Below are 57,671 nucleotides of genomic sequence, written 5' to 3' on the forward strand. Positions count from 1 at the left end.
TTCTATTTAGGACTGGGTAATGCAACAGATTTTGAAGTTGATAAGATAACACCTATTTTGAAGAAAATCGCCTTAAATGAAGATTTAAAGTATTTACCTACATATCAACAAAGTTATGAGGATGAAGAAAATAAAACAACTTATGACATTGTAAATACAATTAAAGATAGTCAGTTTAAATCATTAAATGTTTCCATGCATTTATTGAGTAAAAATGAATTAGTTAAAAAATATGAACAAGAAAAGAATATATTTAAAAACGTAGACGCTGTCTTTGGTCGTGTAAACTATACGTATTTAGATAATACCCAAAGCCTACCTGTTTTTCCAACAAAGGATAATGTTGAAAGCCATATTTATTTATATGCACTTGCACATAAAGGACTAGAAAAAAGGTTGGAAAATAGTGGTGTTAGAAAATCAACCGACTATATTCAAAGATTAAATGAAGAATTAGAAGTTATACACCAAATGGGTTATGACGATTACTTTTTAATTGTCTATGATTTTGTAAGGTTTGCTAAAACAAACGATATATTAGTTGGTCCCGGTCGTGGTAGTGCGGCAGGTAGTTTGGTTGCCTACTGCTTAGGTATTACAGAAGTAGATCCCATACAATATGATTTATTATTTGAACGTTTCTTAAACATCGATAGAAAATCCATGCCGGATATCGATTTAGATTTTCCAGATGTTAAAAGAGATTTAGTGATTGACTATGTTAAAGAAAAATATGGACTTAATCATGTTGTAACGATGACTACATTTACAAACTTAACAACCAAAACATCCATGCGTGATATTGCAAGACAAATGAATTTAAGTCAAGAACGTATTAATGCAATTATTGCAAGTCACACCAAGGGTATCTTAGATGAAAGTGATAGAGAAGCACAAAAATTAGTTAAAGTAGCTTCTACAATTGAAGGTATACCTCGTCAAACAGGGACCCATCCAGCAGGTATCATCTTATCTAAACAAGACTTAACTACTTTAGTACCGTTAATGAATGGTCCTAAAGATATATATCAATCTCAATTGGAGGCGAGTGATCTAGAGTCACTTGGATTCTTAAAAATTGATTTTCTAGGCTTAAAGAATCTAACCATGATTGAAGATATATTAAAGTTAGAACAAAACAAATTAAAATTATCTGACATGCCTTTAGATGATAAAAAGACATTTGAATTACTATCCAATGCCGATGTAGAAGGTGTCTTTCAACTAGAATCTCAAGGTATGAGAAATGTGATTAGAAAGTTAAGACCGTCTCACTTTGAAGATATTGTTGCATTACTTGCATTATTTAGGCCGGGGCCGATGCAGTTTATCGATGATTATATAAAGAGGCGACATGGTGATACATATGAAAAGTTAGATAGTGATATTGATGAAATCTTAAAACCTACGTATGGGATTATTGTCTATCAAGAACAGATCATGAAAATCTTTCAAGTGTATGCGGGCTATAAACTAAGTGAAGCAGATATTATAAGACGTGCGATTTCTAAGAAGAATAGAGATATGATTGATAGAGAAAAGGCGCGGTTTATAGAAAAATCCGTACGACTAAATCGTGATGCCGAAACTGCTGAAAAAATCTATAATCACATAGAAAAATTTGCTGATTACGGATTTAACAGAAGTCATAGTGTGGCATACGCATTTATCGCTTATTACATGGCATATTTAAAAACACACTATTATGCATCCTTTATATCCGTGCTTATGAGTCAAAACACTTCAAACACTGCCTACTTAAAAGAGTTAGTGCTTGATGCTCAAAATAAAGGTTTAGTTGTTTATCCACCAAACATTAATTTATCAAAATTAGACTTTATACCTTATAAATCAGGTATCTTAGCTCCGCTTACGATGATTAAAGGCATTGGTTTAACAACAGCTAAAAAAATAGTTGAACTTCAACCATTTGATTCGTATGATCATTTTAAAGAAAAAGTGTTTAAGGTATTAAATGAAAAATCTATTGAAATCTTAATTCATGCAAATGCATTAGATGTCTTTGGTCTGAATCATAAAGAACTCTTAGATCAAAATAATTTAAATCAAACAGGATTTGAACAGTTTTTAGATGATTATAAGAAAACAAGGTTAGAAGAATTGCCGTTTAATACACTGAAGGAAAAAGAGATTGAAGTCTTAGGGTTTAATTTGAAATATTTAAAGGATGAAGTACTCATACGTTTAAATGAAACACACAAATTAAAGCCATTATCACTAAAAGAACAGTCAATTCGCACCATTGGTATGATAGAAAGTGTTAAAATAATAACAACTAAAAAAGGTGATGAAATGGCATTTATTACCTTTAGTAATGGTATAAGTTTAGATTTAACCGTATTTCCAAATCAATATAAGTCATATAAAGAACTACTAAGTGATACCTATGTTTATATTGAAGCAACAAAGGATCAAACCCAAGCAGTAGAAAATAAATATATTATAAATAAAATAAAGAAAGTTAAGGTGTAGAACATGCCAAACAAAATATTATTAGAAAAATATGCAAGACTTGCTGTAGTTACAGGTGCAAACGTACAACCTGGTCAAGTAGTTGTCTTACGTACATCAACAGAAGCTGTTGAATTAACAAGAGAAGTAGCAAAACAAGCTTATATCGCTGGTGCTAAAAAAGTACATATCATTTGGGGTGATGAAATTGTTTCTAAACACTCATATGATTATGCAACAACAGAAAATTTAAAAGAAATGCCACAATGGTCTATTGATCAATACAAATATTATGTAGATCAAAATGCAGCATTCATTTCTATTGTTTCACCAATTCCTAATGCATTAGCTGGTGTTGATAGCAAGAAAATGCAAGAAGTAATGATTGAATCTTCAAAAATGCTTAAGTTCTTTAGAGAACACACGATGGGTAACAAATCACAATGGACAATTGTTGCTGCATCTAATCCAAGCTGGGCTAAAAAATTATTCCCTAATTTACAAGTTGAAAATGGTATTGAGAAATTATGGGATGCAATCTTTAATGCATGTAGAGTAAGAATTGATAATGATCCAGTTCAAGATTGGGTTAAACATAATGAATACTTAGCAAGAAATAATAAAATATTAAATGATGCTAACTTTAAAAATTTACATTTCACAAACAGTTTAGGTACAGACCTTATTGTTGAACTTATCCAAGACCATGTTTGGGCTGGTGGTAGTGAAAAAGCTGGTAACGGTGTAGTATTTAACCCAAATATTCCAACTGAAGAATCCTTTACAATGCCATACAAATTTGGTACTCAAGGTAAAGTAGTAGCAACTAAACCATTAAATAACTCAGGTGTAATTATTGAAGATTTCTGGTTAGAATTTAAAGATGGTAAAGTCGTTGATTTTGATGCTCGTGTAGAAAAAGACGCATTAAAGAATATCTTAGACTTTGATGCAAACTCAAGATACATTGGTGAAATTGCACTTATTTCACACAACTCACCAATATCAAATATGGATATCTTATTCTTAAACACTTTATTTGATGAAAACGCAAGTTGCCATATGGCACTTGGTCGTGCATATCCAATGAACATTAAAAATGGTAACCAAACACCAATTGAAGAACTAGAAAAGAAGGGTTACAATAATTCTATGACACACGTTGACTTCATGTTTGGTTCTAAAGACTTAAAAATTGTAGGTACAAAACAAGACGGTACTAAAGTTGTAGTCTTTGAAGACGGTAATTTTGTTATTTAACACATAAAGTAGAGCCTTGAAGCACATAGTTTGAATATATTTCGAATTCGTAATATTATAGATGCATAACATTAGATTATGAAGGAGAAACAAAAACTATGAGTTTAAAAATAGGTATTATTATTGCTTCTGTTAGAGAAGGAAGAAATGGAAAAGTTGTTGCTGATTGGGTTTTAGAAAATGGTCAAAAAAGAAATGACAAAGATGTTACTTATGAATTAGTAGATTTAAAATCATTTGATTTACCACTATTAGGTGCTACACCAACTGAAAGTCAAGGAATTGCTTTAAAAAACTGGAGCGAAACAATGGCTTCATATGATGGCTACATCTTAGTAACACCAGAATACAACCACCTTGTACCAGGTGCTTTAGTGAATGCATTTAACTTTTTAAATGCTGAAGTTAACAATAAAGCATTAGCATTCGTAGGATATGGCTTCTTAGGAGCTGCTCGTGGTATTGTAGGCTTTAGAGCACACTTAGCATATCAACAAATTGCTATGACACAACAACAAATCAACATTTCATTCGTATCAGACTTTAAAAATGCAATGACACCTGAACAAGAATTTGCACCAGGCGCATGGCATACTCCAGAACTAGAAGCGTTATTTACACAATTACTAGGCTGGTCAAAAGCATTAAAAGCTTTACGTAACGGCGAAATTAAATAATTAATATACTAAAAAAACGAATCCTAAAATTTCAAGGATTCGTTTTTTATAGATGAAGTGAGGTTTTAATTATTTTTTCTATAAGCATGAGATCTAGTGGTTTATCTAGTGGAAACTGGATAGTGCCCTTAGATACTTTGTAGGACTGTAACGGTTCTTTGTAAAGCTTAATCACATCCGATATTGGTCCATAGATACCGACGTGATTAGCAAATCCTCCAATATAGCATGTATATCCATTCACTTTATAAGCTAATAATCCGTATGCTGAGTACTCATGAATATCTTTGTTTAAATTCAATATAAGTGAACGTATTGTTTCGACATATTTAAGAGATTTACCACTTAAACTATTTAAATAACTTTCTACAGATTCAAACTTTGCCACAAAAACCACCTCTTTTACTGACATATTACCATATTTTATAAAAGTATATAAAAAAACTCCTTTGGATTAAAAAGGAGTTTATATATATTATGTAGTAAATACGATACAGCTTGGTTCTGGAACATTTATAGTTTTTAAAAACTTAAGTGCACCTGTTTCTTGATTTCTTTCAAAGATAGCAACATTATTTGAATGCATATTACCTACTACTAAATGAGATTCATCTAATGAGATATTAAAATCTCTTGGATGTTTACCATTTGTATTATAAATTCGTTTTTGACGTAATGAACCGTCTTCTAAAACTTCAAAGTGTGTAATCGCATCAAAGCCTCTATTAGAAACATATAAGTGTTTACCGTTTTCTGTAATACGGATTGCAGCACCACTAATACCTTGAAAATTTTTATCTAAGGTTTTATATTTCTTAACAAAATCTAATTTTTCATTGAATACATAGATTTCACGTGAGTGTTCTGTTAAACAATAAACAAAGCCTTTATCAGATACAACCAAGTGTCTTGGTCCTACACCTTTATGAAGCGTTAAATCTTTTTTAGGTACTAACTTTAAGTCTTGACCGATTGTATAAGTAAAAATTGTATCTAAACCTAAATCACATACAAATAATGTTTGGCTAGCACTATCATAGTATGCTTGGTGTGCATGAGAACCAGTCGGATAAATCATTGTTTGAATCTTTTTGGTCAATGTACCATCAAATTTATAAGTAGAGATTTGGCCAGCATGATAGTTTGCTGTAAAAATCATTTCTAACGACGGTTCATAAAATAAATGACAAGGACTGCTATATTCAGAGTGATCTTCATAAATTAAAGTTTCACCTTGATAAATTTCAATACCACCGTGTGCTAATGTAAATAAATAACCATCTTGAACTGTAAAATAGGTAGGGTTGAATAATTTTTGATGTAAAGAAACTTTGCCCTCATCGACTAAATATATACCCTCTGAAGTGTTTCTTGTATAAGTTCCAACTAAAAATTTCATAATCATCCTCAACTTTCAACAACTATTATATCATGTATTTCATAGTGGATAAACACTATAAATTCGTAATATTTTTATAAATACTTTGAACTTAAAACTTTTGTGATATCAAAACACTATACAAAAGATTTTTTATGATATAATTAACTGTACAAATTAGGAAAACTGTAGGAGGTTTTTAATATGGATATTTTTGATAAAGTCAAAGGACTTATCGTTGATGAACTTGCAGTAGATGCATCTTTAGTAAATCCTGATGCTAGATTAGTAGAAGATTTAGGTGCAGATTCAATCGATGCTGTAGAGTTAATCATGACTGTAGAAGACGCATTCTCAATTGAAATTTCAGACGAAGTTCTACAAAATATCAAAACTGTGAATGATTTGGTTTCATATATCAAAGACAATCAATAGTAAAAATTATCTCCTCTATAGAGGGGATTTTTTTTGCATTGAAAAAAGTCCTAGAATTGTATATAATAGAGTGAATGAGTGAGGTTAAAAATATGCATAAATATGAACACAGAAAAATAGAAGAAAAATGGCAAAAACATTGGTTAGACAATAAGTTGTTTAAAACCAAAAACGATAGATTTCATCAGAAATACTATGTTTTAGATATGTTTCCATACCCTTCGGCCTCAGGACTACATGTAGGGCACATTGAAGGATATACAGCAACAGATATCGTGTCACGTTTTAAACGTATGCAAGGATATAATGTATTACATCCAATGGGATGGGATGCATATGGGTTACCTTCTGAGCAATATGCGCTCGCAACCGGAAAAGATCCAAAATCTTTCACATACCAAAATATTAGTAATTTCAAAAGACAAATTATTGAAATGGGTAAAGGTGTAGATTGGGATAAAGAGCTAGCTACAACAGACCCTGAGTATTTTAAATGGACTCAGTGGATTTTTAAACGCCTTTATGAGAAGGGTTTAGCGGTCTTAAAAGATGTTGAAGTCAACTGGTGTGAAGGTTTAGGTACAGTACTTGCTAATGATGAAATTGAAATCATTAATGGACAAATGGTATCCGAACGCGGACATTACCCAGTTATTAAAAAACCAATGCGTCAATGGGTATTAAGAATCACTGAGTATGCAGATCGACTACTTGATGATCTTGCTTTAGTGGATTGGCCTGAAAACCTAAAAGAAATGCAACGCAACTGGATTGGTAAATCCAGTGGTGCCGTGATTGAATTTGAAGTGGCATCCACAGATTATAAATTTGAAATATTTACTACAAGACCTGATACTATCTACGGTGTGACTTACTGTGTACTTTCCCCAGAACACCCACTAGTAGAAAAAATTGTGACTCAAGATGAAGAAAAAGATGTATTAAGATACATTGAACAAACTAAAATGAAGTCAGATTTAGATCGTATTGCAGATAAATCTAAAACAGGTGTGTTTACTGGTGCTTTTGCAAAACACCCACTAACAAACCAATTAATTCCAATTTGGATTGGTGACTATGTACTACCTCAATATGGGATGGGCGCTGTTATGGCAGTACCAGCACATGATGATAGAGACTATGAGTTTGCTATGCAATATGGTTTAAACATTATTGAAGTTATTAAAGGTGGTAGCGAAGGTGCTTATACTGGAGACGGTATCCATCATCACTCAGGCATTATTGATGGTTTATATAATGAAGAAGCTATTGAAAAAATAACTAAACATTTAGAAGATCGCAAAAAAGGGTACAAACACTACACTTATAAGTTAAGAGACTGGGTATTTAGTCGTCAAAGATATTGGGGTGAACCATTCCCTGTAATTTATGATGAAGATGGACAAATTCATTTAGTACCAGATGATGAATTACCACTAGAATTACCTTATCTTGAATTTATAAAACCAAGTGGAACAGGTGAATCACCACTAGCTAACGCACGTGATTGGTTATATGTAGATATCAACGGTAAAAAAGGTAGACGTGATACCAACACCATGCCACAACTAGCAGGTTCAAGCTGGTATTATATTGGCTACATCCTAAAATCTAATTTAGGTTATATCCCACTTGACTCTAAGGAAGCTAAAGCAGTACTTGATCAGTTCTTACCAGTCGATCTTTATGTTGGTGGAACAGAACATGCAGTAGGTCACTTACTTTATGCAAGATTCTGGCATAAATTCTTCTATGACCTAGGTTTTGTAAGTTCTAAAGAACCTTTCATGAAACTTGTAAACCAAGGTATGATTTTAGGTGCTGACCACTCTAAGATGAGTAAATCAAAAGGAAATAGTGTCTCACCCGATGACTTTATTCAAAGTCATGGTGCAGATGCACTAAGACTATTTGAAATGTTTATGGGACCTTTAGAAGCTGAAAAACCTTGGAGTAATGAAGGACTAGAGGGTGCAAAACGTTTCTTAGACCGTGTTTGGCGAATGTTTGATTTTGAAATCACACAACAACCAGTAGATGCGCTTCAAACGGTTTATCACCAAACAGTCAAAAAAGTTACAGAAGATTATGAAAAGTTAGCATTTAATACTGCAATCTCACAAATGATGATCTTTGTTAATGAAGTTTATAAGACTAAAGTAATTGGTGCAGCTCAAGCAAGAGGATTCTTAAAATTATTAAATCCAATTGCACCACACTTAACAGAAGAAATTAATGAGACTGTGTTAAAACATCATGAAGATTTAGTTTATTCTGAATGGCCAACCTATGATGAATCATTCTTAATTGAAACTGAAGTTGAAGTCGCTATCCAAGTAAACGGAAAACTACGTGGTAGACTTCAAGTGAAAAAAGATATGGTCGAAGAAGATCTTAAAAAGTTAGCACTTGAACATGAAAATGTCATCAAGCATGTTGAAGGATTAACAATTGTTAAAGTTATTGTTATACCAAATAAGATTGTAAATATCGTCGTAAGATAAAATAAATAAAGTGTGCTTCTATTTAAAATCATATTAAGTGATATGAATAGAAGCACTTTTTTATTATATGAAATATAAAAAAATAAATTTTATAAAGTATAATAGATTTAAAACATAGAGTAAGGGGATTCGTATGGCAAAATTTATATTAATTAGACACGCAGAACCAAGATATGATGAAGTAGACGAAAGAGGCTACTTTGGCATGGGACATGACTTAGGCAGATTAACTGTTAACGGTGAGCAACAAGCAGAATTTAGAGGTCAAGATGAGACGTTATTAGGTGCTGACATCATTATTTCATCACCTTACACGAGAGCACTTCAAACTGCTGCTACAATCTCAAGGATAACAAACATTAAGTTAGTCGTGGAAAATGACTTGCACGAATGGATGCCAGATATGACGCACAAATTTCAAATTGATGATTTTAGAAAACTTTACCAGGAATATCGTGATTCAAAAGGTATAAGGAATGAAACTACCGTGTATCACTGGGAAACTTATGAACACTTAAAATCTAGGTTATTTAATGTTTTAGATAAGTACAAACATCTAGATAAAGTGATTGTAGTATGTCATGGACTTATCATGTCAGCCGCAAGTGATTTTGAACAATTATTTGATTTTGTAGAAAAATTGGAAATTGATTATAAATAATAAGATAAAAAATAGAGACAATTTAATCGTCTCTGTTTTTTATAATGTATGTATTTAGTATGTATAAAAATAAATTAGCGGTGCATCTTTTTTTGTAATATGAGGAAGTCTTATGACTTCATACTTAATATCTTGTTTATCTAAAAAAGATTGTAGAGCGACTTGTTCAATTATGCCTTCAGTATGGCCTGGGTAAGCAACAATCAAGACAAATCCTTGATTTTTTTCATGTAAGGATTTTAAAGTGTTTACAGTAGATATGTGGTGAGTAGTAATACTTTTATCACCTTTTGGTAGGTAACCCAGATTAAAGATGACACCATCATAATTTGAGATGAGTTTTGTTATATGTTCATGTGATGTATGATGGTATGTAATATTGTCTAAATCTTTCGTGAGAGATCTAGTATTATCTAGTGCCTCTTGTTGAATATCAAATGCATGTACATGTTCTACTCTAGATGCCAAAAACAAAGTATCATGACCATTACCACAGGTAGCATCAACAATCGTCATATGTGGTTTAATATGTTTTAATAAGATATTGTGTGCGAGATCAATTACGTTTGCTTTCTTCATAGTAAGCTCCTTGAAATAGCCCTAATTTTCTTAATCGCTTATCAATTTCATTAGAAACAACAAACTTCTTTTTTGTCCAAAGTGGCGCGATTAACATCTCTTCTGGTGCATCACCAGTGACACGGTGAACAATGATATCCGGTCTTAACCAAAGAAGTTGGTCAGTTGTAATATCAACATACTCTTCAAGTGTTAATAACTCCCAAGGGTTTTGTATGTAATCATAACCCATCTTTGTTTTTTCCATTAAGTGAAGCATATGGATTTTAATGCCTTGAATAGGTAGCGTATTTAAGTGTTTAACAGTATCTAACATCATCTTTTTATCTTCTGTTGGAAGACCGTTAATAATGTGTACAACCACTTCAATACCACGTTTATGTAACCTTAAAACCGCATCATCAAAGGTTTTTAGGTCGTGAGCACGATTGATCAAATCACTAGTAGACTGGTGTATCGTTTGAAGTCCTAGTTCCACTTGAACAGGCATTCTAGTATTTAGTTCTTCTAAGTAATCTAAAACATCCTCAGGTAATGAATCAGGTCTAGTACCTAGTGATATCATCACGATTTTTGGATCAAGTGTAATTGCTTCTTCATAAATTTCTTTTAATCTAGGAAGTGGTGCATGGGTGTTTGTGTTTGCTTGGAAGTAGGCAATGTATAAGCCGTCTTTCCATTTTTTATGCATTTGTTGTTTGATGTTTTCAAACTGCACTTTTAAAGAATCTCTTTTATCTCCGGCAAAGTCACCTGAACCCATCCAAGAACAAAAGGTGCATCCACCGGATGCAACTGTTCCATCAATGTTTGGGCAAGTAAAGCCTGCGTTTAAAGCAACTTTAAACACTTTTTGATTATAAGTTTTTCTGTAATAATTATTTAATGTGTTGTAATGTTTTTCTTTTGTTAGTAAGTTCATAGTTTCACCAATATTAATTTTATCATAACTGTCCTATTATGTTATAATAATTTAAGAAGGAAGTATAACAATATGTACCAAAGATTTAAAAGAGCTCTGTTAATACCAAGTGAATTATACTTATACCTAAAAGACTCATGGCTAAATGTTTGGGTTTACTTTTTTTTAATGCTCATGCTTACTGCACTACCTTTTATGATGATAAGCTGGGCAAACAATGGATTTAGTGATCGTAATAAAATAGAAATTAAAGATCAATTTGTTGAAAAACTAAGTGGAACTCACATCATAGTAGATGGTGAACTGATCGTTGAACAAGCATTTTTAAATCAAGATAAATACATGAATATAGATATCTATACGATTGGTATTGTCAATACACCAACAAGTCCAGAATACCAAGGTATTCGCATCATTTTAGTCAAAGATGGTGTAAAACTATATACCTTTGGTGTACTTGCTAAAACATATAGTTATGATGAGTTAGGTCTATCTAATTTTAATTTCTCAGATTATTCTTTAACAAACATTGATAAATTCATTAGAGCTATGAATCTCATCGCCATAGAATATAGTGGGCCAACCAAAGTGTTTAGTAGTTTTGTTACACTGTTGTCATCGGCAATAGAACTGATATTCTTTGTATTTATTTCTGCCACCTTTTCTAGAACACTCATTCCATTTAAATTCAAATTTAAAATAGCTATTTATGTGTTAACACCCTATGTGGTGATGAGTTTGTTTGCATTATTTTTAGGTAGTGGATTATTTATATTTTTAGGAATCATTTTAATGATGATTTATATGCGTATAGCTTTTTCAAAGCTTAAAATGATATAGGAGTGAAATCATGTCAACCAAGTTTGATCTATTCTTACAACAAGCACAATTAAATACACACCCATTATCTACTGCATATTTAAATTCAGTTACTGTAAAGGTACGAGAAAAAACCTTAATATTTGATATAACATTTGATGAATTGATGTTACCAAGTGAAATGAGTTTATTTACCAATCAACTACAAACATTGTTTTTAAAAAAGGATGTTGTTTCACGTGTAGACTACCAGTTCACATTTAAACAAGCAGATTTATCAGCACACTATAAAACTTATTATGAAGCTTTAATTCATAAAGCTTCTGAAATTTTTCAACCCGTACTTATTTTTAAAAATTACACAGTTGAATATGAAAATAACATCTATACAATTTTAATTGAAAAAGATAGTAGAGGGTTAAAAAAATATCTACCAGAATTAAAGAAATACTTTAAAAAACATGGTTTAGATGTTGATTTTACACTGAAGGTTAATGAGGATTTAATCCCGGTTGCTGAACAAGTAAGACAAACCATTGAATCTCAAAAAGAGAGTATGGAGCGTCTAGTTAAAACAGCTGATGCTGTCATTTTAGATAAAAAGACAACATTTAATAGAAAATCTAGTCCATCTGCTGTAGCTATTAGTGAAATACCTAAGAGTGCCTATGAACTTGATAAATACCAAAATGAAAAAGGCGATGTAAACTTTTTAATTGAAGGTGAAGTGTTTAAAACTGAGGTTAGAGAACTTAAGAATACAAACCTTTTAACGATGTCTATTTTTGACAAGGATGATGCAATTACAGTCAAAAGATTTGTAAGAGCACCTAAAGATGTTGCTTTAGCCAAAGAAGTTAAAGTTGGAGATATTATCCAAGTATCTGGTCGTGCAGAATATGACACTTTCCAAAAAGAAGTCACAATCATGGCAACAGCCTTTTATCAAATCGAGCGACCTAAAAAGTTTGAACGTATCGATAAAGCAAAAGAAAAGCGTGTCGAGTTTCATATCCATACCAAAGCATCACCTATGGATGCAGTCACCTCAATTACCGATTATGTAGAAACCCTAGAAAGTTGGGGACATAAAGCTTTTGCGATTACTGATAGAAATGGTTTATATGCTTATCCTGAACTACATAAAGCAATTAAAGGTAAAAAGATTAAACCAATATATGGTGTTCAACTAGATTATGTTGACGATGAAGCTTTTTGGGTTGCTAAAGACTATCATGAAGATATTTTACTTAAAGAAGCAGTCTACACGGTTTTTGATATTGAAACCACAGGTTTTTCATTTACAAGAGATAAAATCATAGAAATTGCTGCATATAAAGTCAGAGGTGGATTTATTGCAGAACGTTTTGAAGTCTTAATTAATCCTGAAGAGCAGTTAAGTGAAACTACAAAACGTATTACAAATATTACAGATGAAATGGTTGAAAACGAAAAAACCATTGAAGAAGTATTACCGACCTTCTTAGAATTTATTAAGGGCACTGTATTAGTTGCTCATAATGCATCCTTTGATATCGGCTTTATCTATGAAAAATCTAGATTACTTGGTCTACAACATGAACCGTTTGCAGTTATAGATACTTTAAATATTGCAAGATACTTTTATAACAACACGAATAAAGAAAAGAACCATGCAAGATTCTATGTCAATGATGCTGGCAATATTCCCGATCTAAAAAGATTTAACTTAAAAGCTTTAACGAAGTTCTTTAAAGTCAATCTAGAAGCACATCACCGTGCTATCTATGATGCCTATGCAACTGCAGAAGTGTTTTTAAACATGCTACAAGATTTCTATAAAGAAGAAATATATAGTTATTTTGAATTACAAGCATCCCTTGATATGAATGAAGTATGGCGTCATCCAATTCCCAAATACGCCACTGTTCTAGCTCAAACTCAAGAAGGTTATAAAAACTTATTCAAATTGGTATCTGATGCCTTAACTACACACTTTGACGGTGGCCCAAGATTATTAAAATCTGCCTTTCTAAAATATAGAGAAGGTTTATTAATTGGTAGTGGAACCGAACATAGTGAAGTATTTGAAGCTGCACTTAATTTAAATGATGAACAATTAAAAGAAGCAATCTCATTTTATGACTATATTGAGGTACAACCACTTAATGCATACCTGCATCTAGAAAAAGAAATCGGTGCACTCGGTAGAGAAGTCATTCAAGCAGCAATTAAAAAGATTATTACCTATGCAAAAGAGCAAAATAAAATAGTGATCGCATCTTCTAATGCCCACTATTTAAATCCAGAGGATAAAAAATATAGAGAAATATACATTCAAACAAAATCTGTTGGTGGTGGACTACACCCACTTGCAAACTATGAAACTTCACCAGACCAACATCTTCTAACAACCACTGAAATGTTGGATGCATTCTCATTTTTAGATCAACAAACAGCTTATGAGATAGTAGTTACGAATACGAACAAGTTAAGTGATATGTTTGAGAATGTACGAGCTTTTCCTAAAGAACTGTACTCTATTAAAGATCACGCATTTAAAGATACATTAGGTATTCCTTCAATTAAAGAACATGTTGAAGAAATGGTTATGAATGAAGCTAAAAGATTATATGGTGATCCAATACATCCATATGTATTAGGTAGAGTTCAAAGAGAATTAACCAATATTATTGATAACCAATTTGCACCCATTTACTTTATTTCTCATTTATTAGTTAAAAAATCATTAGATGATGGCTACTTAGTAGGTTCTAGAGGATCTGTTGGATCTTCACTTGTAGCAACCTTAATGAATATTACAGAAGTCAACCCTTTAAGACCGCATTTCCGTTGTAAGAAGGGTGAATATGCAGTTTTTAAATTAACCGATGAAGAAATCTATGAACAAGGTGTAGATGCTAGAGATGAACCGTTCATCGAAGTATTAAAACATGTCAAATCAGGTTATGACCTACCAGATATGAAGTGTCCTATTTGTGGGGAACTCATGCATAAAGATGGTCATGATATTCCGTTTGAAACCTTCTTAGGTTTTGATGGGGATAAAATTCCTGATATCGACTTAAACTTTAGTGGAGATTATCAATCTAAAGCACATGATTATGTTAGAGAACTATTAGGTGAAGAATATACCTTTAGAGCAGGAACCATTCAAACAGTTGCTGAACGTAACGCATTTGGTTATGTTAAAGGTTATTTAGAATACCTAGGTAAAGATGCAAGAAGTGCATATATTGAGCGTCTAGCTAAAGGTATTGAAGGTGTGAAACGTTCAACTGGTCAGCACCCTGGTGGGATTGTTGTTGTACCAAAGGATAAATCTATTTATGATGTCACACCAATTCAATATCCAGCAGATGATGTCAATAGTGCATGGAAGACAACACATTTTGATTACCATGCCTTTGAAGATAACTTACTAAAACTAGATATTCTAGGTCACGATGATCCAACCATGATCAAATTCTTAATGGACTATGTTAAAGAGCATCCAGAGGATTTCCCTTTTGATAATGCACAAGACATTCCACTGGATGATCCAAATGTCTACCGTTTATTCCAAGATACCTCGGTGATTGGATTAAAAGATAAAGATGATGTTTATGGTGATATTGCAAGTTATGCAATTCCAGAATTTGGTACACCATTTACAAGACAAATGTTACAACAAACAAGACCTTCAACATTTGCAGGTTTGGTTAAAATATCTGGTCTATCACACGGTACAGACGTGTGGTTAAAAAACTCACAAGAACTTGTATTAGGTTCAACCCAATTTGGGAAAATTTCATTCGATGACATTATTGGTTGTCGAGACGATATTATGGTGGAGTTATCTGACCGTGGTATGAAAGAAGCTAAAGCATTTGAAATTATGGAGTTTGTCAGAAAGGGTAAACCTTCATCAAACCCTAAAAAATGGGCTGAATATGAAAATGAGATGAAAGCAAGTAAGATACCTGATTGGTATATATGGAGTGCATCTCAAATTAAGTATATGTTCCCTAAAGCGCATGCGACTGCATATGTGATTATGGCAATGCGTATTGCATGGTTTAAGGTCTATAGTCCATTGTTATTCTATTCAAGTTTCTTTAGTAAACGTGCTGTGCAATTTGAGCATGACATTATGGTTGCAGGTACAAATGCAATTAGAAACAGAATTAATACTTTAAGAAATGACAATAACATTACTGCAAAAGACCAGGATGTGATTGTGACACTTTTAGTCGCACTTGAAATGACTAAGCGTGGATTTAAGTTTTTACCGGTCAACATTAAAAAATCACACGCTAAAGAGTTTGTGATGGAAAAAAATGGATTACGTATGCCTTTTTCAAGTATTGATGGCCTTGGGTTACAAGCTGCAATCAATATTGTTGAAAATAGAGAAGAAAAACCTTATAATTCAAAAGAAGATGCAAGAGTACGTGGAAAGTTAAACAAGACAGTATTTGAAAGATTAGATTTAGCTGGCGCATTTGATGACTTAGCAGATGTAAGTAGTGAACTTGATCATGGGTTATTTGCTCATAAATACTAATTGTATAAAATTACACATATTAAAGACTTATTTATTTAAAATGTTAAAATAAAGTTATAATAATCTTGAAAAATGATGAAGAGGTGAAACGAATATGCGTAGTTCAAATCCAGTATTTACAAACTTGGAAAAACAAGCATTTACTGATAACTTAGAAGTTGCAACAAAATCAGGTATTACATTAAAAACGATTACTCTTGTAGTCATATCCTTAATCACTGGTTTTGCATCTATCTTCTTAGCACAAGTGATGCCAGAAGGTTTATTATTTGGTATTTTAATTAGTTCAGGTATCTTTGCATTCATATCAGTATTACTTGCAATGTTTGTACCTAAACTAGCTGCACCTATGAGTATTTTATATGCAGTACTACAAGGTTTTACATACGGACTTTTAACTTGGGTGTTAGAAATGTACTTCCCAGGTGTTGCTTCCATTGCACTCCTTGGTACAGCACTTGTATTCGGTGTGATGTTCACACTATATAATACAGGTTTATTAAGAGGGTCTAACCTTTTAAGATCTGTTGTATTTGGTGCATTATTAACTGTATTAGTTGGATCTTTAATCGTTGGTATTGTAGGTTTAGTCAATCCTGAATATATTAATGGATTCTTCTCATACGAAGTTACAATAGCAATCAGCTTAATTTTAATCGTTATGGGTGCTTTAATGTTAACTCTTGACTTTGACCGTGCTGATAGTGTTGTAAAAATGGGACTTCCAAAACACTATGAATGGACTGTTTCTTTAGGTTTTATGGTAACATTAATATGGATATATTATAATATCCTAAGATTAGCAGTTACAGTCATGGGTAGAAATAATAATTAAAACGTTGATATAACAGCAGTAAAATATATTCAATTCTTAACAAGCGATAAAGTGGGATAGTGGAAGCCACTTAAGAAACATATATTTGAATTCGGTTATGGAGTGAAGGGGTAAAATCCTTTCCGTAGATCTTACGTTACAAGAAATTAAGTGCCAAGATTTTTCTTGGAACTAAGGTGGTACCGCGATTGATCGTCCTTAGCGTATATTTATACGTCTAAGGACTTTTATTTTAAATTTGATAAGGAGAATTATAGAAAATGAAGGAAAAAATAGATTCGATTGTTAAATCATTAAATGATAAAATCCATCCGGATTTAACATTAAATGATTTAGAAGCATTAAGAGTTGAGTATCTAGGAAAAAATGGTATTTTAACATCTCAAATGTCTCTAATTAGAACTTTACCAAATGAAGAAAAACCTAAGTTTGGTCAATGGATCAATGATGCAAAGGTTGCAATAGAACAAGTAATTAGTGATCAAAAAAACATATTACTTACAATAGCAATGAATGAACAATTAAAAAAAGAAACACTTGATGTTACAATGCCAGGGTTAAACTTTAAAAAAGGTAGCTTACACCCATTAACATTAGTGACTCAAGATTTAGAAGATTACTTTATTGGTTTAGGCTATAAAGTTGCTGAAGGTCCAGAACTAGAGTTAGATAAATATAACTTTGAAATGATGAATCTAGCAAGTGATCACCCTGCTAGAGAAATGCATGATTCTTTTTATGTAACTCAAAATACATTACTAAGAACACATACATCTCCAATTCAAGCACGCTATATGGAAAAATCAAAGGGGCAACCAATCGCAATTATTGCTCCAGGTAAAACCTATAGAAGAGATCCAGATGATCGTACGCACTCACACCAATTTATGCAATGTGAAGGTTTAGTCATTGATAAGGATGTGACATTTGCACACCTTAAAGAAACGCTACTTGGTATGGCACGTCATATCTTTGGTGAAGAAAGAACGATTCGTTTAAGACCATCTTACTTCCCATTTACTGAACCATCTGTTGAAGTCGATGTATCTTATGTGGACAGTGATGGTAAAACAGAGTGGATCGAAGTTTTAGGTGCTGGTATGGTACACCCAAATGTGTTAACTATGGGTGGATATGATCCTAAAGTATACCGTGGGTTTGCTTTTGGGATTGGACTTGAACGTATTGCCATCTTAAAATATAAAATCGATGACATTCGTCAATTTTATACTAATGATCTACGCTTCTTAAATCAATTTAAAGGAGTCTTATAATGTTTATATTAGATAATATATTAAAACAATTTATTGAAGTACCAAATGATTTATATGAAAAGACCAATCAACAAATCATCGAAGTCGATGATTATTTAGCATTAAATTCATCGACTAAACTTGTAGTAGGTTATGTTGAGACATGTGTTAAACACCCAAATGCCGATACTTTAAGCAAAACTACAGTTAATATTGGTAGTGAAGTTTTAGACATCGTTTGTGGGGCACCAAACGTGCGCAGCGGGCAATATGTTATTGTTGCTCAAGTAGGTTCTGTATTACCAGGTAATTTTGAAATTAAAGCAGCAGTCGTTCGTGGTGAAACATCAAACGGTATGATCTGTTCATTAAAAGAATTAGGATTTGATGAAAAACACGTACCAGCTCAATATAAAGATGGCATCTACAATTTTAGCCAAAAGGTAACACCTGGTGAGGATGCACTTAAAGCACTTGGTCTTGATGGAATGAAACTACTTTTAGGATTAACACCTAATAGAGGGGATTTATTATCTCACTTAGGGTTTGCTTATGATTTAGCTTCAATGACTAATAAAAAGGTACATATTCCAAAACCAACATTTAAAGAAGCAGCACATAAACATGATGTTCAAGTCGTACTCGACACAAATAACTGTTTAACATATGATTTAAGAGTTATGGATGTTGTGATTAAAGAAAGTCCATGGTGGTTAAAAAACGCACTAATTCAAAGCGATATTCGTCCGATTAATAACGTTGTAGATATTACAAACTACATCTTAATTACTTACGGTACACCACTTCATGCATTTGATGCAAACAAAGTGAATTCAAATACAATTTTAGTACGTCAAGCGCATCAAGGTGAAGAAGTTGTTACATTAGATGAAGTTTCACGTGTATTAGAACCGTCAGACATCGTCATTACAGATGGTAAAAAACCAATCGCACTTGGTGGTGTGATGGGCTTATTAGAATCTGGTATTGATGATCATACAACAAAAATCATGCTTGAAGCAGCACAGTTTAATCCAAGTGTGATTGCTAAAACATCTAAACGTTTAGATTTAAGAAGTGATTCATCACTACGCTTTGAACGTGGTATTGATCAAAAAAGAGTACGTATTGGTTTAGAAGCGGCTACTCAACTACTTGTTGAGTTAGCAGATGCTAAAGTGTATTCAGGTATTTCATCAAAAACAAATGTAAAAGAAGAAAACCCTTGGGTTGAACTATCCTTAGAAAACGTAAATGGTTTATTAGGTACTAAGTTAAATGATAATGAATTACATGATATACTTGCTCAGTTAAACTATGAAACAAAAATAGATAACAAAACATTATTAGTTCAAGCACCTGGTTATAGAAAAGATATCTTAATTGAAGCAGATGTTATTGAAGAAGTCTTACGTGTTTATGGGTATCACCATATTGAAGGTAAGAAACTTCAACCAAACTTATTAGGTGAACTATCTTATAGTCAAAAAATGAATAGGGCACTTAAACAAACATTAGTGGGTTTAGGCTTAAATGAAGTGATTAACTATAGTTTAGTATCAGAATCAGATATTGAGTCATTTGCTAAAGTTGGCGAATCAGTAAGTATTTTAATGCCTCTAAGTGATGACCGTAAGATTTTACGTCAATCCTTAATACCAGGGTTACTAAAGAACTTAAACTATCATTTATCAAGACAAATGTCACACATTACACTATTTGAAATGGGTCACGTCTTTGCAAAAGATGTCGAAAAAAATCATTTAGCAGTATTAATCAATGGTAATTTACTAGATTCTAACTACTTAAAACGTGATATTAAATCAGACTTCTATACATTAAAAGGTATCTTAGAACACATTGGTGTGACACTAAATGTCTCATTTGATGTGAAACAATCTTCTAATGTAGCTGCCCTACACCCTGGTATCCAAGGCGATGTTTATGTAGGGGATTTACTTGTTGGGGTCATTGGTAAAACACACCCATTAACTGATGAAGCTTATGATATTAAAGATGCTTATGTATTAGAATTAGACTTATCTCAACTAATTACAACAAAAGCACCAATGATTTTTGAAAGTATTTCTAAGTATCCATCCATCCAAAGAGATATCTCATTTGTAGTATCTAAAGACTATCCAATTAGTGATATTTTAGGTATTATTAAACAAACAGCTAGAAAACTATTAACCAACATTGAAGTGTTTGATGTGTATAGTGGATCAAATATTGAAGAAGGATATCACTCACTAGCAATCTCAATGACATTTAATAATAAAGAAAAAACATTAGAAAAATTAGATGTAGAAAAAGCACTCAAATCCATTCAAAACAGATTAGAATTCAATTTTAAAGCAGTATTTAGAGCATAACTTGATTTCTATTTCACCATATGAAAAATTATCAAAATCTTGTATAATAACAAGTGAGGAATAATATTATGCTAATTTATGATTTAACATACGAAGAATTAGAAGAATTCATCGTAGAAAACGGCTATAAGAAATTTAGAGCCGATCAAATTTGGAACTGGCTCTATAAACAAAAAATAGAGGCGTTCAGTGAAATGAATAACATCCCAGAGGACATCATTAAATTATTGAATGATAATTATACCTTTGCAGGACTTGAAACAGTGATCAAAAATACCAGTGCAGATGGTACAATTAAGTTTTTATTTGACTTAAAAGATGCGAATCTAATTGAAACGGTATTAATGAGTCATAACTATGGCATGAGTGCCTGTGTGACTACTCAAGTAGGATGTAACATTGGATGTAGTTTTTGTGCATCTGGTGTATTAAAGAAAAAAAGAGACTTAACAGCAGGTGAAATTGTTGCACAAATCATTCGTGCAGAAAAAGAATCTGGTGTGAGAGTGTCTAGTATTGTTATTATGGGTATTGGTGAACCATTTGATAACTATAAGAACTTTGTTAAATTTATTAGCATTGTAAATCACCCTAAAGGACTAGCAATTGGTGCAAGACATATTACAGTGTCTACATCTGGTTTAGTACCTAAGATTAAAGAATTTGCTCATTTAGGTATTCAAGTAAACTTAGCGGTTTCGCTACATGCACCGAATAATGAAATTAGATCTAAATTAATGAAAATCAATGATAGATTCAAAGTTGAAGAAGTCGTAGATGCAATCAAATACTATATTCATGTTACTAACAGAAGAGTTACAATTGAATATATTATGATTCAAGATTTAAATGATAGTGTAGAAACTGCAGTAGAATTAGCTAAACTCTTAAAGGGTATGAATGTCTATGTGAATTTAATTCCATATAACACCGTTAAAGAAGCAGATTATCAAAGATCAAGTCTTGAGAATCGTTTAGCATTCCACAAGACTTTAAAAGAACATAAAATCACTGCAATTTTAAGAAAAGAACAAGGTCATGACATTAATGCTGCTTGTGGCCAATTAAGAAGTCAAAATCTATAAGGAGATACTTACATTTTTGAATAAAGCACGTGTAATTAAATTAATCGGAGGCTTATATAGCTTTAAAGACCTTAAGACGCAAACAGTGTATGAAGGTTATGCAAAGGGTAAATTTAGAAAGGTGAGAGTGGATAAAGACTCAAGCTTTAATAAGAACATCACAAAAAGCACTAAAAAAGATGTCAAAGACATCGTTTTAAGTCCTAAAGTTGGTGACATTATCCATTATAGTTTTGAATCTGATCAGTACATGATTACTGAAGTGCTTGAAAGAAAAAATGAACTTATTAGACCAGATGTTGCAAACATTGATCAAGTATTATTGGTCTTTTCGGCCATGAGACCGGATTTTAGTTTTAATTTATTGGATAAATTTCTAGTGATATTAAAACATCATGAATTAACACCTGTTATTGTGGTATCTAAAGTAGACTTAATGACGGATGAAAATTTAAAATCTCTTAAAGAAGATTTAAAATTTTATGAACCATTTTACGATATACATTATGTTAATAGTAAAGCACGCATTGGTATTGATACATTAGATGGTATATTTGAAGATAAAATCACGATTTTAGCAGGTCAAACAGGCGCAGGCAAGTCAACACTTTTAAATGCACTTAGACCTGAACTAGAATTAAAAACTCAAGAAATATCAGATGCTCTTGGTCGTGGAAAGCACACAACCAGACATTCTGAACTCTACGAGTTTGGTGGTGGGTATATTTGTGATACACCAGGATTTAGTAAAGTAGACTTTGAATTTCATGATTATACGACACTAAAAGACTACTTTGTAGACTTTGCTAAGTATAGTGATCAGTGTAAGTTTGGTCATAGTTGTTTACATATCAACGAGCCTAATTGCATGGTTAAAGAAAAAATCAAATCAAAAGAAATATTACAATCAAGGTATGATAGTTACTTAAATTTCGTAGAAATATTAAAAAATAGAAAAGAAAAGTATTAGGAGGGGACAAAATGAAAGTTGCACCGTCGATATTGACAGCAAATTTTATACGCTTGGAAGACGAGCTTAAATCCATCGAGGAAGGTTCGGATTATATTCATGTGGACGTTATGGATGGCCACTTTGTACCAAACATTAGTTTTGGACCAGCGATAGTTTCGCAAATTGGTGAACTCACTAAACTACCAATGGATATTCATCTTATGGTAGAGCACCCATTAGATTGGATTGATAAAGTAATCTTTCCAACTACAGAATTTATTACAATCCATGCGGAATGTAACAGATTTAAAGAAAGTATTCGCAGAATTCTTTATTTAGGTAAAAAAGCTGGTTTAGCAATTAAACCAAGCACAGATGTAGATTTTATTAAACCATACTTAAGTCAACTAGACCTTGTATTAGTCATGGGTGTTGAACCTGGATATGGTGGACAATTATTCATCCAAAATCAATTGAAAAAAATCGAAGAACTTGCACAACTTAAAGAAGAAAACGGATATCACTACGAAATTCAAGTAGATGGTGGTATTAACGTTTCTACAGCAAAACAAGTCAAAGATGCAGGAGCAACCATAGTTGTTGCAGGTACATTTATCTTTAATTACGAAGATCGTAAAGAAAGAATCGAATCACTTAAATAGTCATGAACGTCTATTTGATCGTACATCCTGTACCAAATAACTTAAAACAAATCATTAAAAAGCCCGCTTATGTGATCGCAGTCGATCAAGGGCTTTTTGATGCTTATAAACAGGGTGTATTTGTTGATTTAGCAATAGGAGACTTTGATTCCTTAAGTGATATCAGTCTACTCGACAAAGTCTCTTATAAACGCTTAAATCCGGTTAAAGACATAACAGACACTGAAGCAGCGCTCCAATATGCATTAAGTTTAAATCCGGCGCACACCTATATATTAGGTGGTATTGGTGGATCTAGACTAGAACATAGTTATGCAAATCTTTTATTGTTATTTGATTATGATGATGTAAGTATCATAACAAGTGAATCAAGCGTTGTTAAATATCGTGAAGGTATCCATCATACTAAATTTACCGGGTTTATTAATATTTTCAGTCAAAATCAGGCGATTATTACGTTAAACGGTTTTAAGTATGAACTAGATAGCTATAAGTTAAAAAAGTTTGATAGATTGGGTATCTCAAATGAACTTGAAAGCAGTGAAGGCACTATCAAAGTACACAGTGGATCTATTCTTGTAGTATATACGAAAAAAGAACAATAAAAAAAGGCATCTAAATGCCTTAGTTTATCTACAATATGTGGTTTGAATTAAACGCGCTCTAACTCTAATTTCTTTAAAGCTTTCGCTGAAATTTTAACTCTTTTGACATTTCCATTTTCATCTTTGATACGGACAGTCTGTAAGTTAGCCTTCCATGTACGACGGCTTGCGTTTAACGCATGACTGCGTTTATTACCAAATGATGTAGTTTTACCAGTTACATAGCACTTTGCCATAGTATCACTCCTTTTATTGCCTTATTAAGTTTAACATATTAAATTATAAAAAGCAATAAAAAACTTGATAAAATAAATAATGAAAAATTTCATACTATTTACACATTTAACGCAAAAAGCTTGAACTTATAAAATATGATATAATATATAGGTAAATCGTATGTATTAGATTATGATTGCTTTTTAAAAAAAGTATGATATACTAAATAACGTTCAAGACTGGTTTCTTACCATCTAGAAGAAAATAAAACTTAATCAATCATTCATCGAAACATTTTGGTGAATCGGAGGAAAATTATGTCTAATAAGAAAATTAGCGGTGACCTGTTTAAAAAAATGGTTACTAATGGTGCAATCCACTTAAAAAATAACCACAAAGAAGTAGACCACCTTAATGTGTTTCCGGTACCAGATGGTGACACGGGAACAAATATGCAAATGACAATGATGGCGGGTGTTAAAGAAGTATCCCAAGATCAGTCAAATTCTATCGTTGATGTATCAAAAATATTATCTAGAGGATTATTAATGGGCGCTAGAGGTAACTCTGGTGTTATCCTATCACAATTCTTTAGAGGACTCTATTCTGAAATTTCTAAAATCAATAATGGCTCACTAACAATTAAAGAATTTATTCAAGCACTTGTTGGTGGTTACCAAATGGCATATCGTGCTGTTATGGATCCTGTTGAAGGAACCATTTTAACTGTGGTTAGAGAATCAGCGGAAAGAGTTTTAAAAGATCAAAAAAAATATACATCAATCGAAGACGTTTTAAAAGCTTACTTAATGCAAGCTAAAGAAACACTTATCAAAACACCGGAATTACTTCCTGTATTAAAAGAAGCTGGTGTAGTTGATAGTGGTGGTGCTGGTTTCATTAAGATTATTGAAGGTATGTTAATGGCACTTGAAGGAGAAATCCTAAGTGAATTAGATGCTATTCAATCAATGCCTCAAGCAAACCTTGATTATGTGGGTGCACATAACCTTGGTGAAGTGGATATCAAGTTTGGTTATTGTACAGAGTTTATCGTTCAATTATTTGATTGGGAAAACTTTGATATTAACAGCGTTAGAAATCCACTAGAACAAATGGGTGATTCATTAGTTGTAGTAACTGACGAAGATTTACTAAAAGTTCACGTTCATACTAACCAACCAGGTGTTGCATTAACTCTTGCTCAAAAATTTGGTGAATTGAAAACGATCAAAGTAGATAACATGCGTACACAACATGGTAACATTACAGGTCAAGACCATTCAGGTCATGATCATTCACAAGCTGTACCTGAACTAGCACCGGTGAAAAAACCACGATCTAAATATGGTTTAATTGCTGTTGGTCAAGGTGAAGGCGTAAAAACTGCATTTAAAGAATTAGGCGTAGATATGATTATTGATGGTGGTCAAACAATGAACCCACCTACAGAAGATTTCATTAAAGCAATTGAAGCTGTTAATGCTGATAATGTCATTATTTTACCTAATAACTCAAATATTATATTAACGGCTGAACAAGCTGCAAGTTTAACTGAAAACCAAAATGTATCTGTATTAAAAACTAAAACTGTAGCTCAAGGTTACTCAGCAATGATATCATTTGACCCAACTGCAACCATCGAAGAAAACACTGATGTGATGATGGATGTTGTCAATGAAATGAAATCCGGTGAAGTGACATATGCAGTTAGGGATACTGAAATGCATGGCGTTCAAGTTAAAAATGGAGATTACATCGGTATTTCTAAATCTAAGATCATCGTATCTTGTAAAGATAGATATGAAGCAGTAACAAGTTTATTAGAATCAATGATTACTGAAGATTCAGAAATAGCAACACTGTTCATTGGTAACGGCGTTAGTGAAGATGAAGTTGAAAAGGTAGTTGAGTTTGTTGCATCTATTAATGAAGACTGTGAAGTCGAAACAATTAATGGTAAACAAGATGTATACTCATACATCATTGCAGTAGAATAATTATTAATCTATAAATTAAATATAATGGAAGCAATTTAAACCAAAGTGAAAACTTTAGTGTTGCTTCCATTATTTTTATCATGATATTGATTTTCTTATCTTAAAATGATAATATTTATAAGGTATGCTCGGGTGGTGAAACGGTATACACGCTACCTTGAGGTGGTAGTGGGAGAAATCCTGTGAGGGTTCAAATCCCTTCCCGAGCACCATAAAATTATAGATGGGTCTAATACATTTGTTGTATGGACCTTTTTTATTAGGCTTTCCGTAAAAATGAGTAAACGTCAATTACTAATGATTTAGATAATAAGTACCTTAGGGTTGCTTGCAGAGCAATCAGCTCAAATGGTGGCGTACTAGATAATGAAGTAATGAATGAAAAGGGTAAAATAGTTCAAAGATATTGGATAAACCTTTCTTAAATATTGGTAGGGTTAGAAGTTATATGAGTGACTACTTATATTTAAGGTTTTATTCTAAATATATAAGTATGGTAAAATGGTTTTAATAGGTTAATTATTTTAAAGGGGGTACACATGTCAAAGTTAAAGGTTAGAATCGTAGATCCACATACGCTCATGCTTGAAGAAACTGGTCAAGTTGGAGACACGATAGACTTAAAATCTCTTCATTCTGTGGATGAAACTTTCATCATGGAACGTATTAAATCTCAACAAGATGAAACTTATAATCGCTTACTACAAGGTGTTATCAAAGAAAACCACTCACAAATTCAATTAAAACTTAATGAACAATTAAGAAACTTTGAACTAGAAAAAAATAAACTGATACAGGATAAACGAGACTTGGAAGGTAGATTGTCTTCTCAAGTCGAGTTAAGTAAAAAGAATGAACAAATTCTTACAAATGCTCTTAAATCAGAATTTGAATTAGAACGTCAAAGATTGAATAATGAAATTCAAACAATTGAACTTAAAATTAAGCAAAATTTGGAAAATACCTATAAAGACCAAATAAATCAAAAAGTTACTTTAATTCAATCTCTACAGGCTGAGAAAGAAAAAATGATTATAGAACATCAGCTACAATTAAACCAAAAACTAGCAAAATTAAATGATGATATTTCTATAAAAGAAAAAGAAATTGAAGCATTAAAGAGAGAAAGAAGTTCAAGAAATATTAAAACTATAGGTGAGAATCTAGAAATCTGGTGGATGAGCAGTTCAAAAATGTGTCTCTTTATGGATTTAAAACCTCTACATTTACTAAAGATAACTTGGTCATCAAAACAGAAGGTGATTCTAAAGGTACAAAAGGTGACTACATTTTTAAAGTATTTAACAATGAGTCCCATGATATCTTATTAACAAGTGCCATGATAGAAATGAAGAGTGAAGCACTAGAATCTGAAAACAAAAAGAAAAACTCAGATCACTATAAGAAATTAGATGATGACAGAAATAAGAAAAAGCTAGAATATGCAATCTTAGTAAGTGAGCTAGAGTATAATTATGAATCAGATGCTCCTATATTTTCTGTACCAGGTTATGAAAAAATGTATGTTGTTAGACCTCATTTTTTCATCACCTTATTAGGTATTTTAGAATCTATCGGTATGAAGTATGCCGACATTATAACAAACAAAGAAATCCAAAAAATAGAGTTCCAAGAATCAGAAAAAATTCTTCAGGATTTTGAAAAGTTCAAAGAAGACATTATTGGAAACTCTATTAGACATATAACAACACAACTAGAGAACATAAAAACTAAAACAAATACCATTATTTCCAGTGTAGAAGCTATACAAGAAAGTGTTCGTGTTATTTTAGATTCCCACTTAAATACAGTGAGAAGTAAAATTGAAAATTATTCTATTAGACGTGTCGTTAAACATATTGATAAAATACAAGATTAATCATTTAAACCAGCCTAGTTTATTTTAAATTGGGCTGTTTTCTTTAAATATTCATCTATTCAAAATTTTTTTCATACAAAATTAAGTAGAATATAGTTGAAAGCGTTTTTATTACATAAAAGAGAGGGATTAAAATGAAGAAAATATTATTAATGATATTACTTTCATTTACACTGGTACTTGTAGCATGTACTGGTGATAACGAAGGTGATAAGGATAATGAGCCAACAGCTCAAGAAATTTTTGATCGAAAATTCGAGTTTTTAGAAGCGAATAACTATGATCTAGAAATTAAAATTAGAGATCATCAAACACTATTAGATACAGTGGTTCAAATGTCTTTTGATGGTACTAAAATCAGATATGTAGATGCAGATTATATAGCATATTATGATAACTCTGGTGCTAAATCAAAGATGTATGTGAAACAAGGCGATGAATATGTTGTAAGTGAATCAAATTTCAAATCTTCAAGTTTATTATATTATGGATTTGAATTTGACCAGTTTGATGCTAATGGGGATACGATGTTTATTATGAAGTCTGACCAATACAGTACACTTGATTCATTTATTGGATTAGAAGATGGTGTGACAAGTATTTCTAGTCTTCAAGTTAGAGTGGATGAAAATCATTTAACACAAGTAATATTTGATATCACAGTCGGTGAAACTGTATATTTAGTGACATTAACTATCTCAAATATCGGACAAGTTTCACTTGTCTTACCGGCATAAGTAGGGGGCTAACTATATGAAAAAAATATTAATCACAATATTTGTATCTATCATGCTTATTTTATCTTTTACACCAAGTACTCAAGCTCAAGAACTTTTCAGATTTGAGCACCAACTTAGTGAAAGAAGATATGTAGATGGTATCGAACACATTAAACGTGTAGGTACGATGACTTATGGTGAAGAAGTCACTTCACAACATTATAACTATTTAGGGGTTAACGTTAAAACAACTGATTATAATATCATAGCTAGTGATAACTATAGACCTTATGAATGGGGTATGTCTAATTTAGTTGCACATATTGAAACTGCTAAACAAAGATTTCCTCATCTAGATTTTGTTGGTGGTGTTAATGGTGACTTTTATGATATCAATAATACCGGCCGTGCATCTAATACACATATTGTAAATTTTGAAGTTAAGCACCGTGGACCAACGAATGGACGAAATGCAGTAGGGTTTACAGATGATGGCGATATGGTTTATGGCACCCCATCATTTTTAGGGCAACATTTAAACATATTAAATGAATATAAAGAACTTAAGATGAGATTAAAGATTGATCGTATCAATCAATTACCTCAAAATGATTTAGAAATCGCTATTTTCCACCAAAACTATGCATCAGAAATTCCTGCTGATTTTCATAAAGTGATCATTAACGCTAGTGATTTAAAATCAGATGCAAGTGGTAACATCAACTATTCTAAAGGGGTCTTAGATTCAAAAACAACTGATGCTCATACAATGGAAGAAAAGACTTTTGTTTTAGTGGGTAAGGCATTCCAAGATGATAACTTAATTACCAGTTCAGATACCATCTTAGTTCAAGAACTATTAGGAAATGGTTTTGAAAATGTTAGAAACGCTATTGGAACCGGCCAATTACTCGTTAAAGATGGTGCTGTACAACATGCAGCATTTAAGAGTTTACCAAGTAATAATATGGCACACTTTAGACACCCTAGAACAGCTATCGGCCAAAAAGCCGATGGTACAGTATTCTTTATTGTAGTTGATGGTAGAGATGCTTTATCAGGTAAATACGGTGTTAAATATAGCGAATTAGGTGAACTCATGAAAATGCATGGTGCTGTCACTGCCTTTAACTTAGATGGTGGTGGTTCATCAACCATGTTACTAAGAAATAGTGAAACAGGTGAGTATGAGGGATTAAACACATTCTCTGATGGTCATATGCGTTCAATTTCAAACGGTTTACTATTTGCAAGAGGAGACCTTGAACCTGTATTTGTAGAAATACCTTACCCAGATACAAGAACTCCATTTGAAGCACCAACTGGATTATTTATAGATTCTGAAGGTGTATTCCACTTTACTGGTAATAGTGAACATATGGAATATGTGTTAAAAATCAATGGTAGAGAACAATATTTAACAAAAGAAACAATTTCTTTACTACTTGCACCTGGGCAACATGAAATTCAAGTTCGTGTTAAAGGTAATGCTGAATATTCTACCTCACCATTTAGTGAATCTTACACATACAATGTACACAAAAATGATGTAAAAATCATTCTTGATCTCATTAGAAACATTGCTCAAGGTAATTAATATTAGGCATAAAAACATATTAATATTTAAACCTATCTATGCTACACTTATGCAGTAAACTATTTAAAATTTTATCTTTAAACATATATGATGAATGAAACCGTTAAACCTCACACAACCGCCTCTTAAATATCATTTAGAAGAAAAAAGTGAATGTGTGATTAATAAAAACGGTTTCACTCATGTTATAATATAGATGAGGAAGATAAATGAGGTGTAGTGATAAATGAGTGTAATGTTAAACATGCTGAAAAATAAAGAAGCACTAAGTATGGCTGAACGTATTGTTCTTGATTATTTAATTGAGAATAAGACGTTGCTCAAAGATTTTAGCGTGGAGAAAATTGCAGAGGCGGCTTACACATCCCCGGCATCGGTTGTAAGAATGTGTAAAAAGTTAGGTTATAATGGTTTTAAAGACTTTAAAATCGATTTTATTCTTGCAAACTCTAAAGTAGAGATTCCTGAAACAAGTGAATACACTGACGTTATTTTAATTAAAGATCAAAACAATGGAAAAAAGGCAATTGAAAATAATATTCGAGCACTAGAAGAAACCATTAATCTATATGATGAAAAAACGTATACCAAAGCTGCATCCTTAATTATGAATGCTAGAAAAATCTTAATCTTTGGTAAAGGATCAAGTTTCTTAGTATGTAAAGACTTAGAAATGAAATTAAGACGTATTAATAAATTTTGTGTGGCACAAGGTGAATCACATGACCAATTTGTGGATGCATCCTTTATTAATAATAAAGACGTCGTAATTTTCATATCAAACTCTGGTAAAACTAAAGAAATTATTTCCTCAGCATTACTTGCTAAAGAAAATAAAACACCAATTATTAGTATCACAAGAATTGGTTCAAGCATCCTTGCCGACATTTCGGATGTTGTGTTATACACTTCAGCATTAGAATCAGAATTTAGAAGTGCTGCGATGACTTCACGTATTTCTCAGATGTCCGTGGTGGATGCACTTTATGCAAAATGTGCATACACAGATATAGATCGTTCGATTCAAGCACTTGAGACAACATATAGAACAATTAAAAAATTTAAAAGATAATTCAAATGAGGGCACCTATAAAATAGGTGCCCTTTTTTTGAAAACATTTTTCTAAGTGTGAAAGAATCTAACGAAATTAAGCGCTTACAAAAATATAGTAAGACTTTACTATATAATGAAAACGTAACCAAAATACGAGGTGGCATATGAACCAATCGAAACTTGCTTGCGGTATTATGAGTGGTACATCATTAGATGGTATAGATGTTGCAATAGCAACAATTTCAGGTACTGGTCTTAATACAAAAATTGAACTCATCGTAGCAGAAACTTTTCCTTATCCCAAGGATATCTTAGAGAAAGTGAAACTGGCTATTGATAATGAACTAAGGGTAAGAGACGTATCGAGTCTCAATTTTGAACTTGGTAGACTTTATGCAGACTGTGTGATTAAGTTATGTAAAGACAACAAGCTAAGTCCTTCAAGTTTGAGTTTTATCGCATCGCATGGACAAACTGTCTACCACCAAGGTGCTACACAAGATGGAAGTAATCCAAACACACTTCAATTAGGTAGTGGATCTGTGATTGCAGGGTTAACCCAAACAACTGTCGTCTCTGACTTTAGAGTAGCAGATATGATTGCAGGTGGCCAAGGGGCACCCCTTGTTCCTTTTGTAGATTATATTTTACTATCAAATAAAGATAAAACACGTATCATTCAAAATATTGGAGGTATCTCTAATATTACAGTATTACCAAAGACTCAACATGAAAAAGATGTATACGCCTTTGATACAGGTCCAGGTAATATGATGATTAATTATGCGATGGAATATTTCTTTAATAAACCTTATGATGCATTCGGCGAGACTGCTAAAAAAGGAAACCTTATTAAGGCATTATATGATGAAATACTTCAACACCCATTCTTAAAACTACAACCACCTAAATCATGTGGTAGAGAAGAATTTGGTGTGAGTTTCACAAAAGAGTTAATAAAAAGATATCATAATCATACAAGAGAAGACATCTTACATACACTCACCGTAGCGACAGCAGACACGATGGTTAAAGCTATAGAACAATTTGTTTTAAATAAACACGAAGTAGATGAACTGATTATTTCCGGTGGTGGTGTTCATAACACCTTTATGATGGATCAATTAAAGAAAAAACTACACCCAATACACGTCTTATCCACAGATGATATTGGTTTGTCAAGTGATTTTAAAGAGGCTCTAGCATTTATTGTTTTAGCCAATCAAACAATGTATCAAGAACCGTCCAATCTACCTACAGCAACTGGTGCAAAAAAAGCTGTCGTACTTGGTAATGTTTCTTACTACAGATAAAAAAAGGGGCTAAACATGAATAAAAAATTAAAATTAGTAATTATTGGTGCAGGATCAAGTTACACACCAGAATTATTTAAACACATCATATTAAACTATGAAGATTTAAAAGTAACTGAGATTGCACTAGTTGATTTAGAGGATAATCAAAACAGATTAAACATTATAAATGATTTTGCACACAGAATGTTTAAGAAGCATAATATTTCAATGGCTATTTCTCAATCAATAAATAGAAGAGAAGCTTTAGTTGATGCAGACTTTGTACTTATTCAAATTAGAGTGGGACGTATGGAAGCAAGGTACTTCGATGAAACTGTTCCTGCACAATTTGAAATGTTAGGACATGAAGCAATTGGTATCGGAGGGATGTTTAATGCACTAAGAACTATCCCAGTAATCTATAAAATTATTGAAGATATTAAAGAACTTGCACCTAAGGCATGGGTTATTAATATTAGTAATCCTACTGGAATCATTAGTGAAGCAGTATTTAGATTTGCAGAGTTTGAACGCTACATGGGGTTATCAAGTAGTCCAAATCAAGCAACAAAAAGTATCATTGAAAAATTAGGTGCAAAACCTTCTGAAGTTGTGCCTTATTTTGCGGGATTAAGTGAATTATCATTTATCTCAAAAATATATCATAAGAGTAAAGATAAACTGCCTAAACTATTAGAAGAAGACTTTTGTCCATCTAAAAGATTTATGGCACCTGAAAACCTAAAACAGCTTAAATTATACCCGCATCCAAACTTAAAGGTCTATTATCAATATGATATTGCAGTACCTGAGTTTTTAGAACATATTAGAAATAATCAGATACGTACAAATGAAGTTATTCAAATAGATGAAGAATTATTTAAACAATATAGTGACCCTTCAGTAGGTGAAGTACCTAAAGATATTGAGAAAAGATTAGGTCATGATTATGCAGAAACAGCGATCCAAATCATTGATTCTATGGTGAATAATAAAAAGAACTATCACGTCATTAATACAGTCAATCGTGGCCATATTGTAGGAATTCCAGATGAAACATCTATAGAAATCACTTCACGTATTACAAATAAGGGTCCGATTCCGGTCCATATTGGTGAACTACCACTCCAAATACGTGGTATCGTTCAACATCTAAAAGCTTATGAAGAATTATTATGTGATGCGATATATGAAAAGAATTTGAATAAAGCATTACTTGCATATCAGGTACATCCTTTATCTAAATCATTTATTACAACTAAACATGCATTTGATGCATTATATGAAAAACATAAAAACTTACTAACATACTATGGAGCGTACAACAAATGAAACTAAACTATTTTGGAACTGATAAACCACTGAATTACTTTAATACAGATAAACAAGTCGTGATACCTGAAAAATTTAACTTAAAACCATTTAGAGCATTTTGGATATCTAATGTCTTAAATATTGATTTACCAAATATGAAAGATCCATCTTATAAAGATAAAGTCATAGAAATGCTAGACACCGCTAAAGCATATAACATGACAGCAATCTTTTTTCAAGTGCGTACAACAAATGATGCTTTCTATAAATCCAAGTTAAATCCATATTCTAGATTCTTAACTGGAAAAGAAGGGGAAGTACCTTTATTTGATGTATTAGAGTTTGTTATTAAGGAAGCTAAAAATAGAAGTTTAGAAGTTCATGCTTGGTGTAATCCATATCGCGTAAGTATGAAAACTGATATGACTAAGTCTGAGTATTTAAGTACACTGGATGATTTAAACTTTGCTAAAAGACATCCAGAGTTTGTGATAACTGATAAAAATGGTCAACTTATCTTAAACCCTGCAAAAGAAGAGGTGAAAACTTTCATTATCGATTCTATGCTAGAAATTGCAGACAACTATGATGTAGATGGTATTCACTTTGATGATTACTTCTATCCATATGCAGGTTTAAGCGATAGCGATAATGATGCATCTGATTTTGAACAAAGAACAGATAAATCACTAACTCTAGGAGATTTTAGAAGAAATCAAATTACGGATGTTATAAGAAACTTAAACAAAGCATTAAAAGAAAAACATCCTAATTTAAGATTTGGAGTATCTCCATTTGGTATATGGAAAACTAAAAAAAGTGATGAATTAGGTTCTAATGTAGATCCACAATGCAGTCAATCTTATGATAATCAATATGCAGATAGCTATTTATGGATAAAAGAAGGCATAATTGACTACATCGTACCACAACTTTACTGGGATTTTGAGCATAAACTAGCACCATTTGCTGATTTGGCTTTATGGTGGGCAGAGGTATGTAAAGGTTCTAATGTGGATTTATATATTGGTCATGGTCCATATAGATATGGTGAAAAAGGTGGATATGAAAATCCATATGAAGTCGTAAATCAGCTTAAATTTGCTAATCAATTTGATAATGTAGTTGGTAATGTATTCTTTACTTACAAGACATTTATCGATGAAACAAAACAACAACAAGGTATGCATCTTGTTAAAAAATTACTGAATGGAAGTGAGGATGTTTAATGAAGAAAGTAATTTTACTATTATTAACACTCGTATTAACATTAACTTTAATACCGACAAACGAAGCACATGCTTATCCAGAACCTGAGGTTCTAACTTCACCTGGTGAATTTAGAGCAACCTGGATAACCCATTTTATTGGTAGTATGCCTGCATACTCAACAGAACAAGATTTTAAAAGTGAAGTAAACTCCATATTAAATAATATGGAAGCGAATAATTTAAATGTCGCAATCGTACATTTTAGAACACATAATAATGCACTTTATAAATCTGAAATTAACCCAGTTGCAAGTTGGTTTGCAACAGTAGACTTTGATGTCTTTGATCCAATGGCTTACTTTATTGAAGAAGCACACAAAAGAGGGATTGAATTTCATGCATGGTTAAACCCTTACCGTGTACTTTCTACGTATCAAAGAGGTACCATTCCGGCAAGTAACCCACAAAGTAACCCTGCAAACCTTTTATCAAACAAGGAAGGTACTGCACACATTTTAAACCCTGCATTACCAGTAGTACGTGAGCACGTTGTAAATACGATATTAGAAATTATTGAAAACTATAATGTGGACGCAATCCACTTTGATGATTATTTCTACATGGAAATGAACAACGGTGGTATTTTAAATGACCCAGACCAAGCTTTATTTTTATCCAATCCATTAGGTCAACCAAATACTGTTGCTGGCAAAAGTAACTGGAGACGTACTCAAATTAACACTTTCATTGAACAGGCATCTCAAGCTATTAAAGACTTTAACCAAGCCAATAATCGCTATGTTCAGTTTGGGATATCTCCAACAGGTATTTATAGAAATGGTGATGGTGAAGTTACCTATGACCAAGACGGAAAACCTATTACAAATGGTTCGAAAACACAAGGTCAAGAACACTATGCATCTTATTTATTTGCTGATACAGTGCACTGGATTAGTGAAGGTTGGTTAGATTATATTCTTCCTCAAAGTTATTGGGCGAGTACCCATTCACTTGCAGGATTTGATAAAGTCATGGGATGGTGGGATAAAGTTGTAAGATACTTAGATGTTAATCTATATTCAGGCATTGGACTTTACCTTGCAGATGCAGGCATTGCTTCAAACGTCTATTCATGGCGTGATAATCCAGAAGAATTTAGTAATCAAATGGAATTTTTACATTCTTTAGAATCAAATCAAGGATTTTCAATTTATTCTTATAACATGATAAGAGATGCAGGTTTAAACTTTAATAGACCTTCACAAGCAAACCTATTTAATGCAAGAGATGATCATTTTCAAACAAAAACTGTTTTACCACCATTAAAAAGTATGACACCGGTGCATCTGCCTGCTGTTTCAAATGTGATACATAATCCTGCAAATGGGTTATTAACGTTTGATGCACAGAGTGATGCTAAATTCTACTATATCTATAAATCCAGTAATCCATTAAACTATGTGGATGCTGAAATTATTGATGTTATACCAAATGATGGTCAAACTACAATTACTTGGAATTCTAATGACACATCCACTACAAACAATTATGGTGTACGTTCTATTTCTTATACCAATCATTTAAGTCCTGCATTTGAAAGCAGTATAGACGCACCATCGCATGAGTTTACTGGTACATTTGATGGTGTTAGATTTACATCACAAGTAGAACTAGAACTTAGTAGTGCGTATGATATCTTTTATAGTTTAGACGGTAATACATGGGAAAGTTATACAACGCCTATTCGTATTATCACAAATGGCCTAAATACAATCTACTATAAAGCAGTGGATAATTTAGACAATGAATCTTTCGTAAAAGTTTTAAATTTCTATACGGAAATTAAAAATGAAGTACTACCAACAATTGCAATTAATGGTACACCATCTGGTACAAGTTACTTAGTAGGTACTAAAATTGAGATAACATCACCTGAGCATAATATTTGGGTCAAGATAAATCATGGCAGTCCAGGTACTTGGGTACCGTACGAGGGTCCTATCACTTTAACATCAACAGGTAATTATGCAGTATTTGCTAAAACAATTGATGATGGTGGTATTGAATCTGCTGAAATTCAACAAAATTTACGTATTGTCTCAAGTTACACTACACCAACACTTGAAATAGCAGGTGATGGTGTAGATCCAAACTATGACTGGTTAGAAATTACCATTAACTTCGATCAAAATGCACCCGAACCAAGATATCGAATGAATGGAGGAGCTTGGATACAATATGTAGAACCGATTTTATTTGAACAAGTTGGTCATTATACTATGGAATATCGTAATGGACCACTAGAGCCAATATATAGTAAAACGTTTAACATTGTAGAAGGTCCAGGAGAAGTTACTGTTGACATTGAAGGTAACTTAGTGGAAGGTACATATATTGGACCTGTCACAGTTACTTTAACGCCTAATCAATCAACAGATAAAATAGAATATAGATTATATAATGGTCAAAATTGGACTGCATGGTCTAATTACACATCACCAATTGAGATTGCTACAACAGCAAATCATAGAGTGGCTTACCGAGTAACATCTCAATCAGGTATAGTTTCTGATGATGTAGAAATTAGAGTACCAGTATCTATTCCAATTACCGAAGACAATCCATTCGTCATTAGAAATGGACAAAATGTCTATTACTATCAAACAAATACACCGGTTGCACTACCAACAACATACACAGAAAAAGATAAAGAAATACGTGCTGTTTGGGTTGCTACTGTAGCGAATATTGATATCACACAGTATGATAATGAAGCAAACTACAAGAACCAAATTATTAGTATACTAGAACGTATGAAAGAACTTAAATTCAATACGATGTTCTTCCAAACAAGACCAATGAATGATTCATTCTATCCATCTGAATATGCACCAATGTCAAGATTCTTATCTGGTACAGAAGGTGTAGGCGTAGGTTGGGATGTCTTAGAATTCTTAATTACTGAAGCACATGCACGTGGCATAGAAGTCCACGCATGGATGAATCCTTACCGTGTAGCGAGTGGTTCTACAGCATCTATTGAAGATCAATTAGCACTACTACATGATTCAAACTTTGCAAAACAAAATCCATCATATGTAGTTCAAGATAAGGGCGGTGCACTTATCTTAAATCCAGGGATACCTGAGGTTAGACAGTATTTATATAATATCGTCGATGAGATAATGGAAAACTATGCAATAGATGGTGTTCATTTTGATGATTACTTCTATAGTTATAGTGGAACAGAAGACAGTCAGGATGCAGATGCATTTCTAAATTACAATCCAAATAATTTATCACGTGATGACTGGCGCCGTGAAAATGTTAACATGTTTGTGAAAACTATTTATGAACGTGTTGAAGCACATAATGAAGCAAATGATATGCATGTGAAGTTTGGTATTTCTCCATTTGGAATTTGGAGAAATAAAACTCAAGATGCTCTTGGTTCTAACTCGCAAGGTCTATCTAGCTATTCAGCTCAATATGCAGATTCTAGAAAATGGGTTAAAGAAGGCTGGTTACACTATATTATTCCTCAACTATACTGGCAATTTGATCACTCAACAGCACGTTTTGCAGATTTAGTGGACTGGTGGGTTGACGTGGTTAAAGATACCAATGTGGACTTAATTATTGGACAAGGTTTCTATAGATATGCAGAAAACTCCAATAATTGGACAAATGAATCTGAGTTCTTAGAACAATTAAGATATATGTCACAATATGATGAAATCATTGGTAGTTCTATTTTCTCTTATAAAACGCTAAATTCTAATCATGCACTAGTTAGTGCAGCACTTGCTAGATTAGAAGGGCATTATTGGACTAAAAATGTAGAACATACATGGGAAACACATATGAATGATGAAGACCCGACACCAGAACCTACACCAGATACACCAGCAAACTTTGATATTGTTATATTTATATCAACAGTTTCATCATTTGTAGTATTATTGGGTGTTGTTATATTCATTGTTGTAAAGAAGAAGAAATAATGGATAGAATTAAATCGTTTTTACAAAAAGGTGTGGATGAAGCGCGTTTTCCTGGCGCACATTATGCACTAATTACAAAAGATAATTTGATCACTGATTTTGTTGGGTATAAACAACTATACCCAACAAAAGAAGTGCTAAGTGGCGATGAAATATATGACGTTGCATCTCTTACAAAAGTCATATCAACAACAACGCTTATATTAAAGTTGGTGGATGATAACTTACTTTCTTTAGATACGAGGTTGCAATCAATCTTGGGTAGGTACAAACATCCACATACAACCATAAAAGAATTGCTCATTCACGCTTCAGGGTTACCTGCTGATGTACCAAAAATTAGAACGGTAAAATCTAAAGAAGCAGTAATGGATATTATTTTTAGTATGGATCTAATTTATGAACCAAATACTAAAGTTGTATACTCTGATGTTGGTTTTATCTTACTTGGAAAAGTGATAGAAAAAATGTATGGCATGCCAATTGATGAAGCTGCCCAAAAATATATCTTTAATCCTTTAGGTATGTTTGATTCAGGGTATAGACCCGAAGTAGATAGAGTAGCACCAACAGAAGATCATGACGATGATTTTTCAAAAGGACTACTTAAAGGTAAAGTGCATGATGAAAAATCCTATTTATTAGAGGGGTTAGCGGGTCATGCAGGTTTATTTTCTACGGTGTATGACATTGGTTTATTTATTCAAAGTATATTAAATGATAAATTTGTGTTAAGTAAGGATATGACAGATAGACTATTCTTACCTCAAATTACCGATGACTCCTTAGGTTATAAGGTAACTAGAACACTTGGTTACTTAAAGCCGTATGAAGATAGTTTTGCAGGATCAAAAAGTGATTTTGATAACACAATCGGGCACACTGGTTTTACTGGGTGTCATATGTTTATTGATAAGAAAAATGACATTGGATTTGTATTATTATCTAATGCTGTTCATCCAAAACGTAGTTTAAATAGAATTATCGGTTTAAGAAATGAATTAGGCAATATAATTTATGAGATGAAAGTAGAGAAAAAATGAAGAAAATATTTGCAATATTTAGTTTAGTATTGGTTAGTTTGATTACAGCATGTACTGCAATAGAAAAACCTGATGAAATTACATTAAGTTTAAGTAGTGGTCCAATCCAATTAGAAGTTGGTAAGACTCATCAGTTATCTATTACTACAAATGATACTTTAGGTTATGATATTAGTTCATCTAATCATGAAGTAGTAACCGTATCAAATACAGGGTTAGTTACTGCCTTAAAAGAAGGTACTTCAGTAGTTACTGTAACATCTAAGACTAATGAAGAAGTATCTAAAAGTGTCAACATCCATGTAACTAAAACATATAACTTAGTGATTGAAGAGCCATCCACATATTTATGGGCTGGACAAACACTTCAATTAAGTTTTGAAACATCTGGTGAGGAAGTTACATTTAAATCAGACAATGAAGCTGTTGCAACAGTGGATAATAACGGTTTAGTTACGGCAGTAAGTCCAGGTAACTTTAAAATTACAATGACATTAGCATCAGATATTTCTGTTAAAGCAGAAATTAGTTTAGTAGTGTATGATGAAACATCAACCATTTTACTAGAAGGTGACTCTAAGTTAAATGTGGGTCAAACAACAAAGTTAAGTGCCATTTTAGGTCCTGAAACTGCAGCACCTGCTTTAGCATGGTCATCTAGTGATGAGTTCGTTGCTACAGTAGATGATGAAGGTACAATCACCGCACATAAATCTGGTGCTGTTACAATTACAGCAACTTCATTAACCTCTACAGAGGTGAGTGCAACGCATTCGATTCTAATTGTTAATGAACTAGTAGTCGATGGTGAAGCAAAAACTGGTGATAAAGTCGTCGTTGAGGATTTAGAATTTGAGTTTGGAACGACTTTATTTAATACTTTAGAAGCAGCACTTGATACTGCAACTGATGGCGCGCATATTTATTTAAAAAATCTTGAACTTTTAACACTTACTATACTAGATAAATCTGTGACTTTAGAAGGAATCAATGATCAAGTTGTAGCGAAAAATCTAGTTACAATAGATGCTAGTGATGTGGTCATTAAAAATATAGCATTTAATGAACAGGGTGCTATCCATGTATTACAAGGGTCAAGTAATGTATCGATAATGAATAATAAATTTTCAGATTTAAATGAAGCAGTACTTCAAGCAATACTTGTTGAAGAAGCACAAGGCTTAAGTATTGAACAAAATGAATTTAAGACATTAAAACATGATGCAATCGTTATTGATGACATTATTTCGGGTTCATTAAATATTAATAAAAACATTATTGATGGTGCAGAAGTTGCTATTAAGTTAGCAGGTAGTTCATATAGTAATGATACTGAAATTTTTATTCAAAGAAATTCGATTTCAAACATTGAAGTTGCATTTGATGTTTCTTTAAATGACACTGAAATTTTAGCATATGCTCGTTTTAATGCAGTATCTAGTTTTAGTAAGTACCCTGCTAAAGCGAATTTGGGGTCCAATTTTGATTTCACACTAAACTACTGGGGAAGTGCAACACTAGATTTAAACCAATTCGAAAACATATCTGAACGCATGTTAATGGGACATTATGAATCAGAAGCTGTAATACTTAAAGAAGCAGACTATGATCCAACCGCACCGCTATTCATATATATTACTAGTGATCTTAAGGTATTAGATGTTAATGATGAAATAATGCTAGAGTTCGAATATTTACCTTATGAACTTAAAGATGGTCGTTTTAGATTTAGAACAGATGCACCAGATACTTTGTTAGTAACTGGAACAGGTTTATTAAAAGCATTGAGTAGTGGTCAGGCAACGATTAGGGTTGAAGCATCGCATAAATTTTCTAATGCACAAGATTCAATTACTCTTGATGTGACAACTGATCCAGGTATTGACCTTGTACCATCTATTGATACACATTCACTAGTTGCTGGTGACAGTGTAAGGATTGAAGCGACACCATTTCCTGTAACGATTAAAGATAGCGAAGTTCTATTTGAATCATCAAACTCAGCCATAGCAACCGTAGACAGTGAAGGTTTAGTGACATCTCTAACAAGTGGTAGTGTCATTATTACTGCAAGACTTGTATCTGATGTAGAAGTTAAACAAGAAATTTATTTAGATTTTTATGAAAACTTAGATCAAAATAATCTCATGGACTTAATTACGATGAATCAGCAAAGTCATTTGAAGATGTTTGACTTTTATGAAATCGGAACGGGACCAACTTATAGAGTCGTTGGATATGAATCGGTATCAAACTACTATTTTGATGAAGTCACACCAGATACATCACTTATGATACCTGATATATATAAAGGTAAAAATGTAAGACCCGGGTTACCACTATCACCAATACCTGCTGGCTATACAACATACAATGATAAAAATATTCACTGGATTACAGTACATGATACTGCAAATACTGCAACCGGATCTGGTGCACTTTCTCACGCAAATTATTTAAATAATCAAGCGAGAATTAACGGTGCTCAAGTATCATGGCACTATACAATAGATGATAAAGCATTCTATCAGCATATTCCTGAAGGTGAAGTTGCTTGGCATGCTGGAGATGGTTCTAACTTAGTTGGACAAGGTAGTTACTTGGGTGGTGGAAATAGAAATGCGATTGCAATTGAAATGTCTGTTGCAATGGGCGATGATCTCTATAGAATTTGGCAAAGAACGGCTAAGTTTTCAGCTGAAACGTTAGTTAAATATAACTTACCAAGAGAACACATCAAATTCCATCAACATTTTTCTGGAAAACATTGTCCTAATGCTTTATTAGTATCTGGATTAGAACCTAAATTCCAAAAAATGGCAGATATAGAGTATAAAGTAGCACTAGAATATCCAGGTGCTCAAATCTCAATGGTGAGCAATCATCCGGATATTATTGATAATATGGGACGTGTAATTTCAATGCCTTTACATAATACACTTGCAAGTTATACAGTAACTGTAGTTTATGAAGGTGTAACAACTTCTCGTACATTTAATGTGTATGTTCCAGGTACAACAAGATAAACCCTGAAAAAGGTGAAAATAATATTCAAAAAGTAAAAATATGAAAGCGTTGTCTCAACAAACACACGTATTAGTTGACAGCGCTTTCATAATGTAATAAAATTAATACGTACGTTTAACAATAAAAAAGGAAAAGGGAGTAAAAAAAAGATGAAAAAAATTACAACATTATTATTGTTGTTAGTTGCTGCATTAATCCTGGTTGTTGCACCAGCTTATGCGGATGAAGAAGCGTTAATAGATATTTATCCATATGGCAGCATTAATAATATGACGGAAACAGAACCAATCGCTGGTGGTACGTTGAGAGTGGGAACTTCTAACTGGACATTAGATTTCTTAGGATATAGATACCATTTTGTACGTTCTTCAGTTAGATATGGTCACCAATTTGTTGATGCTAATGCAGATGGCGTATTTGAAGCAACAGAATATCCTGGTGTTTCTTACAGTGCATTCGCTGCAATGACTATTAATAATACAGAAGATGAAATGGAATTAGTAACAACTAACCTAAGAGCGAATATTACTGGTGGAGTTACAAACCGTATTTATGCATATTTCAATGAAGATATGGAATTAGCTATGTTTGAAGATCATATCTTTACGTATCACATCTTTAATGATGGAACGGATGTTACTGACAATGCAGATTGGCGATTTGCTACTGAAGCAGAAATCGACGCATTTAAAGCTGCTGCTGATCCTCTAACAGAAACGCCTAATACAAGATTAGCTCATGTTAGAGTTGTTAAGGACACTACAGATGCACAAGGATATAAATTAGAACCATTAGGTTATTTAACTTGGTTAAACCCTGATTTAGGAGCTTTACCAGCTGAAGAGAGATCTTTATTAGTAGACTGGAATCCAAACCACGTAGTTATTCCTGCTGGTTGGACAGCTGTATCATTCGGTCAACATGACCGTGGTTCATACAAAGCTACAGATTTTGTTAAAGTATTATATACAGCTTTCGTTGCTGAAACAACTCCGGTAGCAGTTTCTACTTATACATATCAAAATCCTGTATTTGCTGGCTTAACAGCTCACGATGATGATGCTGTAACTCCAGGCGTACAGATGATTGTAGAATATAATCAAGCTGATTTTGATTTACCAAATAATGTAAGTGTTTCATGGTTAAAAATGTTTGAAGATGATGTACTTGTTAATAAAACAGAAAAACTAAGTTATAAAGTTGATGTTTATGAAACGGCAGATTTTAATTCAGCTGAAGAAGATCATGTTCCTACAATTTTAGAAACTATTACATTTACTTATGATTCTGTAGCAGATGCTTACACACCTGACAAAGCTCTATCAGTTGTAGATTCATCAGTATTTGGTGCAGGTTATACAGCGGTATATTCTGCAACTCATGCAGAAGATGGTTTAACTGAAATTATCGTTGATATCGCTGTTGGGGTATTACCTCCAAGATTTGAAAACGTTAAAAATCGTTATGTTGATGAATCAGTATTCGTAGACCTATTAGGTGACGTAACTGCTAATGATGGTTATGGAAATGATAAGACAGGTGATATCAAAATCACTGCTCCTGCAGGATTTAACATCTACAATCCAAAACCAGGTACTTACAAAATCGATTTAGAATTTACACATCATGTACATATCGCTGGTGAACCTACAGTTCCGGATAGAATTACACTTGGAAGTAAAGTAATTGATGTTACTAGAAAAAATCAAAATTTCACTGCATATGGTCTAGAAACTACACTATATACTGAACCATTCTTATATACAAATACTTCATTCCAAGGTTGGATTGTTGTTGAGTTTGATAAAGATGGTAAAATGATTCAATCTGTTGCAAGAAACACTTGGGAAGCATGGGGTGCAAGTGGCGCAATTGCTGGTATGTCTGATGCAGGCATCAAAGCGTGGTTAGAAGGTATTGACTTCTCATTAGGTGGATTTGTTGTATTCTTTGGACAAACTGCTGATAGACCATTAGCTCAAGCATTGAGATACGGTGATCAGGTTACATTCACTGAAGGATCAATTGGTACTCCTGACTTTAATGCAGATATCGTAACAAAAGCATCATATAACCTAACGGTTGATGATAAAACAGCTCCTCAAGCAATTGTAGTTAATAATAATTTAACTATCGAAGCTGATGCATTCGCATCTGCTGAAGCAGCTATCTTATCAAATATTGTTGCTGTTGATAACTACGATGCTAGAACACAATTAAGTCTATTCGTATTAAATAATGGTGGTTTATCATTAGCAAGTGGTAAATTATCAGTTGGTACATATACAGTAACTGTTGGTGTTGAAGACCGCGCTGGTAACGCAAGCGAAGTTACATACACATTAACTGTAAAAGCAGCTAAACCAACTCAAGAAGAAGTAGATCAAAAAGTTGATGATAAGGTTGAAGATGTAGAAGCACAAATTCCTCAAGACACTATCACACCTGATCAAGTAGAAGAAGCAATTAAAGATGCTTTAGATTCTTATGACGGGGTAAGCGTATTAACTGCAGTTCTTATGTCATTAGGTGCAGCATTAGTATCATTTGGTGGTGCAGCATTATTATTCTTCTTAAAGAAAAAATAAGACTTTAGTTTAATTCGAAAAGCCCAATAACAAATTGGGCTTTTTGTTTCATTGTGTGACAATATGTAAGCGTTTGAAAAAGATTTTAATAATATGAAAATTAAATAGAAATTTAGATAAAAATAATCAAATAATACTATTTACATAGTATAATTTAAGTGAAGTTTAATTACAAAAAATACAAAGGAGCTTAAATATGAAAAAAATATTTAGCGTATTATTACTGTTAGTCGCAATGTTTGCTCTAGTAGCGTGTGACAATACAGAAGGTAATGGTAACGATAAAAATTCAGCAACTATAACAGGTGCAGCGGATGTTACAATCAACGTCGGTGATGAGTTCGATCCGATGAACAATGTTAAAGCTGAAGATACAGTAGATGGAAATATCACTACACGTATTCAAGTAAGTGGTACTGTACTTACAAATACAGCAGGAACTTATACTTTAACTTATACAGTAGAAGGTTCTGATGGTAAAGTAACCACAGTAAAAAGAGTTGTAACTGTAGTACAAAATCACACTACACCTCCAACAGAAATCGTAATTATGCATGGTGCGCCATATGAGGTTGACCCATTCGATGCTGCTTACTCTGGTAGAGAACAACAAGCAAGACAAAATAAGCAAAGAGAAGTTGAATCAAGACTTAATGTTAAAGTGGTTTATAAGGCTTACCCTGCGGCAGCTGCATGGGGACCAGACCGTATTAATGAAATAATTAAAGCATCAGTAGCGGGAGCTCCGTTAGCGGATATCTTATGGACAACCTCTGACTGGACTGCTCAATTAGCTAACGCGAATGCAATTGTTCCAGTTGACAAGTACTTAGAATCAACTGGTGCAAACATTACGGAAGAAGCTCAACAACTAGGTAGATTTAAGAGTCAATTCTATGCATTCTCAGTAAACAAACCTACAGTTGACGTTGGTCTATACTTCAATATTGAGTTAGTTAATGACTTAGGTATTGAAAATCCAGCCGAACTATACAATAACGGTGAGTGGACTTGGTCTAAATTTGAAGCTTGGTCAGATGCCGCTAAAGCTGCACTTACAAGTATTGGACCTGATTATAAAGTCTTAGGTGGTGTACGTGCAGTATATGCTGAAAATATGATTCCATTAAATGGTGGTTCATTAATAAACGCATTATCTGGACGTGTTGCATTCCATCAAACAGCTGCATTAGAAACATATAGTTTCTTACATGGTTTATATAATAAAGGTTTATTTGAAGGTTCAGGTACTTATGATTCAGGATCTCCATTATGGCAATCAGGTAAAGTTGTAATGCACCCAGGTAGTTTCTGGTTCTTAAATGCAGAAAATAGATGGAAAAACTTAGCGTTTGACCTAGGATTTGTTCCTTATCCATCAAGTGATACATACACCGGTAATTATGTTTCTCCAATCGGTGGTGTTGCAGTGTATACATTATCAAGTGGACTAACTCCTGCTAAAGAAGCATTAGCATTCCAAGTATGGAATGAAATTCAAATGTGGAAGACAGACACTGAATTTTCAGATGAATTCTACGCAACATTAGTACAAAGATTCAATGATGAAGCTTCGATTGATGCTTACCTAAGCATATTTGATAAAACAACATTAGATTTAACAGGTGCATTAGGTATCTCAAGATTCGCAGCAAATGGTTGGTACGGCGCAGCAAACCTTGCAATCGCTAATGGCGATGCTAGAGGTGAGATGGACAAGATCAGACCTGCTTACGAAGACGCACTTGCATCATATTTAGGACAATAACAAAAGAAACGATCTTGGTATAACCTTCCTTATGTTATAAAATTCATAAGGAAGGTGGTACCATTTTCATTGAGGTGAAGCATTTGAAAAAAATACATATTATACTTTTAGTGTTATTAATTGCGTTTATTACGTTCTTAGTTACGGATACACTAAAGATAGCTTTTGACACAGATCATTTAAAATATAACGTCAAATTAGATGTTGAGTCTAATAGAGATACAGAAAATGATTCCTATGTCAAAAACTATCAAAATTACATTGCATCAAATCCAGCAACATATCCAAAAGATAAAACAATCCTTGTTTCAGCTAAGGATTTTACACATATTGAGGGGAATTATGAAATCATCAATAATTTTAATGGTGTTGCGGAATCAGTATTAACTCATGAGGTTGGATCTATTAGTTTACCTGTTGATATTGAAGAAGCAGGATTTTACACTATTAGAGTGAATTACTACGCTTATGAAGGAAAAAGTTCAGCGATTGAAAGGCGCGTTTTTATTAATGGAGTAGTTCCATTTGATGCAGCTGAAAACGTATTATTCCAACGTTACTACGGTAATGCCGCTGTTATTTATCAAGATTACGCAGGTAATGATATTAGACCAAGTCAAGTTGAAAAACCAATTTGGACATCCAAATTGATTGGTGACCCACTTGGTTATATAACAGAACCATTCAATTTTTATTTAAATTCTGGTACAAACGTTATTAAATTTGAAAGTTTAAGAGAACCATTATTAATTGATTCTATAGTCATAGAATCGGTAAAAACTTTACCAACTTATGAAGATGTTAAAGCACAATATGAGGCTAATAACTATGAAGTTGCTAAAGAAGAACTTCAATTTGTTCAAGCAGAAGATGCTGTTCGTACGACTTCCCCAACGCTATATCCTTTAAATGATCGTACATCATCAAGAACTATGCCATCCGACCCTACTTTAATCAAATTAAATACCATTGGTGGTACAAACTGGGATAAAGCAGGTGATCAAATTACATGGACATTTGAGGTACCAAAGACTGGTCTTTATGAAATTTCCATGCGCGTAAAACAAAGATTGGCTAATGGTATGGTCGTCTTTAGAGATATTTATATTGATGGCGAAATTCCATTTGCTGAAATGGAAGGATATGCATTTAAATTCTCTAATGACTGGAGAGTCCAAACATTAGGAACAAATGAAGAATCATTCTTATTTTATTTAGAAGAGGGTACTCATGAGTTGACAATGGAAGTATCGTTAGGTATTTATGGTCAACTTATTTCAGATTTACAAGATGTTATCGATAATTTAAATAAAATCTATCGTGAAATATTAATTTACACAGGACCTAGTCCTGACCCATTTAGAGATTATGAATTAGCAAACCGTATACCTAATTTAATTTCTAGATTCAAAAGTGAATTAGAACAAGCAAAATACATTAGAGAAACACTAATTGAAGTGTCTGGCAATAGAAGTGAAAAAACTGGTATCCTGGATACTGTTATTCTTCAATTACAAGACTTTATCAAGCGTCCTCGTAGTATTCAAAACAGTTTATCAACATATGTTTCAAACATATCTTCATTAGGTACATTAGTTATTCTTTTATCTAGTCAACCACTTGAAATTGATTATTTTGTGCTACATGAACCAGGTGCTAAAATGCCACAATCAACACCAAGTTTCTTTGAAAGTACATGGTTTGGATTTAGATCGTTTTTAGCTACGTTTACTACAGATTTCTCTGCTGTAGGTCGCGTGGATACTGGTGAAGTAAATGAAACTATTGAAGTTTGGTTATCTATAGGTCAAGACCAAGCAAACATTCTTAGAAAATTAATTGACGAAACATTTGCCCCGGAAAATCAAATTCAAGTAGACTTGAAATTGGTTTCAGGTGCATCATTATTACCTGCTACACTATCAGGTAGAGGGCCTGACGTGGCTATTGGCCAAGCAGACTCAACACCTGTAAACTATGCTATGCGTAATGCTGTTTATGATTTAACTCAGTTTGATGACTTTGACGAAATTGCACAAAGATTTATGCCAAGTGCATTAGTACCATATGAATTTGATGGTAGCTATTATGCATTACCAGAACAACAAATATTTTTAATGATGTTCTATAGAACGGATATTTTTGAAGAGTTAGGTTTAACACCTCCAAATACTTGGAGAGAAGTTGTTGAAATGATTCCTTCATTACAAAAACATAATTTAGAATTTTATTTACCTGTTCCATTAACTCAAGGTGCTGCAATCATCTTGCCACCAAACCCAATATTCTCTACAATGTTCTACCAAAATGATGGTCAGTTCTATATTGATGGTGACAGACAAGCAGGATTTAATGAAGGTAATGGACCTAAAGTATTTGAACAATGGTCATCATTCTATACAAACTATTCATTCCCGGTAGAAGCGAACTTTAATAACCGTTTTAGAAGTGGTCAAATGCCTATTGGTATTTCTTACTACAATACATATAACGTGTTAAGTGTCTTTGCTCCAGAAATCCGTGGTAAATGGAACTTCGTAGCTGTACCTGGTACAGAGTATGTTGATGAACATGGTCAAACTCAAATTAGACGTGAAACTGTATCAACAGGTACAGGTGGTATTATCCTAAATCAATCGAATAAAAAAGAAGAGTCATGGGAATTCTTAAAATGGTGGACATCTACTGAAACTCAAATGCGTTTTGGTCGTGAACTAGAAGGTATTTTAGGAGCAGCTGCTAGATATCCAACTGCTAACATAGAAGCTATGGAACAATTACCATGGACAGTCGATGAATTAACAAAACTGAAAGAACAATGGGCATGGGTACGTGGTATTCCTGAAGTTCCAGGTGGTTATATGACGGGTCGTCATTTAGACAATGCATTTAGACTTGTATTAAATGAAGCAGCGAACCCACGTGAAACTATTTATGATTACGTACAAATGATTAATGAAGAATTAGCGAAGAAACGCCGCGAATTCGGATTAGATTAAGAAAGAGGGTCTATATGCAAGCAACAATTAAACGAGATTTCAAAACTAGATCCAAACAAATGTGGAAAGAGATGAAAGAAGCCAAACATTTATATGTTTTAATGGCACCTTTTATCATACTATTCTTCACTTTCACAATCATTCCGGTTGTTATGTCACTTGGTATTAGTTTTACACAGTTTAATATGTTAGAAGCACCTCGTTTTGTGGGCTTTGATAACTATATTAAATTGTTATTAGATGATGAAATATTCATCATCGCTATTAGAAATACACTAGTATTGGCGGTTGTTACCGGACCAGTATCCTATTTATTAGCATTCGTATTTGCTTGGTTAATTAACGAGCTTAAACCAAAATTACGTGCATTTATGACTTTAGTCTTTTATGCACCCTCAATTAGCGGTAATGCATTTTTAATTTGGTTACTTATCTTTTCTGGTGATGTTCATGGATATGCCAATGCATTCTTAATGCAATTTGGTATTATCAATAACCCGATACTGTGGTTAAGAGATCCAGATTACATGCTATTTGTTATTATCCTAGTTCAATTATGGTTAAGTTTAGGTGTGTCCTTCCTTGCCTTCATTGCTGGGTTACAAAGTGTGGATAAAACACTTTACGAAGCAGGTAGTATTGATGGAATCAAAAACAGATGGCAAGAATTATGGTTTATTACAATTCCAAGTATGAAACCACAATTATTATTTGGTGCCGTAATGCAAATTACCACATCCCTTGCGATTGCAGAAGTTTCTATGCAGCTTGTAGGGTTCCCATCTGTACAGTATGAAGGACATACAATTGTAACGCACTTAATTGACTATGGGTCCATTCGCTTTGACTTAGGTTATGCCTCAGCAATTGCGACTATCCTATTTATAATTATGATTAGTGCCAACTTAATTGTCCAAAAATTCTTAAGAAAGTTGGGTGAATAATTATGCAAATCGTAAAAGATTTCATGATGAAAAGAAAAATCAAGAAGAAAAAAAGACTCAACCGTTCTATAGGTGGAGACATTGCGTTATTCATTTTACTAGCATTGTTTGGTATTTTCTCAGCTTATCCATTAATTATGACTGCATCTAATGCATTCAAACCACTAGATGAGTTGTTTGTTTTCCCACCAACATTATTACCAAGAAACTTAACATTCAATAACTTTAGAGACTTATCTGAATTAATTGGAAACTCTTGGATACCATTCTCTAGATACTTCTTTAATACAATATTTGTAACAGTAGTCGGTACAGCAGGACACGTACTAATCGCTAGTATGTGTGCTTACCCACTTGCTAAATACAAATTTCCAGGATCAAAGATTATATTCATGTTAGTAGTGTACTCATTAATGTTTGCACCTCAAGTTACTGCTACACCAAACTATATTATCGTATCTTGGGTTGGTTTAATTGATACACCATGGGCAATTATTTTCCCTGCAATCGCTTCTTCACTAGGTTTATACTTAATGAAGCAATTTATGGAACAAGTGCCTACGGAGTTAATTGAGTCAGCTAAAATCGATGGTGCAAGTGAATATCGTATATTTTTCCAAATTGTTATGCCACTGGTAAAACCAGCATGGTTGACATTAATTATTTTACTCTTCCAAAGACTATGGACTACTGATGGTGGTGCATTTATCTTCAGTGAAGAATTGAAACCTCTATCATTTGCACTACGTCAAATTGCACAAGGATCTATTGAACGTGCAGGGACAGTTGCAGCAGTAGGGTTTATTATGATGATTGTTCCAGTTGTGTTCTTTATATTCTCACAATCTAAGATTGTGGAAACATTTAGTACATCTGGTCTGAAATAGGAGGATTATATGAAATTATTTACACTCATATCTCTTTTATTTACATTACCATTAAACTTTTCAATTATAAGATATAACTTCTCATACTATGGTGATGTAATTCATTCAGCGCCAGGCTTAAGTTATGCACAGACTTTTAGTGAGAGAACACTAGAAACTGATATGGTCACTCCTGAAGATCTTGTGGTTTATGAAAACGAAATATATATTATATCTAGTGGTTCTAATGCATTAATCGTTGTGAATAATAATTTTGAATTAAACCAATCTGTGAAATCATTTGAGATAAGCACAGCATACAGAAATTTTCTATTTGACACTACTGAGGGTTTATTAGAAGCTCATACAACGCTTAAGTCAGATGTAGCAGTCCAGCTAAATACTGCAAAATTAAATGCTAATGAAAGTATGGCATCTCTAGTATTCTTAGAAGCTGAAGCTAAAAATGTATTTATAGCAGATATTGATGCTCTACATGCAACACTTAACACAAAAGTTACATCAAGTTTTAATCCATCAACTATTGTTGGCACAATTACAGAAGCTAATACAGAGTTTAAAAAAATTGTTGATCTAGCAATTGATGCAGATGAAGCAGCAAGAATTGAAAAAGGATTAGAACGTGGTGAGAACACAGTTTTAAACTATAAAAATGCTACATCGGTTGAAAAGGACGAAATCCTTAACGTATTGGAAGCACAAACATTAAACGGACCTATGGGACTTGATGTTCAGCATACTGGTATCTATATTGCAGATACTGGTAATAATCGTATTGTAAAATTAAATCATAACTTCGAGGTAGTAGATTTATTTACTGAAGTTGATGATGTAACCTTTGAAACAGTCGACTTTATTCCTGTAAAAATTACTACAGACTCAACGGGTAGAATGTATGTTGTAGCTAGAGAAATTTACGAAGGTATTTTAGAATTAGATACTGACGGATCATTTAACAGATACACAGGGGTCAACCCAATCACTTTATCTCCAATTGATATCTTTAACCGCTTTTGGATGAGTGATGCACAAATTGACAAATTACCTAAGTTCTTACCTACAAGTTATACAAACGTTACAATGAACTCAGAAAACTTTATTTATGCAACCTCATTACCATCTACAAACAACTCTGATAACATGATTCAATTAATCAACCCTAAAGGTGTTGACGTACTTATCCGTAATGGATACCACGTACCAAAAGGAGACATACAATTTGTTGAAGGCATGAATAACTACGTTATCGATGGTCCATCAAGACTAGTAGATATTGCAGTGTACCAAGATGGTATTTATACAGTATTAGACGCTAAACGTTCAAGATTATTTACTTATGACTCAGAAGGTAACCTATTATATGTTAATGGTGAAGCTGGTCAACAATTAGATAAATTCACAAACGGTGTAGCACTTGCTTATTTTGGTGATAATTTATTAGTATTAGACAAAGAACTTAGAACAGTTATAGTTTATGAACACACAGAATTTGGATCTAAAGTAAATGAGGCAATTCATCACCATGAAAATGGAGAATTTGAATTAGCAGCTCAACTATGGGAAGAAGTCTTAGTATTAAATACAAACTATGAAGTAGCATACAACGGTATTGGTAAGTATCATTTAAGAAATGGTGATTATGAAAAAGCTATGGAATATTTCCAATATGGCTATGACAAATATTACTATTCAAGAGCTTATAAATCATATCGTAATGAGTTAATTAAATCAAACTTTGGTTACATTATGCTTGTTGTATTATTAATTCCTACAGCACTGATTACATTAAAACAAATTAAAAAAAGAAAGGGTAGACTAAAATAATGAATAAAATTAAAAATATTTTAACAGATTATCTATCCTTTCCTAAATATTTAATGATGCATCCATTTGATGGATATGATGAATTTAAAACAGAAAAGAAGGGTAAATTGAGTGTTGCGATCGTTTTTATTGCACTGTTTGCATTATTACGTATCTTAACTTATCAGTATGAAAGTTTCTTAATTAATGAACGTAATCCAATGTTAATTAATAACCTACAAGAAATCTTTGTAGTTGGATTATTAGTCATTTTATTTGTAACTGCAAACTGGTCAGTCACAACACTAATGGAAGGTAAAGGGAAATTTAAAGAAATCCTTATGGTAACAGGTTATGCATTATTCCCTATTATCATTATTGGTTACCCAGCCTTACTTATTTCAAACTTCTTAACATTAGATGAAATGGCATTTTATACACTTGCAGTAGGTGTTGCATATTTCTTAACGGGTTGGATGTTGTTTATGGGTATTTTAAATATCCATCAATACGGTCTATTAAAGACAATTATGGCATTTCTTGCAACTGTTATATCTATGATGGTGATGATGTTCTTAGGATTATTATTCTTTGACGTTATTCAACAAATCATCTCATTCATTTCTGCAATCATTGAAGAATTGGGGTTACGAAGATGATATTTATTAAAAAACATTATATTAAACTAATTATTGGTTTTCTTGGATTTGCTTTAATTGCATTTGTTGCGATTGGGGTACCACTTTCTAAAACAACTTATGCACATCAGACCACTCAAAGTTTTGACAAAGAAGGGTTTGTAGAAGCAACTAAAGATTCTAATCCAAATAAACTTGTTGCTGAAAATGCAAACTACCAATTATTTTTAGATGAAACAACTTCATACTTTAAAGTTGTTGATAAAGCATCAGGCTATGTCTGGGAGTCCAACCCAAGCGTTGAAGACGACCGATTAGGTACAACGCCAGCTGCTAAAAATAGACAAAAAGCTACATTAGAATATAACTATTATAATGAGGCTGGTTCTGTTGCAACATCTAATAACTATGCACTAAGTATTTCTCACCCACAAGGTGTGAAAAATGATGCTGGTGAACGTACTTACCAAATTCGTTATGTAGAAAATGGGTTCCAAGTATTATATGTCATTGGTAATATTGATATTACAAACTTATATTTCCCAAGATATATCTCAAGTGAATTAATGGAATCTTTCGATCCGGATATACGTGCAGAATTAGAATTATTCGCATATGGCCAATTTGATGCCGAATTAGATGCATTCTTTATTCAATCTTATTCAACTGAATTAGCTCGTGGTGTTAAAACAAGACTTTATAGAATTTTCTATGAAACGCTAGGTTATACATTAGAGGATATTCAAGAAATGAATTTCGAATATGGCATCACAGAAGAAGCTGAACAAACTGAATTTGAAATTGCTGTAGAAGTTAAATTAGAATCACATGGTATTAATGCAAAAATTATTAGAGACTCCATCGTTGAAAGAAATGGTAGATTATCTGAAATATCATTATATCCAATGTTTGGTACAGCACATATGACTGTTAATAATGAGGACTCACAAGGTTACTTATTTATTCCAGATGGTAGTGGTGCTATTATGGAATTTAATAATGGTAAAACAAACCAGTCAGCTTATAGAAAGCGTCTTTATGGTATGGATTTATCCCAAATGCCAATGAAGATGGCTGAACAACAACAAAAAATTAGTTTACCAGTCTTTGGTATGGTGAAAGAAGAAAATGGATTTGCAGCAATCATCACAGAAGGTGATGCAATGGCTTATGTGAATGCTGACGTTTCAAACCGTAGAGACTCATACAACCGTATTTATGCTTCATTCCAAATTAGAGAAACTGAACAAGTTATCTTAGGTTCTGGATTCAACCAATATGGTATTACATTACTTACAAAAGATATTGTAAAAACTGATTTTGAAGTAGAGTTCCACTTTATTAAAGGCTTAGAAAACAACTATGCAGGGATTGCTAAAGTATATCGTGATTACTTAATTGAAAATCATGGCTTAACAAAAACTGATCATACAAATACGATTCAATTAACTGCAGAATTCTTAGGTGCATTTGATAAAAAAGATTTCTTCTTAGGTATTCCTTACACTTCTTTAGACAGTCTAACTACATTCAAACAAGCACTTGAAATACTTGATGAATTAGAAACACGTGGTATTAATGATATCAATGTGAACTATCTAGGTGCTGCAAATGGTGGTTTAGTCAACCAATTATATGATAGAAATACCATTCCTTCAGTTTTAGGTGGTAAATCTGAGTTTGTTAAATTCAATGATGAACTCACAGGACGTGGTATTGATCTATATCAAAATGTGAATTTTGTATCTACAAAATCATATAGAGGTATATTCGATGAATCAATGTACAATACAAAGAGAATTCGTGGTTCACAATCACTATTATATGGATACCATTACCCATCACTTCTACCAAGTTCAGAACTTCCAACTGGTAAGAATTTAGACCAATACCTTTTAAATCCACTTTACTATCAGGCGTTATATAACAAATTTAGTAAAGAAGTATATACAAATGGACTAAGTTTAGGTATGATTGGTTCACAAATTGTGTCTAATCATGATTTTAACAATACAATTTACAAGCAAGATGCTTTAATTATTCAAAAGAACTTATTAGAGACAATTAATGAAGATATGATGATCTCAAATCCACTTGGATTTGCTATTCCATATGCTACAAGATTTGATAGTCTACCTACAGAAACCACATTATATGGTTTAATTGATTATCCAGTTCCATTTACGCAACTAGTATTAAGTGGGTATAAAGATTACACGGCAGACTCTATGAACTTATCAAGTAACCGTAGTCCGAGATTCCAATTCTTAAAAGCTTTAGAAACGGGATCAAACATTAAATATACGTTATCTTATGATAGTTCTCAAAAATTACTCAACACAGAGCATAACCAATATATGTCAACGCACTATATTAACTGGTTAGACACAATTGAAGCTCAAGTTAAAGAATTAAATACAATTAATATTTCAAGCGGTGCTTTAATTGCACACGAAAAACTAGCAAACTTTAATAACGTATACAAAGTAGGTTATTCTAACAACTTAGAAATGATCATTAACTACAACCTATTTAGTATCACAGTAGAAGGTGTAACAATTCCAGCAATGGATTACCATATTACGAGAGGAGCAGCCTAATGCAAGATACAGTACATTCAAACCAAGTTAATCCAAAAGGCAAAAAGAAGTTTGAAATGACCTAT

Annotated in this window: 41 protein-coding genes, 1 tRNA gene and 1 other annotated feature (2 of these 43 running past the window's edge); of the genes, 37 read left to right on the top strand and 5 right to left on the bottom strand. The window is 32.8% G+C overall.

Annotated features, from left to right (window positions below):
• From ACL_RS01160 to ACL_RS01170, 3 genes are all read left to right on the top strand, one after another.
• Nucleotides 1-2,493 carry the 3' portion of a DNA polymerase III subunit alpha gene (locus ACL_RS01160; RefSeq protein WP_041633735.1) on the top strand. Its footprint begins 447 nt before the window's first position, so 2,493 of the gene's 2,940 nt are visible here — the last part of the coding sequence; the start codon falls outside the window, past its left edge; it ends in the stop codon at nt 2,491-2,493.
• 3 nt (nt 2,494-2,496) lie between these two features.
• A complete protein-coding gene (locus tag ACL_RS01165) occupies nt 2,497-3,732 on the top strand; it encodes an aminopeptidase (RefSeq protein WP_012242194.1) in 1,236 nt (411 codons plus the stop codon).
• A gap of 98 nt (nt 3,733-3,830) precedes the next feature.
• The gene (locus ACL_RS01170) at nt 3,831-4,409 is read left to right on the top strand and encodes an NADPH-dependent FMN reductase (RefSeq protein ID WP_012242195.1); all 579 of its coding nucleotides are present in this window, start codon (nt 3,831-3,833) and stop codon (nt 4,407-4,409) included.
• Nucleotides 4,410-4,455: 46 nt separating this feature from the next.
• On the opposite strand, the gene ACL_RS07145 is transcribed toward ACL_RS01170, so the two are convergent.
• On the bottom strand, nt 4,456-4,797 hold the full coding sequence (locus ACL_RS07145; RefSeq protein WP_049751936.1) for an iron chaperone: 342 nt from the start codon (nt 4,795-4,797) through the stop codon (nt 4,456-4,458).
• A gap of 87 nt (nt 4,798-4,884) precedes the next feature.
• Nucleotides 4,885-5,814: a lactonase family protein gene (locus tag ACL_RS01180; RefSeq protein ID WP_012242197.1), complete on the bottom strand. Its 930-nt coding sequence runs from the start codon at nt 5,812-5,814 to the stop codon at nt 4,885-4,887.
• Between the two features lie 177 nt (nt 5,815-5,991).
• Here ACL_RS01180 and acpP point away from each other — a divergent pair, with 177 nt between their 5' ends.
• From acpP to ACL_RS01195, 3 genes are all read left to right on the top strand, one after another.
• On the top strand, nt 5,992-6,222 hold the full coding sequence (gene acpP / locus ACL_RS01185) for an acyl carrier protein (protein WP_012242198.1): 231 nt from the start codon (nt 5,992-5,994) through the stop codon (nt 6,220-6,222).
• Nucleotides 6,223-6,314: 92 nt separating this feature from the next.
• Nucleotides 6,315-8,726, top strand: coding sequence for a leucine--tRNA ligase (leuS, locus tag ACL_RS01190; RefSeq protein ID WP_012242199.1), 2,412 nt, complete (start codon nt 6,315-6,317; stop codon nt 8,724-8,726).
• Nucleotides 8,727-8,859: 133 nt separating this feature from the next.
• A complete protein-coding gene (locus tag ACL_RS01195; protein WP_012242200.1) occupies nt 8,860-9,387 on the top strand; it encodes a histidine phosphatase family protein in 528 nt (175 codons plus the stop codon).
• Between the two features lie 54 nt (nt 9,388-9,441).
• On the opposite strand, the gene mnmM is transcribed toward ACL_RS01195, so the two are convergent.
• Both mnmM and mnmL read right to left on the bottom strand, forming a co-directional pair.
• Nucleotides 9,442-9,966 carry a tRNA 5-(aminomethyl)-2-thiouridylate-methyltransferase MnmM gene (gene mnmM / locus ACL_RS01200; RefSeq protein WP_012242201.1) on the bottom strand — a complete coding sequence of 175 codons (525 nt, stop codon included), beginning with the start codon at nt 9,964-9,966 and terminating at the stop codon, nt 9,442-9,444.
• The gene (gene mnmL / locus ACL_RS01205; protein ID WP_373419243.1) at nt 9,944-10,900 is read right to left on the bottom strand and encodes a tRNA modification radical SAM protein MnmL/YtqA; all 957 of its coding nucleotides are present in this window, start codon (nt 10,898-10,900) and stop codon (nt 9,944-9,946) included. Before mnmL ends, mnmM begins: the two co-directional genes overlap by 23 nt.
• Before the next feature lie 60 nt (nt 10,901-10,960).
• Here mnmL and ACL_RS01210 point away from each other — a divergent pair, with 60 nt between their 5' ends.
• The 9 genes from ACL_RS01210 (at nt 10,961) to ACL_RS01250 (ending at nt 24,020) form a co-directional block, all read left to right on the top strand.
• Nucleotides 10,961-11,728, top strand: a complete 768-nt coding sequence (locus ACL_RS01210; RefSeq protein WP_012242203.1) for a hypothetical protein — start codon at nt 10,961-10,963, stop codon at nt 11,726-11,728.
• A 10-nt stretch (nt 11,729-11,738) separates the two neighbouring features.
• Nucleotides 11,739-16,253, top strand: coding sequence for a PolC-type DNA polymerase III (locus ACL_RS01215; RefSeq protein ID WP_012242204.1), 4,515 nt, complete (start codon nt 11,739-11,741; stop codon nt 16,251-16,253).
• A gap of 94 nt (nt 16,254-16,347) precedes the next feature.
• Nucleotides 16,348-17,088 carry a Bax inhibitor-1/YccA family protein gene (locus ACL_RS01220; RefSeq protein ID WP_012242205.1) on the top strand — a complete coding sequence of 247 codons (741 nt, stop codon included), beginning with the start codon at nt 16,348-16,350 and terminating at the stop codon, nt 17,086-17,088.
• Nucleotides 17,084-17,291: a binding site (T-box leader), on the top strand. It overlaps the preceding gene by 5 nt.
• A 57-nt stretch (nt 17,292-17,348) precedes the next feature.
• Nucleotides 17,349-18,362, top strand: a complete 1,014-nt coding sequence (gene pheS, locus ACL_RS01225; protein ID WP_012242206.1) for a phenylalanine--tRNA ligase subunit alpha — start codon at nt 17,349-17,351, stop codon at nt 18,360-18,362.
• Nucleotides 18,362-20,716 carry a phenylalanine--tRNA ligase subunit beta gene (gene pheT / locus ACL_RS01230; RefSeq protein WP_012242207.1) on the top strand — a complete coding sequence of 785 codons (2,355 nt, stop codon included), beginning with the start codon at nt 18,362-18,364 and terminating at the stop codon, nt 20,714-20,716. The genes pheS and pheT overlap by 1 nt, the downstream gene beginning before the upstream one ends.
• Nucleotides 20,717-20,784: 68 nt before the next feature.
• Complete coding sequence (gene rlmN, locus ACL_RS01235) at nt 20,785-21,801, top strand: dual-specificity RNA methyltransferase RlmN (protein ID WP_012242208.1); 1,017 nt, start codon at nt 20,785-20,787, stop codon at nt 21,799-21,801.
• Nucleotides 21,802-21,817: 16 nt separating this feature from the next.
• Nucleotides 21,818-22,771, top strand: coding sequence for a ribosome small subunit-dependent GTPase A (gene rsgA, locus ACL_RS01240; RefSeq protein ID WP_041633739.1), 954 nt, complete (start codon nt 21,818-21,820; stop codon nt 22,769-22,771).
• Nucleotides 22,772-22,782: 11 nt separating this feature from the next.
• Nucleotides 22,783-23,415, top strand: coding sequence for a ribulose-phosphate 3-epimerase (gene rpe, locus ACL_RS01245; protein ID WP_012242210.1), 633 nt, complete (start codon nt 22,783-22,785; stop codon nt 23,413-23,415).
• Between the two features lie 2 nt (nt 23,416-23,417).
• Entirely contained in the window at nt 23,418-24,020 is a 603-nt protein-coding gene (locus ACL_RS01250) for a thiamine diphosphokinase (RefSeq protein WP_012242211.1), read from the top strand.
• A 47-nt stretch (nt 24,021-24,067) separates the two neighbouring features.
• Here the strand turns inward: ACL_RS01250 and rpmB are convergent, their stop codons facing one another.
• Entirely contained in the window at nt 24,068-24,256 is a 189-nt protein-coding gene (gene rpmB, locus ACL_RS01255) for a 50S ribosomal protein L28 (protein WP_012242212.1), read from the bottom strand.
• A 297-nt stretch (nt 24,257-24,553) separates the two neighbouring features.
• Here rpmB and ACL_RS01260 point away from each other — a divergent pair, with 297 nt between their 5' ends.
• From ACL_RS01260 to ACL_RS01365, 22 genes are all read left to right on the top strand, one after another.
• Nucleotides 24,554-26,236 (top strand): DAK2 domain-containing protein, encoded by a 1,683-nt coding sequence (locus ACL_RS01260; RefSeq protein ID WP_012242213.1) that lies wholly within the window; start codon nt 24,554-24,556, stop codon nt 26,234-26,236.
• Nucleotides 26,237-26,362: 126 nt separating this feature from the next.
• A tRNA-Leu gene (locus ACL_RS01265) sits at nt 26,363-26,448 on the top strand.
• Between the two features lie 327 nt (nt 26,449-26,775).
• Nucleotides 26,776-27,567 (top strand): hypothetical protein, encoded by a 792-nt coding sequence (locus tag ACL_RS07505; RefSeq protein ID WP_012242214.1) that lies wholly within the window; start codon nt 26,776-26,778, stop codon nt 27,565-27,567.
• The gene (locus tag ACL_RS01275) at nt 27,477-28,115 is read left to right on the top strand and encodes a DUF2130 domain-containing protein (RefSeq protein ID WP_041633742.1); all 639 of its coding nucleotides are present in this window, start codon (nt 27,477-27,479) and stop codon (nt 28,113-28,115) included. Before ACL_RS07505 ends, ACL_RS01275 begins: the two co-directional genes overlap by 91 nt.
• Nucleotides 28,116-28,249: 134 nt before the next feature.
• Nucleotides 28,250-28,852: an outer membrane protein assembly factor BamD gene (locus tag ACL_RS01280; RefSeq protein ID WP_012242216.1), complete on the top strand. Its 603-nt coding sequence runs from the start codon at nt 28,250-28,252 to the stop codon at nt 28,850-28,852.
• A gap of 16 nt (nt 28,853-28,868) precedes the next feature.
• A complete protein-coding gene (locus tag ACL_RS01285; protein ID WP_012242217.1) occupies nt 28,869-30,431 on the top strand; it encodes a phosphodiester glycosidase family protein in 1,563 nt (520 codons plus the stop codon).
• Between the two features lie 226 nt (nt 30,432-30,657).
• Nucleotides 30,658-31,503, top strand: a complete 846-nt coding sequence (locus ACL_RS01290) for a MurR/RpiR family transcriptional regulator (RefSeq protein ID WP_012242218.1) — start codon at nt 30,658-30,660, stop codon at nt 31,501-31,503.
• 146 nt (nt 31,504-31,649) lie between these two features.
• On the top strand, nt 31,650-32,798 hold the full coding sequence (anmK, locus tag ACL_RS01295; protein ID WP_012242219.1) for an anhydro-N-acetylmuramic acid kinase AnmK: 1,149 nt from the start codon (nt 31,650-31,652) through the stop codon (nt 32,796-32,798).
• A 15-nt stretch (nt 32,799-32,813) separates the two neighbouring features.
• Nucleotides 32,814-34,112 carry a 6-phospho-beta-glucosidase gene (locus tag ACL_RS01300; protein WP_012242220.1) on the top strand — a complete coding sequence of 433 codons (1,299 nt, stop codon included), beginning with the start codon at nt 32,814-32,816 and terminating at the stop codon, nt 34,110-34,112.
• A complete protein-coding gene (locus ACL_RS01305; protein WP_012242221.1) occupies nt 34,109-35,323 on the top strand; it encodes a glycoside hydrolase family 10-like protein in 1,215 nt (404 codons plus the stop codon). Before ACL_RS01300 ends, ACL_RS01305 begins: the two co-directional genes overlap by 4 nt.
• Nucleotides 35,323-39,309 (top strand): glycoside hydrolase family 10-like protein, encoded by a 3,987-nt coding sequence (locus ACL_RS07150; RefSeq protein ID WP_012242222.1) that lies wholly within the window; start codon nt 35,323-35,325, stop codon nt 39,307-39,309. The genes ACL_RS01305 and ACL_RS07150 overlap by 1 nt, the downstream gene beginning before the upstream one ends.
• Entirely contained in the window at nt 39,309-40,352 is a 1,044-nt protein-coding gene (locus tag ACL_RS01315; RefSeq protein WP_012242223.1) for a serine hydrolase domain-containing protein, read from the top strand. The genes ACL_RS07150 and ACL_RS01315 overlap by 1 nt, the downstream gene beginning before the upstream one ends.
• Complete coding sequence (locus tag ACL_RS07155) at nt 40,349-43,378, top strand: Ig-like domain-containing protein (protein WP_012242224.1); 3,030 nt, start codon at nt 40,349-40,351, stop codon at nt 43,376-43,378. The genes ACL_RS01315 and ACL_RS07155 overlap by 4 nt, the downstream gene beginning before the upstream one ends.
• A gap of 150 nt (nt 43,379-43,528) precedes the next feature.
• Nucleotides 43,529-45,967 (top strand): hypothetical protein, encoded by a 2,439-nt coding sequence (locus ACL_RS01325; RefSeq protein ID WP_012242225.1) that lies wholly within the window; start codon nt 43,529-43,531, stop codon nt 45,965-45,967.
• A gap of 196 nt (nt 45,968-46,163) precedes the next feature.
• Entirely contained in the window at nt 46,164-47,735 is a 1,572-nt protein-coding gene (locus tag ACL_RS07160) for an extracellular solute-binding protein (protein WP_012242226.1), read from the top strand.
• 74 nt (nt 47,736-47,809) lie between these two features.
• Nucleotides 47,810-50,734 carry an extracellular solute-binding protein gene (locus tag ACL_RS01335; protein WP_012242227.1) on the top strand — a complete coding sequence of 975 codons (2,925 nt, stop codon included), beginning with the start codon at nt 47,810-47,812 and terminating at the stop codon, nt 50,732-50,734.
• A gap of 14 nt (nt 50,735-50,748) precedes the next feature.
• The gene (locus tag ACL_RS01340; RefSeq protein ID WP_012242228.1) at nt 50,749-51,678 is read left to right on the top strand and encodes a carbohydrate ABC transporter permease; all 930 of its coding nucleotides are present in this window, start codon (nt 50,749-50,751) and stop codon (nt 51,676-51,678) included.
• 2 nt (nt 51,679-51,680) lie between these two features.
• Nucleotides 51,681-52,565 (top strand): carbohydrate ABC transporter permease, encoded by an 885-nt coding sequence (locus ACL_RS01345; protein ID WP_041633744.1) that lies wholly within the window; start codon nt 51,681-51,683, stop codon nt 52,563-52,565.
• Nucleotides 52,566-52,574: 9 nt separating this feature from the next.
• Nucleotides 52,575-54,389, top strand: a complete 1,815-nt coding sequence (locus ACL_RS07165; protein ID WP_049751937.1) for a hypothetical protein — start codon at nt 52,575-52,577, stop codon at nt 54,387-54,389.
• On the top strand, nt 54,389-55,027 hold the full coding sequence (locus ACL_RS01355; RefSeq protein ID WP_041633746.1) for a YIP1 family protein: 639 nt from the start codon (nt 54,389-54,391) through the stop codon (nt 55,025-55,027). Before ACL_RS07165 ends, ACL_RS01355 begins: the two co-directional genes overlap by 1 nt.
• Complete coding sequence (locus tag ACL_RS01360; protein WP_012242230.1) at nt 55,024-57,606, top strand: DUF5696 domain-containing protein; 2,583 nt, start codon at nt 55,024-55,026, stop codon at nt 57,604-57,606. The genes ACL_RS01355 and ACL_RS01360 overlap by 4 nt, the downstream gene beginning before the upstream one ends.
• Nucleotides 57,606-57,671: the beginning of a carbohydrate ABC transporter permease gene (locus ACL_RS01365; RefSeq protein WP_012242231.1), read on the top strand. 879 nt of this gene lie beyond the right edge of the window; 66 of the gene's 945 nt are visible here — the first part of the coding sequence; it begins with the start codon at nt 57,606-57,608; the stop codon falls past the right edge of the window. Before ACL_RS01360 ends, ACL_RS01365 begins: the two co-directional genes overlap by 1 nt.

This window comes from Acholeplasma laidlawii PG-8A, from assembly GCF_000018785.1.
In the GTDB taxonomy this organism is placed as follows: Bacteria; Bacillota_I; Bacilli_A; order Acholeplasmatales; family Acholeplasmataceae; genus Acholeplasma; species Acholeplasma laidlawii.

Excerpts from the sequence above, each read along its gene's own strand:
- ACL_RS01165 (WP_012242194.1), top strand. The coding sequence starts at position 2,497 with ATGCCAAACAAAATATTATTAGAAAAATATGCAAGACTTGCTGTAGTT.
- ACL_RS01170 (WP_012242195.1), top strand. The coding sequence starts at position 3,831 with ATGAGTTTAAAAATAGGTATTATTATTGCTTCTGTTAGAGAAGGAAGA.
- ACL_RS01180 (WP_012242197.1), bottom strand. The coding sequence starts at position 5,814 with ATGATTATGAAATTTTTAGTTGGAACTTATACAAGAAACACTTCAGAG.
- acpP (WP_012242198.1), top strand. The coding sequence starts at position 5,992 with ATGGATATTTTTGATAAAGTCAAAGGACTTATCGTTGATGAACTTGCA.
- leuS (WP_012242199.1), top strand. The coding sequence starts at position 6,315 with ATGCATAAATATGAACACAGAAAAATAGAAGAAAAATGGCAAAAACAT.
- ACL_RS01195 (WP_012242200.1), top strand. The coding sequence starts at position 8,860 with ATGGCAAAATTTATATTAATTAGACACGCAGAACCAAGATATGATGAA.
- mnmM (WP_012242201.1), bottom strand. The coding sequence starts at position 9,966 with ATGAAGAAAGCAAACGTAATTGATCTCGCACACAATATCTTATTAAAA.
- ACL_RS01210 (WP_012242203.1), top strand. The coding sequence starts at position 10,961 with ATGTACCAAAGATTTAAAAGAGCTCTGTTAATACCAAGTGAATTATAC.
- ACL_RS01215 (WP_012242204.1), top strand. The coding sequence starts at position 11,739 with ATGTCAACCAAGTTTGATCTATTCTTACAACAAGCACAATTAAATACA.
- ACL_RS01220 (WP_012242205.1), top strand. The coding sequence starts at position 16,348 with ATGCGTAGTTCAAATCCAGTATTTACAAACTTGGAAAAACAAGCATTT.
- pheS (WP_012242206.1), top strand. The coding sequence starts at position 17,349 with ATGAAGGAAAAAATAGATTCGATTGTTAAATCATTAAATGATAAAATC.
- pheT (WP_012242207.1), top strand. The coding sequence starts at position 18,362 with ATGTTTATATTAGATAATATATTAAAACAATTTATTGAAGTACCAAAT.
- rlmN (WP_012242208.1), top strand. The coding sequence starts at position 20,785 with ATGCTAATTTATGATTTAACATACGAAGAATTAGAAGAATTCATCGTA.
- rpe (WP_012242210.1), top strand. The coding sequence starts at position 22,783 with ATGAAAGTTGCACCGTCGATATTGACAGCAAATTTTATACGCTTGGAA.
- ACL_RS01250 (WP_012242211.1), top strand. The coding sequence starts at position 23,418 with ATGAACGTCTATTTGATCGTACATCCTGTACCAAATAACTTAAAACAA.
- rpmB (WP_012242212.1), bottom strand. The coding sequence starts at position 24,256 with ATGGCAAAGTGCTATGTAACTGGTAAAACTACATCATTTGGTAATAAA.
- ACL_RS01260 (WP_012242213.1), top strand. The coding sequence starts at position 24,554 with ATGTCTAATAAGAAAATTAGCGGTGACCTGTTTAAAAAAATGGTTACT.
- ACL_RS07505 (WP_012242214.1), top strand. The coding sequence starts at position 26,776 with ATGTCAAAGTTAAAGGTTAGAATCGTAGATCCACATACGCTCATGCTT.
- ACL_RS01280 (WP_012242216.1), top strand. The coding sequence starts at position 28,250 with ATGAAGAAAATATTATTAATGATATTACTTTCATTTACACTGGTACTT.
- ACL_RS01285 (WP_012242217.1), top strand. The coding sequence starts at position 28,869 with ATGAAAAAAATATTAATCACAATATTTGTATCTATCATGCTTATTTTA.
- ACL_RS01290 (WP_012242218.1), top strand. The coding sequence starts at position 30,658 with ATGAGTGTAATGTTAAACATGCTGAAAAATAAAGAAGCACTAAGTATG.
- anmK (WP_012242219.1), top strand. The coding sequence starts at position 31,650 with ATGAACCAATCGAAACTTGCTTGCGGTATTATGAGTGGTACATCATTA.
- ACL_RS01300 (WP_012242220.1), top strand. The coding sequence starts at position 32,814 with ATGAATAAAAAATTAAAATTAGTAATTATTGGTGCAGGATCAAGTTAC.
- ACL_RS01305 (WP_012242221.1), top strand. The coding sequence starts at position 34,109 with ATGAAACTAAACTATTTTGGAACTGATAAACCACTGAATTACTTTAAT.
- ACL_RS07150 (WP_012242222.1), top strand. The coding sequence starts at position 35,323 with ATGAAGAAAGTAATTTTACTATTATTAACACTCGTATTAACATTAACT.
- ACL_RS01315 (WP_012242223.1), top strand. The coding sequence starts at position 39,309 with ATGGATAGAATTAAATCGTTTTTACAAAAAGGTGTGGATGAAGCGCGT.
- ACL_RS07155 (WP_012242224.1), top strand. The coding sequence starts at position 40,349 with ATGAAGAAAATATTTGCAATATTTAGTTTAGTATTGGTTAGTTTGATT.
- ACL_RS01325 (WP_012242225.1), top strand. The coding sequence starts at position 43,529 with ATGAAAAAAATTACAACATTATTATTGTTGTTAGTTGCTGCATTAATC.
- ACL_RS07160 (WP_012242226.1), top strand. The coding sequence starts at position 46,164 with ATGAAAAAAATATTTAGCGTATTATTACTGTTAGTCGCAATGTTTGCT.
- ACL_RS01340 (WP_012242228.1), top strand. The coding sequence starts at position 50,749 with ATGCAAGCAACAATTAAACGAGATTTCAAAACTAGATCCAAACAAATG.
- ACL_RS01345 (WP_041633744.1), top strand. The coding sequence starts at position 51,681 with ATGCAAATCGTAAAAGATTTCATGATGAAAAGAAAAATCAAGAAGAAA.
- ACL_RS07165 (WP_049751937.1), top strand. The coding sequence starts at position 52,575 with ATGAAATTATTTACACTCATATCTCTTTTATTTACATTACCATTAAAC.
- ACL_RS01355 (WP_041633746.1), top strand. The coding sequence starts at position 54,389 with ATGAATAAAATTAAAAATATTTTAACAGATTATCTATCCTTTCCTAAA.
- ACL_RS01360 (WP_012242230.1), top strand. The coding sequence starts at position 55,024 with ATGATATTTATTAAAAAACATTATATTAAACTAATTATTGGTTTTCTT.